We start from the raw sequence: 57,671 nt of genomic DNA, 5'->3' as shown, positions 1-57,671 counted from the left end.
TGAAACCGCCAGCGCCTCTTCCTGGTCATGGGTAACATAGACAACCGTCAAACCAAGGTTTTGCTGAATTTCGCGAATTTCCTCACGCACCTGCCGACGTAGTTTTGCGTCCAGATTCGACAATGGTTCGTCAAACAGCAATACCTGTGGTTTCAGCACCAGTGCGCGGGCCACCGCAACACGCTGCTGCTGCCCGCCTGACAGTTCGCTAGGCAAACGATCGGCAAAATCGGCAAGCCCAACCAGACCCAAGCCATCCAGTGCTGTACCCCGGATCTCGCCCTTGGGATGGCCGGAAAACCGCAACCCGTAGGATACATTTTCGATCACCGTCATATGCGGGAACAGTGCATATGACTGGAACACCATCGACACGTCCCGATCCGTCGCGGGCAGCCGCGTGACATCGGTTCCGCCGATGGAAATCTTGCCCTTTGTCGCCATTTCCAGCCCGGCGATCATACGTAACGTCGTGGTTTTGCCGCAACCCGATGGGCCCAGCAACGTCACCAGTTTTCCCGGCTCAATCACAAGATCGATATTGTCTACGGCAACAACATCCTTGCCGTAGACTTTGGTGACGTTATGAAAGCTCACCGAAGCCGCTTTGTTATTCATGGGTTCAGTCATAGTCATTCTTTCTCTCGTCCGGCGCCGCGCCGCCCAATTCGCGTTTTACCAACCACCAACTGCATCAGCAGAACCGCAGACAGCATCACGAAAATCAAAGTTGTCGAATAGGCAATCGCCAGACCGTAATCATTGTTTTCAACGCGGCCGATGATGTAGCTCGTGGCCATGTTGTATTCGGCGCTCACCAGGAAAATCACCGCAGATATCGCCGTCATCGCCCGTACAAAACTATAGACAAGCGCCGCCATAATAGCCGGCCGCAGCAACGGCAGCATAACACTTCGGAACGTCTGCCAGCTGTTTGCGCCCAGCGTAAGCGAGCTTTCGTCGAGCGATTTATCCAGCTGCGACATGGACGCAATCCCTGCCCTGACGCCAACTGGCATGTTGCGAAAGATGAAACAGACCACCAGGATCACACCGGTGCCGGTAATTTCGACAGGTGGTACGTTGAACGCCAAAATGTAGCTGACACCAATCACCGTGCCGGGAATGGCAAAGCTGAGCATGGTGCCAAATTCAAAGGCATTGCGCCCGGCAAAGTTCTGTCGCGTCAACAGATAAGCGGTGATCAACCCGATGCCCGCGGTCAAAGGGGCCGCGACGGTTGCAATCTTTAGCGTGGTCCAGAAGCTGTCCCAGGCTGAACCGGTCCAGCGAATGCCGCTGTCCTCGATCCGGAACGAGAACGCAGTGATGTAGTGCTTGAACGTAAGCGTGTTGTTCATGCCCCAAACTTCGACAACGCTGCCGTAAAAAATCATGCCGTAGATCACCACGGTGAACATGCCCCAAATGGAGGCAATCGTTAACGTCGTAATCGCCAATCCGCGGGGCATTGCGGGGTGAACCCCAGCGTCGCCTTTACCTGAAACAGTGGTATAGGATTTGCGCCCCAGCCAGAACCGTTGGGCGTAAAACGCGCCCAATGTGAAAGACAGCAGAACAATCGCCAGCACAGCCGCGCGACCCTGATCATATTGCGCACCCACAATGGCAAAGAAGATTTCGGTCGAAAGCACATCGTAGTTGCCGCCCAGCACGAGCGGATTGCCAAAGTCGGCCATGCTTTCGATGAAGCCCAGCAAAAACGCATTTGCCAAACCGGGCCGCATCAGCGGCAGCGACACCGTCTTGAACACCTCCCAACGGCTGGCGCGCAGGGTTTGTGCCGCCTCTTCCATCGAAGGACTAACCCCCTCAACCACGCCAATCAGCACCAGAAAGGCAATCGGCGTATACGCCAGGGACTGCGCAATAATGATGCCCGGCAAACCGTAAACCCAACGTGTAGGTTGAACGCCGAATATATCTGCAAAAAATCCTGTGATCGAACCAGAAAGCCCAAACAACAAGATGATAGCGAGGCCGATCACAAACGGAGGGGTGATGATGGGCAAAACGGTCAGTGCCCGCAGCAGCCGCTTGTACTTGAACCCAGATCGCGTCACCACTAGTGCGAAGACAAGACCCATGGTTGTGGTGATGGTTGCAACTATGATGGCCAGGAAGAACGAGTTCCACGCCGCGCCACAACGGCCACCGCTAAGACAGCCAAGCCCCCATATGCGCTTGTCGCCAAATTTGGCTATGAACGACAACACGGAAATGCTGCCATCATCACCAATGAAGGCGGCTGCCATAAGCTTGGCAATCGGGAAGAACACAAAAATCGTCACAATTGCGATCACACCGGTGATTGCGCTGACGACAAAAACGTCTCCATTAATTGCGCCGCGCGCTGCCAACCCCTGTGTAAACAGAAAAAGAAAGGCCGACGCGGTCAGTAGCGCACCGTAGCCCATGCCGTATTGGCGGGTTTCGATCGGCCCAAACACCATGCCTAGCCAGTCCGCTGTCCAGCCGCGGATGCCAATGGCCATTCCTTGTGCCACCATCCATGCCAGCCCGACAGCGCCGACAGCCAGCAATACAGCGCCATAGCGCGGATCCGTTTTTTTCATCTGGAGGGCCACCAAGGGGGCTAACAGCCCAAGCACCAATGGCGCCAACCACAGGTTCTTACCCTGTGCCAGTAGAAATGCCGCCGGGGCATAATCGCGATCCATAGGATAGCCATCAAACACCCAGTCAAACGCAAAGAAGCCGTCTTCTACCCCATACCAGGGCAGGACGGCGAAACCGACCCACCCGGCGAAGATCCAAAAGATCAATACCGGGAGGGTCTTGTTTTCACTGCTCGAAATTTTCAATTTATGCGGTGCCTATTCTTACTGGGGCAACACAGAGACGTCGTTGTCCCACTTTTGAAGCAACCGCTTACGCTCGGCGCTCGAGCCGTATTTGCTGAAATCGTAATCGATCAAAGTGATCGACGACATATCAGGCGCGGACTCGGACGTTTCGGCACCGGTGTTTGACGGCACCTGGAATGCATTCACCTGCAACGCCAGATTCTGTGCTTCGGCCGACAGGGCCCAATCGTAGAAAATTTTGGCGTTTTCCATGTTGCGTGCACCCGCAATGATCGACATCGAGCCAATCTCGTAGCCGGTGCCTTCGCACGGTGCGACAACCTTGATCGGGAAGCCAGAAACGGCCTGTTTCACGGCGTCATGCATAAACACGATACCGATGGTGTTTTCCCCACGTGCTGCGGCCTTGATCGGGGCAGAGCCGGATTTTGTGTATTGGTTCACGTTGGCATGCAGGCCCTTCATGAATTCAAAACCCTCGTCCTCACCAAACAGCTGAACCATGGTGGCAAGCGTGGTGTAGGCAGTCCCGGATGAATTCGGGTTCGCCATTTGGACGTGCCCTTTATACTCTGGCTTCAACAAGTCTTTCCAGCAAGCCGGCTCGGGTAGATTGTTGGCGGCCACCAAATCAGTATTATAGCCATACCCCAATGCACCCGAATAGATGCCGATGGTTTTGTCATTCGCCGAGGTCGCCTGTGAGATCGCCCAGTCGTGCAACTGATCACGCATTGGCGAAACATAGGCTTCGGTCAGGTTTTCTTCTGCGGCCTGCAGGTGTGGATCGCCGGTACCACCCCACCAAACATCCCCTTTGGGGTTGACCGATTCGGCTTTGACCTGAGCGAAAGTTTCACCGGAGCTTTTGCGTGACATATTCACGTCAATACCGGTCGCATCTTCAAAACTGCGTGCCATCAACTGGCACCAGTCTTCTTGCGCACTGCAATACAGGGCCAGCTTGCCATCGGCCTGAGCCACCGAAGCCGAGGCAACCAACGACAACGCGCCCATAATAATCCCTGAACGTACATTCAACATATTCATCCTCCCAATTGATAAAATTAGTCTTTTCGTTAGCCTACTAACATAGAGCCTAGTAAAGCCGCGTTTACTTTGCAATCGTGTGCATAGAATTTCATTCAAGCATTCGAACACCGGAAAGCGCCTATGACTGTTTACCTCATCCGACACGGCCAATCCGAATTCAATGCCCTGAACCTGGAACCGGGCGCTGCCGATCCGATGATCGTTGACGCTCAACTCACCGAATTGGGTCGCCAACAGGCCCGTGCTGCCCGTGAACAAATCCTAGACCTTGGGATTCAATCCGTACTCACCACGCCTCTGACGCGCGCGATCCAAACGGCCAAGCTAATGTTTGATGGGATCGCCCCAATCCAAGTTGTTGCAGACCACCGCGAACGCCTTGATCACGCTTGTGATATAGGTCGCGCGCCCGAGGAACTGGCAGCTGACTTCCCTGAACTCTCATTTAATCATTTGGACGAAGTCTGGTGGCATTCTGGCCCCCAGAATCAATATGGGGTGGCAGAAGAGCCCCATGACAGTTTTGACAAGCGCATCCAGAATTTTTGCAAAACCTTAGACCAGTATTCCAACCGGCCACTCGCAATTGTTGGTCACGGAAATACGTTCCGTGCACTGGCAAATTTCGACATGGAAAATTGCGAAGTGCGTGTGTTCGCCCAAAACTAAATGTGACAATCTGGCTCTCACGGGGCTGCTGTCAGCCAAATTCGAACGCGCCTCTACAGGCCAGATTCACTGCCGCTAGGCCGACGCCATTCGCAGAGAGCGGCAGCCATGAGGCATTGAACTGCTTCCGTTCTCGTCTTCCAAGGCCCTAAGCAGCTTCACGTCAGACGGTTCCATGCCACCGTACTTCGATTTATATTTATAGAACGTCGCCGAGCTGATCCAGTGCCGCCGACATACATCAGCGGTCTGAATAACCCCTAGAGCTGTAGGCGCCTTGCAGCTACAGTGCTTGTCTTCTTTCAAAGTCTGCCGTCCCAAGATCCTGCCAACCTCTCGGTTCGTCCAACAGGCTTTAAACTAGGCGTATAAGAAGGGTTCGCGATTAACGTGTCCAAGGCCAGCTATGTCGGTAGCCAGCTTTGGCCAAGTGTTTGTAGTAAGGGAACCGTCGATAACCCACGAACGGCGGGCACAGATGTAACCGTTGGTCTGGATGCCGTCGGGCCTGTTCTTTTAACCGTAGATTAGTCTTCAAAGACCGTGTCTGCGATGCGAACTAATTCATCAAATATTCCCGCACTTCCTGCAACAACCCGCCCGCCTTCGGCTATCATCTGATCCGCCGACTGTTGTTCGACGCGTCCACCAGCCTCTTCGGTGATCAGTTGTCCAGCCAAACAATCCCACGCATTCATGTGCTCCTCAACATATCCGATCAATCGCCCAGCTGCGGTATAGGCCAGTGACAACGCCCCCGAGGCATTACGGTGAAAGACTCCGTCTTGCTCCAGAACTTCGGTGATCAACTTGGTCGTGTTGGGTTTGCTGGATCGGTTGCAATACCCCGTGCCGATACTGCCGCGGTTCATTGCAGTGTCAGCGCTGCAGATAAGTGGATTGCCATTGAGGGTCGCGCCGCCCCCTCGGACAGCATGGAATGTCTCATCGTGGATCGGGTCAAAGATCACTCCTATTTGCGTTTGGTCCTCTTTCACTACGGCTAGGACAACACACCAAGCAGGGATCGAATTTAGGAAATTCGTTGTGCCATCGATTGGGTCAATTACCCAATTGTAGCCCGACTTGCTGGGCTTTGGCGCATGCTCCTCTCCGACGATACCATCGTCAGGATACGCCTCTTCAATTAGCTTTCGGATGAGTAACTCAACATTTTGATCCGCTTCCGAAACAAAATCTTGCAGCCCTTTGTCGACCACATCAAGACTGCCGACGCGCTGAAAATAGTCGAGGGCCAATGTCCCGCCACTTTTTGCTATCTCAATCGCTTTTTGTGATCTGGTATTCAATGGGGATTCCTCCGTAATGTCGCTTGGACCCGCTCAGGGTCTTTAATTTCCGGTCATGTCTTCCATCGGGCGCCAATGAGACGTTGGTCTACTCTGCAACGTGCTGAACTGGAAGAAGTTTCCACCACCGCCAGAACCTTGGTCAAACTTCCGATCAATGGGGACGCCAAACAGGTAGCAATACAACCGGGTTCCAACCGCGCCATGTCCGACAAACAACACGTCACCTTCCTCATGAACACTTAGACAGTTGCGAATTTCTGCTACAACTCGAGACTGGGCTGCCGTTGCAGTTTCCCAGCCTCTAACACTGGTGTCGGGAGAGGCAAAAAACTGGTCAGCAACGATTTCAAACTCTTTGGAAGGCAAGAAACCAGTCGTACTGCGGTCGTTCTCATGCATCTGCTCACGCACTTCCAATTCGCAATTAAGGGCATCCGCCAACGGTCGAGCTGTTTCAATAGCTTTGGTTTCAGTGCTGCTGATGACAGCGGTGACTCTGTCCAAGGCATTGGAATTTGCCAGTGTGATCACCCGGCGTTGCCCTAAGTTACTGAGCGACCAATCCCGGATTTCTTTAGCAGGATCGACCAATACTTGCGGGTGAGTAAGATACCAAATTCTCTGATGCATAATTATTTGTCTCACGAATAACGACGGTAAGAAAGTCTGGAGCCATTTCACCAACAGTGATGAACGCCAAAACCGTTTCCACAGGACCTTGGACCACCTAAATGACAGCGCCAAAAGTGCTGTACTTTGCTCCTTGCCGTAGCACCGCGGGGGACTACGCAAACGCAAACGCCTCCCCTTAAGCCGCGTTAAGTATCTGTGTTTGCGGTGTAATTGTTGGTTTCGGGAGGGTGCAACCAGCTTTGTCGAACGCAACTAAAGTGCCGCTTGTTTGCCGGGCAGTGTTGAAACTAGGACTGTAAATGGCACCATGGGTATTTGCATGGGACTTAGTTATTGCGGTGCGACTTCACCGAAGTCGACGGCCCGGATCCATGGAAGACAACAGCGTTTCGTAATCCGGAACCTGAATTGCGCAAAAACCGAACTGTTCGGAAGGTAAATTTGGTCCGATCCCTACAGTGGTCAATCCAGCATCAACCGCTGAACGAGCGCCTGCGAGCGAGTCTTCGAAAACAATCACCTGATCAGCGGGCAGCGCAAGGTTTTCAAGTGTTCCCAAGTACGGCGCGGGGTGGGGTTTTCCTCGTTTCATTCCATCGGCAGACACGCGAATATCAAACAGGTCCTCAATCCCGGCAACCTTCAGGGAAAGATCAATATTGCGCGAGGGTGACGACGAGCAAATAGCCAACCGCAAACCTTGCTGTGACAATGCCCTTACAAATTCCTGAGCGCCGGGTATCGGTCTGAGTTCAGACGGAAGAAGTCGCCAGGCTTCAGACTTGATCTCCGACACGACCTCTGCTCGTCTCTCGTCGTCATATTTGTCAAACACTTCGTCCACAAAAGCAGTCACGTTCCGCCCTTCGTGGCTACCCAGGAATGCCGACGACACCGAATGGCCAAAGCGGGCAGAGACCGATGATTTCGCTGCTTGCCAGGCCGGTTCGCTGATCACCAACGTTCCATCCAGATCAAAAATTGCTGCGCGATAGTTCAACAAATTCATCATTTGCCCCGGTTCTTTCTCATAAGGAGTCTAACACCAACACCTATTTGGAATATGGTCTATGTCTAGCGGCTTTGTTGATGGCGTGGATGAGCGGCCCCACTTGCGTGGTCCAAGTTGAAAGTTAGTGCATGGTTGGCCTTTGGGCCACCGGTACGATGGCCTCAGGCGCGGGTGGGCGGTAGCCCAGGGCACTGTGGGGTCGTTTGGTGTTGTAGTGTTTCCTCCAGCTTTCGATGATGATTTGGGCCTCGCGTAACGAATAGAAGATTTCACCGTTCAGTAATTCATCCCGCATTCTCCCGTTGAAGCTTTCGCAGTATCCGTTCTCCCAAGGGGGCCCAGGCTCGATGTAGGTCGTCTTGGCTCCGACGGCTTTGATCCAGTCCCTGACCGCCTCAGCAATGAACTCAGGGCCATTGTCTGACCGAATGTACGCGGGTACGCCGCGTAGGATGAACAGGTCCGTTAGCGCGTCGATGACTTCGGTCGAGTTCAGATTCCGCTTCACCCGGATCGCCAAGCATTCTCGGCTGTGTTCGTCCAGAATGTTCAATGTCCTGAACGCCCTGCCATCATCGGTTCGGTGATGCACGAAGTCGTACGACCAGACATGATTGCGATACTCGGGACGTAGCCGAACACAGGATCCATCGTTTAGCCAGAGCCGCCCCTTCTTGGGTTGTTTCATAGGCACCTTCAGCCCCTCACGTTTCCACAAGCGCTCAACACGTTTGTCATTCACCTGCCAGCCCGCGTCTCGTAACAAAGCAGCCACCCGGCGGTAGCCATACCGGCCGTACTGCCGCGTCAGTTCGATCATGTCTGCGACCAGACGTTCTTCGTCAGCTCGCCCCTGTGGCACTCGACGTTGCGTGGACCGGTGCTGGCCCAGAACCCGGCATACACGGCGCTCAGAAACCTTCATCTGGCTGCGCACATGATCAATGCAGGAACGTCGGCGCGAGGGGCTCAGAAGTTTCCCGCTGCGGCCTCCCTCAAGATCAATTTGTCCAGGGGTAATCCCCCCCGAAACTAAGGGGATGTGGAAGTAGAATTTTCTCGGCAGAATGCATGAGGAGATTTTGATGAAGATGACGAGATATAGCGAACCCCAAATTCTTGCGATCCTACGCCAAGCCGAAGGCGGTGTGCCTGTAACGGAGCTGTGCCGCGAGCACGGGATGAGCAACGCGTCGTTCTACAAATGGCGATCAAAATACGGTGGTATGGACGCGTCGATGATCAGCCAAATGAAGGCGCTTGAAGACGAGAACCGGCGGCTGAAAAAGATGTATGCCGAGATGAGCATGCAAGCAGAATTACTGAAGGAAGCCCTGGGAAAAAAGTGATCCGGCCAGCCTTACGACGGGGTCTGGCCGAGAAAGCGGTGGCGCGCCACGGTATCAGCATTGCGCTGGCCTGCCGCACGTTTGATGTCAGTGAGACGTGCTATCGTTACAGCCCGCTCTTGAGCGATGAGAACGAAGAGATTGCCGATCTGCTGGTTGGGCTGACGGCCGCACGGAAGACTTGGGGGTTTGGGCTATGTTTCCTGCATCTACGTAACGTGCAAGGTCATTCGTGGAACCACAAAAGGGTTTACCGGATTTACTGCGAACTGGAACTGAACTTGCGGATCAAACCTCGGAAACGGTTAAAGCGGGACAAACCCGATGCGCTGGCAGTGCCGGACGCCCCGAACATGACCTGGTCGATGGACTTCATGGCGGATCGCCTCGGGGATGGTCGGGCGTTTCGGCTCTTGAACGTGCTGGATGATTTTAACCGCGAGGGTTTGGGCATCGAGGTCGATTTTTCTTTGCCAGCCGAACGGGTTATTCGCAGCCTTAATCGGATCATTGAATGGCGTGGGAAACCAGGAACCATTCGGGTCGATAATGGGCCGGAGTACATCAGTGGTAAGCTGCTGGAATGGGCTGAGAAACAAGGTATTATCATCCAGTACATTCAACCCGGAAAGCCGCAGCAGAACGCTTACATCGAGCGCTATAATCGCACCGTCAGGCATGAATGGTTGGACCAACATATCATCGAAAACATAGAGGAGGCACAGGACTTTGCCACACAATGGCTATGGACTTACAATAATGACCGCCCGAATATGGGCCTCGGCGGCATCACACCCGCAATGAAACTGGAAATGGCCGCGTAAATTCTACGACCGCCCCCTGTTAAAAATGGGGGGATTACCGATACAGGCGCTGAAAGATGCCGACGTCAAGATCTCCATGGATGGCAAAGGTCGCTGGATCGACAACCGGATGATCGAACGGCTTTGGCGATCCCTCAAATATGAATGCATCTACCTGAACGCATTTGAAACAGGCTCAGATGCCCGTCTCGGGATCGAAAAATGGCTCGCTTATTACAACGTCGAACGCCCCCATTCGACCCATGGGATATTGACGCCGAAGGAGGCTTATGAGACCAAAAAGGCACCAATGAGATTAGCAGCCTAAATGAAACCCTGATCCACCTTAAGCAGGCTGCAAACTGGTCGAAAAAGTAGGACCGCCTCTTAACGGCCTTGCCCACCCGGTACGACGGAGATCCCGGCCAGGGTGGGTGAGGACGGGCATCAGTTAACTGGTGCTTTCGGCCCGAACCGGTCGTTCGTGCCAAATACGTCTAACGGCAATTCCCAGCCCTTGTAAGACCTTGGCGCGCGGTGCAGCATCCGACACGAAGAACGGGAAGGAGCCGTTCGCTGCAGGTGCCGATTTTCAAGCGAATTCCGGGAAGCGGCCGTTCGTTTCGTCAATGCAAACCGCAGTCTGCACCTTGTTAGACAACTTATTCAAAATTGCTGACCTGAAGTTCGCCGATCCAGTTTTGCGTCGCTAGACGCTCAACCGACCCTGACTAGGAAAGTCTGAATTACTTTACCGTTTCAGCTATTTGCAAAAACTCGATAGGTGGGAAAAGATTCAGTCGCTTCGCAACTTCCATGTTCACAACATAAGCAAAATCGGTGACGCGTGCGATGGACAAATCCCCGGGGGATTTGCCGTCGCGCAGTATTCGCAATGCCTGTTGTGCTGCGATTTCACCAACATCAGCTGCCCGCGCTGCGATGGAGATCAACGCGTCATTTTCGCGAACGACCTCTTCGTAGGGGCTTAAAATTGGTATTCCATTCTCAACTGCGGACTTGGTAAAGGCAGCGCCGTTTATCCGCAGGAAAGAACTGGACCCAAGATAGATGAAATCGACGCCAGCGGCTGCCAACTCCGTCACTCGTTCGGAAATCAGCGCTGGATCAGGCACACCGGAATTCCCAGGGTCAATTTCGAGTGCCGTCAGTTTAAACCCCATATCTGCAGAGAGTCTGTCCATTTCTTCGACTTTTAGTGCCGAATTCCGTTCGTTAAAGTTGTAAATCATGCCTAGGTGGGTAAATTCGGGGAGGATCGTGCGAATTGTCTTGATATTAGCTGCCTCGGGCACACGATTGTATGTCCCGGCAATATTCGGGCGTCCGCTAGTGTCAAAGCCTTTCACTATATTTGATCCGATCGGATCAGAGACATACATGAACACCAATGGCCGACTGGTGACCCGATCCGCCGCATCTGGATCGTCATAGCGACCTGCCATACCCAAGGTAACGCTGGTGCCGTAAGTCAGAACGAGATCGGCGTCTAACTCGCGCGCTTCTCTGATGAACTTGGGCAGATTAGCTTTGTTTTGTTCGGCGTCGCGTAGCTCCAACTGTACTGGAAATCCACTCTTCTTTATTTCATCAATAAAGCCTTGGCAGCCATGTTCACAGCCTTCCCAGAACACACCGTAGATCAGTTTTTCTTCTGAAATGGCGCTTTGAACGCTTACCCAAAAAAGCGTCGCGGTGAAGAGACAAATACGCAGCACCCTATTCCCCCAATCCGTGGCTTGTACAACAAACCCGTTTTCTATTTTATCTGCAAAATGTTGTTTAACCGGTATAAGATTGCATTTTGTCTGACCTCCTACTGCAGAGTAGCATTAAAATCGCACCTGACAGCATTGTCACACCGAGGACACCAATCGTCGTGTCATAACCGAAACGTTCGACCAGAACGACGCTTGCCACCAAACCTGCAATGGCTGCGAGCCGCTCAATCAGACGCAACCCTCCCAATGCGGCGTCCGCTCCACCAACCAGTCCACTTTCCTCGCCGATGCGAATAGCCTGCGCGTATTGCGTCGCGTCACACATCGCGTGACCAAAGCCAAAGAGCGTAACAACCACTACCATCGGCCAAAATCCCCCCCAAATAGTGAGCGAGGTAATGGACAGCCCCGAAATCGTGATCCCTATGATCAACATGGGTACGTTGCCAACGCGCCCATCAGCCAGCCTTGCTACGGTTGGACCAATCAGCACCTGCGCAAGATAGTAGAGCATTACCACCCGCCCAATATCGGCTATACTGACGCCTTGTGCGGATAAAACAACAGGTGTCAGATACCAGATGAAAACCGACATCCCCATGTTTGTCGGCACGGAAACACCAAAAACGAGTGCGATAAATCTTGGGTCGCGATAGACCGTGCGGGCTGAGGCGGGTTTTGCAACAGGCTGTTCCTCCCTTTTTGGGGCTTTACCGATCGTCGCCGAAACAATTCTCGCCCCAATAAGGCCAGATATAACAACCAGCCCCGCACCGACAAAGAAGGTGTTACTTGGTCCAAGCCTGTCAGCCAGAACTCCACCGAGAGCGGCCCCACAAAAGGCACCACCGAGGATAACGAACAGATACCCTCCTATTGCCTGTGCAATTTCTGATTTCGGCGCTGCTCTGATCGCATATTCCTGACATGCGATGGTAGCAAAAGCATAAACCAGCGCCATGGCCCCATGCCAAAAAGAAATGGCAATAACCGACTGCCCCATCCCGACACCAATCATAGCGATTGCAGTCAGTGGAATCGCCGCAAGGAATAGGCGCCGCGGGCTGAAACGCTGTGCGATCTTCCCACCCAACGGCGCTGCTACCGCCATTGCGATCAGATAGGCTACAAGTGGCGCAGTAGCCGCCATTTCTGGTGCCATCCATTCAGGGGCGTCCAGATCGCGTGCATATAGCGGCAAGAAGGCGCCACTGATTTCAGTTGCGGTGGAGAAAATGAAAATCGGCAACCGGATATCGGCGAAATAAGCTTGAGGCAGCGCCGAAAGCCGCTTGCTGATACCGACACGTCCGGCCAGATCGACCGCGCGATCGGACAAGCGTCGTGCAACACGACGCAGGTCGCCTGCTTCGGTTGGTGGGATGACGTGGCTAAAAACTCCACTTTCTTGTTCTTCTAGCAAGTGAAATACCCGATCCAGTGGTTTTCCAAGCGCTGTGGCTGACACCAAGATGACCAATTCAAACGCCAGTAAAATAGCCACCAGCCCGAAAACCAGAATATCCAGCATGACTCCGCGCAGCCGAGTACTGACAAATTTCGGGTCGGTCTCCAGACGTAATTCACCTACTATTGTGTTTCGCCTAAGCATAGGAAGTGAAACTTGATTTCTGTCCGGTCGCGCGGTTGCTTCTTCGCCGTGTCTTGATGAGGAAGCGATGATCTCGTCGTTGACTGATAACAGGGTCACTCGCTCAATTTCTGGAAAATCATGTAAAATCCTGTTGATATATTTACTCGCCCCGCCAATCGCCTCAAGTGGAACACCAAAATCAAGTGCACGCTGAATTTCTTCGCGAACCGTGCTGCCAATCAACTGCGTGCGCTTTTCCATTTCCGGAGCAATTGACGCTTCGAAGGCCCTAACTGACGCCCAAGCCATAACGATCAGCGACAAAGCAACAATCGCAGCAGTCCATAGCACGACACGCCGTGCCGCCAGACGCCCAGGTTGCAGGGCAGCACTCATGCGTTCGTATCTTTTTGCATGTTTGGCGTCTGTTTTTTGCGCGCTTCGTATTCGCGCTCAGATTGCCAGAGCAAGTCCCAGAAACGATCAGTTTCAAATCCCAAACCCTTGACATTTTCTGGTTTTCGGCCCGTCCTAGAGCCCCGCCAAAAAGCTCTTTCAAAACGGTCGAAAGTCTTCAGGATTCCGTGAAACACTCTTTGGTGCTCCATCAACGCAAACCGCAATGCAATTGCCCCGACCACCAGTGTGGCCACCATGATCACACCTGCAACAAAGGCCAGTTTGGCTGCCATCGCCCGAACTTGATCGAGAGCCTGGCGCTTGGAGTATACGATGACAAGTACGCCGGAGGGATCGCCGGTCTCACCAATATCTGCGCCGACAATAAAGGCCGACTTGGTTTCAAGGTGAAACAGATTTAGATCAGGACCTGTACGTGGCGCTGACATCCAGTGTTCAGGAGGAACCATATGGTTAGATTTTGCGGTTGAGTGGGAGACTTTACCATCTAGTTGAAAAATAGACATTTCAATAATCGCCGGATCGGTTTGTCTGGACGCCTCAAGAACAGCACGCCCGTTTCGCACTGTGGAAAATGGCAGACCCAATTCAACAACCGAAGCAAAGGGAACTCGCGCCCTGCTGGCGATCACTTCCAGTCGTTCGCGAATGAGGCCTGACAGCAAAGCGTCGAATTGCATCGTAGCAAGCGCTACGAAGATGAACAGAACTGTAAAATTGGCCAGACCAACAATAGCTAATATGCGCCAAACTAGTCCCACCCATTTCTCCCCTTAGAAAATCTACTCTAGGCTTAGGTAGATTTTGTTAACTGTTGACAATTAAATGGCGCGGATCAAGAACGCTGTGAAACTTATTGAGGACCATCATGCTGTTCATGGTTGACCTAACAAAAATTTTGCAATCGAGTTTTGTTCGTCGCGTCTTCGCGTCGCATTACATATTTAGGAACAATTGATCGCTTTGGGCGGTGAGTTCAGAATTCTTCAGTGTACGGGATCACACACCAAATTTTTGCAGTCGCCCACCATGTTGAGCTGGGTTAAAAACTGGTTGAAGTGCAAGAAAATGCCTTCTTTGTTAATCTGCTAACCCTCACGCACTAATTTTCGTCTCATAACGACCGAATGACCGATATTCATGCTGCAACGCGGAAATTTCAAAGCCCCTCAAACGGACGAAATGGGCCGTTCATGCACTCTCGCGACGCATGAGGCTTCGACTTTGCAAAGGTCACTACCTGCGCATTGCTGCCGTCGGAGCTGACCGCAGCGAAGGTCCGGAACCCGCCTTTCTAGTCGAAATGTGCATGGTGCAGAAATTGGACCACTTCACTCACCCATAAATGTAGCGAACGGCCCAGACCTGCCATTCGTGCCAAACCCGTCTAACCGCCGCCCAAAGCGGACGTGACTTTTCTACTGGTCGGGCGGATTGCAGCTATTCGCTGCAAGTGCAGTATGATAATCCTTGGTCTCAGAAGCGGTCATTTAGATCTATTACCTATACCACCAACGGCTTTTCTCGACGCACGCGGTATAATTTTTCACCGCTAAGTCTAAGTACCCTGCTTCTCCCTTCAAAAAACCTGCATTTAGCAACTCTTTTTTGAAATTCTCATTTTCAAACTTAGGCAGCACCCGCTCCTGATACGTCCTGTCCCAACAAGCGCGACCAATAGGCATCCAGACGAACCCATTGTTGCGTTCTTGAGCGTCAACCGAACGTCGCTTAAACTCTTCCTTGTCCATGCCCTCACAATGAAAAAATGCCGTCAACATTTCAGACAATAGGAATGCGGTTGTAAAGCCACCCATCGATGACATGAAGGACTTGCCCCAGCTTGCGAATATCTCGTCGTGCAGCCTATCTATCATCGGGACGAATAGGTTCTGCCCAGTTCCATAGTAGTTATTCCACCTGTCACGGTCCCCACCCTTCCATTGCATAGGTGAAACGGCACTAAACATAGATTCCGGCTGTGGCCTACCTGTATCGACTTCTGACAAAAGGAGATTCCTAAATCCCTGCCAATTAGATGACTTCATCAACCCTAGTGCTGCACCCTGATAAGCTAAAACGGCTGGATATCCTCGAACCTCAAGAAAGCTACGAAGGCCGCTCCGCTCACTTTCGGCATGGTCCACCAGCGCAGTTATTCCCTCTATTACTTGCTCAATATTTTCCTGATCCCCCCAACGTCCAACAAGCCCACAGACCTTTGACAAACCTTCCGTCGCGCCTTCATAGACAGCTATACGCCGTTGAAACTCCTCTGGCGTCATATTCCCGCGTGTACCCATATCATCTTGATCAAGCCGCTCAGTGATACATTCCACTTCATCAGAAATTAAATCAGATAGTTGGATGCGGTGCTCAGGCTTAGCCAAATATCGCTTTGCACGGCTTACCAACATATCCACCCCCACGGGGTTTTGTCGTTTACTTTGGGCCAGCGTTTCCACCTGTTCTACTAGCTTCACAAAGAAGGTATCCGCGTCCGATATTGGGACTATTAAGCCCTTTCGGCTTTCACATAGTTCTTTTCCGCGCCCCCTCAGATCGCCCCGTGCCGCCCAAAAGAGGGGATAGCGTCTATTCCTGACGCGTAAGATAGCAGCGCGTAAGGCATGATCCCATTCACCTGACGGTAATCCCCCCATTTTTAACAGGGGGCGGTCGTAGAATTTACGCGGCCATTTTCAGTTTCATTGCGGGTGTGATGCCGCCGAGGCCCATATTCGGGCGGTCATTATTGTAAGTCCATAGCCATTGTGTGGCAAAGTCCTGTGCCTCCTCTATGTTTTCGATGATATGTTGGTCCAACCATTCATGCCTGACGGTGCGATTATAGCGCTCGATGTAAGCGTTCTGCTGCGGCTTTCCGGGTTGAATGTACTGGATGATAATACCTTGTTTCTCAGCCCATTCCAGCAGCTTACCACTGATGTACTCCGGCCCATTATCGACCCGAATGGTTCCTGGTTTCCCACGCCATTCAATGATCCGATTAAGGCTGCGAATAACCCGTTCGGCTGGCAAAGAAAAATCGACCTCGATGCCCAAACCCTCGCGGTTAAAATCATCCAGCACGTTCAAGAGCCGAAACGCCCGACCATCCCCGAGGCGATCCGCCATGAAGTCCATCGACCAGGTCATGTTCGGGGCGTCCGGCACTGCCAGCGCATCGGGTTTGTCCCGCTTTAACCGTTTCCGAGGTTTGATCCGCAAGTTCAGTTCCAGTTCGCAGTAAATCCGGTAAACCCTTTTGTGGTTCCACGAATGACCTTGCACGTTACGTAGATGCAGGAAACATAGCCCAAACCCCCAAGTCTTCCGTGCGGCCGTCAGCCCAACCAGCAGATCGGCAATCTCTTCGTTCTCATCGCTCAAGAGCGGGCTGTAACGATAGCACGTCTCACTGACATCAAACGTGCGGCAGGCCAGCGCAATGCTGATACCGTGGCGCGCCACCGCTTTCTCGGCCAGACCCCGTCGTAAGGCTGGCCGGATCACTTTTTTCCCAGGGCTTCCTTCAGTAATTCTGCTTGCATGCTCATCTCGGCATACATCTTTTTCAGCCGCCGGTTCTCGTCTTCAAGCGCCTTCATTTGGCTGATCATCGACGCGTCCATACCACCGTATTTTGATCGCCATTTGTAGAACGACGCGTTGCTCATCCCGTGCTCGCGGCACAGCTCCGTTACAGGCACACCGCCTTCGGCTTGGCGTAGGATCGCAAGAATTTGGGGTTCGCTATATCTCGTCATCTTCATCAAAATCTCCTCATGCATTCTGCCGAGAAAATTCTACTTCCACATCCCCTTAGTTTCGGGGGGGATTACCGGACCAGCCGCAAACAATTAGACCATGCTCATCAAAGATACGATCCAACAGCGTGTTATATGCTTTGGGATAGGCATCTAGCTCGTCGTCGGTGTTGAGAATACGGGCATCTTTATAGTCCCCGTGAACCTTCAAAATATAGCACGTGCTATGGGTTAGCGGCTCAGCCCCCTCTAAAACGTCAGGAGAAGTAATCACGGTAGGCTCTACCCCAACTTCGCGCAGGGCGTTTTCCATAAGCCTATCGAAGTTCGTCGTTACAATAACTCTGATATGTCCATCGCGAACTAGTTTTGCTATCGCCTTGTGACCAGCAGTTGGAACCTTCCGCCCCTCTTCACGGTCCTCGTCATCCGGTTCAATATAGCTATGTAAAATGGCGCGACGTTCCGCTGGCGTCGTCGCTAATTGGGCCAACAAATCAGAATAATTTGGTTCTTTACCTTCATTATCGATAAACCACTTGCCCCAGTCGCCTTGTGTCTCGACACCCTGAGCGGTAGCAATCCGTCTAACTAGGTCAGTGGTTATTTCCCAACCCGTAGGAATTTCCGCCGCACGGGAAAGGCCTGAACCCAGTAATAATGCGAAGACGCCCTTATTTTCATGAATCGAAAAGGCCATCTGAGTGGCGGGATCACCAAAGGCGGACATAGCAATGACTCCAGTTACTATACGTATTACGAATAGGCGTTTTAAACATCATTTCCTGCGAAACCGCTATGGAAAATCATATGCTGAGAATGGTTTATCTCTCAAATGGATAAACCAGCAGGAAATCAGCAAGGTCACATCGTTTTTGATAAGACTGGGTGCTGTCCTCAATGGCATACATTTTTGCTCGATGCATGAACAAATGCTTCGTGGCAGCCGCCCTGCAGCATCAGATAATACTACCAACGTCGGCTAAGGGCCGTTCGTGTGACTTTGCAAAGTACGCTATCTGCGGCGGTTTCAACGGGTCGACGCAACACATGCATTGAAACGCTCGGCAGGTGTCTCATATCCTAGCGTTTTTCGAGGTCGTTCATTGAGCTGTCTTGCGACGGCACTCAGCTTTGCTTGACTATGTATCGACAAATCTGTGCCCCTTGGGAAGTACTGTCGCAGCAAACGGTTGGTGTTTTCATTCGTGCCGCGTTGCCACGGTGATCGCGGATCACAGAAATAGACGTCGATATCAGTCGCCAAGGTAAATGTTTTTTGTGCCCCGCCATCTCGCTTCCACGATCCCATGTCAGTGAATGGTAGAGTTCTTTTGGTAGTTTGTGAGCTTGCTTGATCAGCGCCTGAACAACGCTGTGACTGTCTTTGTTGCCAACCTTGGCCAGCATCACATAACGCGTATGTCGCTCGACCAACGTGGCACTGAAGCTGTTGCCAGAACCGGCGATCAAATCGCCTTCCCAGTGTCCTGGAACGGCACGGTCTTCCACATCCGCCGGTCTTTGTCGGATCGATATAGTGTCCTTGATTTGGCCAAGGCCGCTGCGCTTCATGGTGGCGTGGCGAGAGCGACGAATGGATCGCGTCGCCCGCAAGTGCGACAGCAATTCTTTCTTAAGTACATTGCGTGTCTGGATAAATAGGCTTCGGTAGATCGTCTCGTGGGCGACCCGTTTGTCTTCCTCATCGGGATGTGCGCGCATCAGCCAACCTGCGATTTGTTGCGGGGACCATTTGCGGGTCAGCTTGGCCGATGTCGCCCCCTCTCATCGATACTTCGTATCGACTGCCGGGCAGTGGACATAGATAGATATTGCCTGCCAGTTTGCAGGGCTTTGGCCGATGGGCACGAGCCCATGCCGCTGCATCTGATTGAGCCGCACGGTAAAGTTTGGCACCACCGTTGCGCCGGATCTCGCGGCTGATGGTCGACGCAGACCGTTTCAAGGATCTCGCAATTGATCGCACAGATAGTTGCGCAGTCAGGCCTCGTGATATCTCCTCGCGTTCAGCCAGACTCAGAGCCAAACGGGACCTCATACGATCTGGCGGACGGATACCACCGGTGCGCGCCAGCAGCGGATAAATAGATGATGATGCACGATCAAATCCACGTCCAATCGAACTCATCGACTCTCCGCGTTGCCAACGATCCCAGATCTCCGACTTCTGTTTATCTGTAAAAAAATGTCCGCGGCGATAGGCCATGATTTACACTCCGTCTTTCCATAAAGACTAAAGTGTTGCGCCGACCCGTTGAAACCGCCGCCCATACACGACGTTCATTCACTCGCCCGGCGGAAAAGGCGGCTCATGCAGCAACGGCGAGAACCGGTCATACGCTATAATTGCGAATTTGGTCTCTGATTTACCGATTCCCGACGTTCACTAGAAAGAGAAATAAACTGGCAACTCTATGTTTTCCCAAATGACACGACGGGCCATGCTGGAAGGATTCTATAAGGAGGAATTATGACATTCCCTCCCGATCCTCGTGCAGCAAAAGGAAAAAGACTAAATCAGCATTGAATTTTTTCACGCTGAGGATCGTATGGTATTCCTTTCACGGCAGTCGCGGCGGATCTCTGGTCAAAGGACTGAACTTCAAGAACGCCGGAGCCGAGATCAATCCCAGTTGGCAAGTAGGCCAACACGATAGGTTTTCCGAGAGTGTAAGCAAAATTTCCTGACGTTGTTTGCGCAACAACATTGCCGTTGAAATATACCGCTTCGCCACCGAAGACCGGCAACGGATCGTCCAACAGCAGGGCAGTCATTTTCCGTTTCACCCCGTTTTCCCGAATTTTGGTCAAGGCGTCCCGGCCAATGAAATCGCCCTTGCCCCAGTCGATTAGAAACTGAAGACCGGCTTCAAACGGATTGTTGTCGGAATTGATATCCGGCCCCCAAGCCAAATAGCGTTTTTCCAGCCTAAGCGAGTCGATCGCGTGATAGCCCATGTTGATCAGACCCTCGACGGTGCCCGCTTCGAGCAAGATTTCATAGACATAGGCTAGATACTCGGTCGGAATGTATAATTCCCAACCCAGCTCTCCAACATAGGTGACGCGATACGCAAGTGCAGGGGCGTAACCAACACGGATGTCCTTGGCCGTCATGAACGGAAAAGCCTCATTGCCAAGGTCTTCGTCGCATAGTTTTTGCAAGATCATACGCGCCTTTGGGCCTTGGATGTTCAACACCCCCAGCGCAGAAGTGATGTTTCGTATCTGAATATCAGGTCCACCTGGGCGGCTCGACCGCTCCCATTGTTCCCCACGCGCAACCCAGTCATCTGTGAACTTTTTGCGGTAGGTTTCCAAATTCCTATCAATCCAATCTCTATCCCGCTCGCCTAAGGCAGAACCGGTGATCAGCCAGAAACAGTCCTCTGCCCGACGTATGATTGTCACATCAGCCTCTATGCCACCGCGTTCGTTGCATAGCTGTGTGTATGCGGCGCCACCAACTGGCTTGTCGACATTTGCGACTGCCAGATACTGAAGAAAGGAACAGGCACCGGAACCGGAAATTTCGAATTTGGTGAATGATGTCTGATCGGTGAGGACTGCAGTCTCGCGCGCGGCCCTGTGTTCGCGTCCAACCGTTTCGGCCTGCCCCGCGCGATCGAACCCAAATTGATCCTTTTGCGCAATACCACTGTGGGCAAACCAATTGGCGCGTTCCCAGCCGAACTTGGAGCCCATAACGGCACCGTCTTGTTTCAGGCGATCATAAATCGGCGACCGGCGCACCATCCGTGCGGTCTGCATCTCTTCGCCGGGCCAATGGATATCGTAGTATTTTGTGTAACTTTCGACGGCGCGGTCGTGGAGAAATTTTTGACCCGACTGCAAGGGCCCAAAGCGGCGCAAATCAAACGCCCAAAGATCCAAACCGGGATCGCCGTTCAAAATCCAGTTCGCCGCCGCCTTGCCGACCCCGCCCGAGGCTGCAATCCCTGAGGTAAACGCGCAGGCAACAAAGAAATTTTGCAGGCCAGATACCGGACCCATGACCGGTTCGCCATCCGGTGAAATTGGGATCGGACCATTTACAACTGTGCGCACTCCCAAGTGGTTCAACAGGGGCAAACGATGCGCGGCGGGAAGGAACACTTCTTCCATCCGGTCCATATTGGTATCGAACAGATGGCGGGCGTTTTCCCAGGGGAAACCCTCTTTCGGGTTGACCTTGTCTGTGGTTCGTTCCCAGCCGCCAATGGCAAGCGCGCCGGGCTCGGGTTTGGCATAATAACCCCCATCCGGGTCGCGAAACGCTGGTAGGTCATCTGGGATGTCCGACGTTTTTTCAGTCACGAAATACTGATGCTGCACGATCCCCGCAGGCAGTTCAACGCCCGCCATTTTGCCAACCTGTCGGGCCCAGAGACCCGCAGCATTGACGACGATGTCAGCCTCAACAGTGCCGTGATCGGTGACGACATGGCTGATGCGATTATTCTGACGTACCAGATCGGTCACCATAACACCTTCGATGACGCGGCCGCCGTATTTTCGGATGCCCTTGGCATAGGCCTGGGTCAGAGAATAGGGATCAACATGACCGTCTTCGGGAATGAAAGCCGCACCCACCAAATCCTCTACCTGCATCAGTGGATAGAGTTCCTGCGCTTCCTTTGGTGTCAGCAATTCCATATCAAATCCGACAGCGCGAGCTGCGGAATGTGATTTCAACAGCTCTTGCCAGCGGTCCTGACTGCCAGCCACGCGCATTGACCCAACTTTGCGCCAGCCGATTTCCTGCCCGGTGTCCGCGGCCAGCCCGTCAAACAACGAAACAGAGTCGTTCATCAGGCTCATCAGGTTCTGTTGCGAGCGGAACTGCCCCACTAAACCAGCCGCATGCCATGTGGCGCCTTCGGTCAGACGGGTTTTTTCGAGCAGAAGGACGTCCCGTTCGCCGGACTTTGCAAGGTGATAGGCGATCGAGGTGCCGATGGCTCCGCCACCAATGACGATGATACGGGCCGATGTGGGAAAGGCTTTGGTCATGTGTTTAATCCGCTTCAAACTTGCATTTTCTTTTTTGAACGCCGGTTCTGACGTCGGGCCCGCTGTGGTTTTTCACCGCCGATTGCAAAAGGTTTCCATCCGACGGGAAGGGTTGAATCTCCGGCCACAATGCCTTGGAAATGCGCCTTTATTCGTTGGTCTGTTTCGGCGTCCAAAGCAGCGTGGTTGGGGGACGACAAGATCGCCATTGCCTTGTTCAGTGCCCGCTGATGAATGGTAGAGGATCCGTTTTCCATCCATGTTTCGCGCAGATCGCGATCCGCCAGTTCCGGCATGAATGTTGCTGTGGTCATGTTTTCCAGCGTCATCGGAGCATCGGCAAACATACCTGCTGGGCCAATGCGTTTGATGTCGTCCAAGGCGATGGTGTCTTCGTTGAAGGTCACGCCTTCGCGTACACGTTTGATCATGCAGGCAATTTCGTTGTCGATCGCCAACTGACCAAAATCCAGCGACATCAGTGCGTCCAGCAAACCGCCCATGACCACAAAATTCACACCAGACAAAGCCCCCAACAGCGGTGACATGCTTTTTTCATACCCCGCCTGAGCATCCGAGATCTTGGAGTTTGTCAGCCCCAAATACCCACCTGCCGGTACGTTGTATCGCCGCGCCATCTGACACACGATCGAGTTCATCATGCCCACTTCGATGGCTCCGGGGGCATAGGCCCCATCGCGCAAGTCAGCAAAGACAGGCAGGAAGTTGTATATCAGTTCAGTTCCCGCGCGAGACATCTGCGCCAGACACATGGTGGCCAGCCATTCTGCGTTGATCAGTGTCATCATGCCGGGCAGTGACAGGGGCGTATTTATCCCGCCCATCGGCGCCACGGTGCCATAAGCCGTGATCCCATTTTCGGCAAAGAACATCAGGTTTTCTGTACTGTCAAAATCCATCGTCAGCGGCGTTACGATAGAGCAATAGCCAAAGTTGATGAACGGCCTTTTCCAAAATGCCTCGGGCGAACCGGCGACCAATTCACCGAGTTTCAGGATTTTCTTGGCCTCTTCAACATTGACCACCGATGTACGCACAGGTTTCAGACAGTTTTTAAGCGCCGGGTAGAAGCGTGAAAGATTGAAATGACCGTCGGGGGCATCGTCCGCCAGCACCGAGATCGAAAATACGTCGAACCCGTCCAGCTCGTTCACGACATGAGCAATCCGGGCGATGTCATCCGAGGTCGCACGGCGGGTCACGCCAGACACCGGATCCACAATATCGGGCGCTGAACTGGCCGTCGCAACAACCGGCAGCTTACGCGGAAAGGTCACGTCGTATTTCGGATCTCGGCCGCGTAGAGTGATAGTTGGTGGCACCAACGCCAGATAGCGCTCGACCACCTCTGGCGGGATCCGCACCATTTCGTTTGGCTCGTCTACATTTGCGCCATGTTCGGCAAAACGGTCGCGGGCCTTTTTGTTGCGAACCAACAATCCAGTCTGTGCGAGAATCTCCAGCGAAGCGTCGTGAATGCGTTTGACTTCGTGGTCTTCGAGAAACGAAAAATGCTGCATGGCGTCCAACTTTGTTTGCTAGTGTTAAACCTGAGGTTGGAAAGCCTTGCGGTCAAACTGGGTTTCATGCAGGGTCGCATTAGAAAACCTTATGCGAGGCCTGTTCATGTCTAAGCGCCCCCGGCTGAATTACCTGCGCGCTTTTGATGCCGCATCCCGTAAGCTAAGTTTTTCCCTTGCAGCAGAAGAACTTAATCTGACGCAAGCGGCGGTTAGCCAGCAAATCCGAAAACTCGAAACTTCTTTAGGCGCAGCCCTGTTTATCCGGCACAACCGGTCTCTGACGCTAAGTGAACACGGAAAGGCCTATTTTTTGGTGGTGCGCGAGGTGCTGGACAGGTTGGATACGGTGACGGGTCAGATTTTTCCCGAGGTGGAAAAAAATGTTGTATCCGTGCGCTGCACCCCCAGCGTTGCAACAATTTGGCTGGCTCCAAGGCTGCGGGAGTTTCAACGGGCGCACCCGGAAATCGATGTCCATATTCGAACAATCGACCTTCTGCCTGACCAGTTTCTGACACAACGTTGCGAGCTGGAGATCCTGAGGCTTCCACCGGACACTGAACCGTTAGGCAACATGCGCCAATTGCTGAACGCCGAAATTTTCCCCGTGTGCGCCCCGGATTACCTCGAACGCCATGGGCCGTTTGCTGGCCCCGATGCGATATGCGGGCAAAGATTGATCCATACGTTGGGGTATAGCAATGATTGGCATCGCTGGGCCAAGGCTTATTGCAGTGCGGGTGTTACCGTCCCCTCGGGATTGACAGTGGATGGTTTGAACATCGCATTGGATGCGACCTGCCAAGCAGATGGAATTATGCTTGGCCGCCGCCCGTTAATTGAGACCTACCTTGCTGATGGCCGTCTGGTTCCGGCGCTGGTGGAAAACCTAAGTCTGTATTCCGTGTACTATTTGCAGATCAATTCTAAGTCGCTGAACTGGCGCGCGGGCCGCATCCTTGGGGATTGGTTGATTAACAAAGCGCAGGCTGTCTCTGGCTAATTGATGTCAGGCTCGCCTTACTCCCCATTTGCTGTTTCGATCTGATTTATAAGGGCTTAGCGCAGGCCGAGCACAGCTGCTTTTCCCCGTTCGGCCGATTTTACGCATTTGTGAGCTGGACGGCCGCTTTTCATGCTGCATGGCACCACATAAGTGAACGACGATGGCTGAGGGCCGTTCGCGCCTTGCCTGAGTATAGAGTGATCCCGACTTTGCAAAGGTCGCAATCTGCGCATAGCCGCCGTTGGAGCTGACCGCAGCGAAGGTCCTGTGTGGATGGCTCCTGCATAGCAAGACATTTTTGCGGTGATCCGCGCATTTGTCAGAAGCAGTCTTGTGTCCGGCCTGTTTGCGCGGTTTTGACCGCTGGCCCTCCCTTTCGGGACATTGCTGCGCAATGCCCTGCCGGGCAGTGGATGGGTTCCGCGAACCAAGTCCCTTTCTGCTTTGCGGGCAATAACGCCCGGGACATTCGACGGGGTGTCTTGGTTGTTGCGGCTGACTTTTGCACCATCACTTCGCAGGTCTTGCTATCTCGTGTTGTTTAGGTCTTTTCAGATTGTTCTCGGCGTGTACGGCTCATTCTTTGTCAAAACTGCCCAGACGATCCGTGCCGTTTTATTCGCCATTGCCACAGTTGCTAAGCGTGCTGGTTTGCGTTCCAAAAGGGCTGTTAGCCATTTACTCGCCCTTTCCGGGTGGGATCGAGTCTGTCGCACAAGCGATGTCATTCCTACGACAAGGAGCTGGCGCAGATATTGATCACCCATCCGCTGCCCGGCAGGGCATCGCCATGCGATGTCCCGAGAGGGATGGTGATCCGGCCTAATCGCTCTTTCCCACCACTCGATTTGTTGGCAGGCGTCAATCCTATCCACGCAGCAAACTCTCGACCATTCCTGAACTGATGGCCATCGCCAATGCTAGCAGCGATCGCAGATGCCGTGACAGTGCCGACGCCAGGTATTGTTTGCAAGAGCCTCACGCGCGCGTCTCGCTTCGCCTCCAATCTCAGACGTGTCTCATACCATTTCACCTGCTCATGAAGGGCTCCAAGCCGCTGGCACAGATTGCGGAACACGTCCTGCGCAATAGTGGGAAGTTCCAGTTCAACGCCTTCGACCACACTTTGCGCAAAGCTGATCACCCGTGCGAGGCCACGGGCAATGTAGATACCAAACTCGGCCAACAGACTGCGAAGCGCATTGATCAATTGGGTGCGTTGTCGAACAATCAGACTTCGTGCCCGGTGCAAGGACAGAAGCGCTTGTTGGTCAACCGATTTGATTTCAACAAACCGCATCGTGGGCCGCGTGACTGCTTCGCAAATAGCCTCCGCATCAATCGCGTCAGACTTGCCGCGCTTCACATAAGGTTTGACATACATCGGCGGGATAAGCCGTACTTCATGTCCCACCTGGCTCAGCTCGCGCGCCCAGTGATGGCTGGTACCGCAGGCTTCAATCCCGACCAAACAAGGATCAAGGCGCTTAAAAAATGCCAGCACCTGCGCACGGCGCAACGGGCGATTGAATGCGACTTCACCTGCATCAGTGATACCGTGCACATGAAAGATGTTCTTGGCCAGGTCGAGGCCAACTGTTGTAACTTGCATTGGGTGGCTCCCCTCATTCGCAGATTTCGACACCTGCATAATGGCGCCAAGCGACGCCGGTTGGAGCAGGAGCCATCCAACCCATCTGCTTTTCGCCCCTTTAAGACCTTGGTGCGCGGTGCAGCATCCGACACGAAGGGCGGACAGCGGGCCCACGCTGCGACCCGCTCCAACGGCGGCTATGCACAGTAAGTGTGCTATCCAAAGTCACGAGAGTTATTCAATTCCATCGTTGATTGTCCCCATGGAAATAACAAATCTAGTGCGTCCTGCGTCGAAGAAGCCAGACGAAAAAAACACCGCCAATCAGGCCGGTGACAATGCCGATGGGCAAATCATCAGGTGCCATGATCGTGCGTGCAATGATGTCCGACCAAAGTAGATATATCGCGCCAAATAGACCGGCTGTCGGCAAGACACGCGCATAATCTCCTCCGACCATCAGCCGCACAATGTGAGGGATCATTAGGCCTACAAAGCCAATGATCCCGGAAAAGGCGACCATCACGCCGGTGATCAGCGCGCCGGTCATAAAGATCATTAACCGAAAGCGGCTAACTGATATGCCAAGGGTTGATGCTGTTTCATCACCGATGGTCATTGCATTCAAATTGGCCGAATTCAGCCAAAGATATGTGCCACACAAACACAAAACCACCAGCGGATAAACGAGCTGTCCCCATTGAGCGAGCCCCAGTCCCCCAAGCATCCAGAACACAACCGTATGTGTTGCGCGCGGATCACCTAAAAAAATCAAAACATTTGCCAGTGACATAATGATAAATGACACTGCAACACCGGCAAGAATAAGTCTGTCAGCACTGGTGGCAGAGGCAAATTGAGATACAGCAAGAACCAAAACCGTCGCCCCCAACGCCCCAATGAACGCCAGCAAAGGCACAGTCAGAAGGCCTAGGAACATGCCCGTGTGCAAAAGCGCAAGGATCGCCCCAAACGCTCCACCCGCTGAGATTCCAAGCAAATGAGGATCCGCCAGAGGGTTCCGTGTGACGGCTTGCAAGCTGGCCCCAACCATTGCCAGGCCAGCGCCAACAAGACATGCCAACACAGCACGAGGAAACCGAATATCCCAGACAATTGCTTCGCGCCCGGCGGACCAATCTTGGGGAATGCTTCCGGGGATAATTTTGTTCAGAAGAACCCCCCAGACCGTAGATATGGGAATTGAAATTGCGCCAACGCTGACGGCAATTGAGATGGAGAGGACAAGTACAATCAGCCCGCCGCCCATGGCGCAGCGAAAGCCCGTCCAATATGTTTTCTGTGGCTGTCTTGCCCTCTCCACAGTCATCACTCAGTCCGGAATGCGGCTGAAAGTGTCTTTACAGCAGTAATGTTGCGCGGACCTGGGGTTGCCTCTACATATTCCAGAGTTACAAAGCGGTCGTTTTTGACGGCATCAATGTTTGCAAAGGCTGGGTTCGACATCATGAATGCGCGTTTTTCTTCGGCAGTTACATCGCCGTAGTTTACGATGACAATGACTTCGGGGTTGCGTTCGACCACTGCTTCCCAGCCGATGGTTGACCAACTTTTTTCCAAATCATTCATGACGTTGATGCCGCCTGCGGCTTCAATTAGGGCAGTTGGCATCGCATAACGCCCTGCCGTAAAAGGCACATCTTCACCACTGTCATAAACAAACACACGGGGTGCTTGCGCCAAAGGCGTCAGACCAGCAGAGAACTGGGCAAGGTCTTCTCGGTATCCGGAAACAAGCGCTTCGGCAGTCTCGCTGACGTCAAATATCAGACCCAAATTCAAGATGTCATTATACATGTCATTCATGCTGACGGCCTCTTTCTCACCAATGTGAATGCAGCTTTCCGTCAGCTCATAAACATCAATTCCAAAGGGCGCGAGGGTCTCTGGCGTGACTTCGCCACCAACCTTCATGCCGTAACTCCAACCCGCAAAATAGAAGTCAGCGTCGGCACCGATCAACACTTCTTTGCTTGGATATTTGGATGATAGTTCAGGTAGCTCTTCAACGCCTGCGGTCATGGTTTCATCCAGGGTTTTCCAGCCCGAAATACCCGTATAGCCGACCATCCGATCCGCAAGGCCCAGCACCAGCATCATCTCGGTCAGATTCACGTCATTAGAGATTGCGGCCTGTGGAGGCGTATCAAAAGTAACCTCACGGTTACAGCTTTGCACTGTGATCTCAGCAAGCGCACTGGTGGCCAGAAGTGTTGCCATCATCGCGGACGCGAGTGTTGTATATGTAAGTTTCATAGGGTGCCCCGTTGATCAGGTAGGTGGAATGAAAGATGTTGTGTATTACTTGGGCGCAGGTATTCGCGGCGGGCATCAATACGAAACGCATCTGAAACCTTTGCCTCTGTCAGCACCGTTTCAGGAAGGCCGAAACCCATGGTGTGACCATTCTCCAAAAGCAAAATTCGGTCACAGATCTGCGATGCCATATTCAAGTCGTGTAGCGAGACAACAATGGTCAGGTCGAGTTCCCGGATCAGTGCCAGGACCTCTAGCTGATGGCGGATATCAAGATGGTTTGTTGGTTCATCCAACACCAGAACTTGCGGCTGTTGCGCCAGGGCTCGCGCCACCATTACCCTTTGCCGCTCGCCGCCCGATAAGGTCAACAAATCACGGAAAGAAAGGCTTTGCAGGTCGAGTCGTGAAAGCGCCTCATCCACGATCTCTGCGTCTTGCGCGCCAAGTGTCGAATATCCCAATCGATGCGGTGTGCGGCCCAATGCCACGACTTCCCGCACGGTCAAACCAAAGGACGTTGGCTGCTCCTGCAATACGGCGGCAACCTTGCGAGCTGCGGCACGCGGTGGCATGGCCCATATATCCTGCCCATCAACATGGATGTGTCCCGATGAGGGGGTGTGGTAGCGATAAATCATCCGCAATAGGGTAGATTTTCCTGCGCCATTGGGGCCAACCACCCCCAAAACCTGCCCAGCGTTTACCTCAAAACTGGTGGGATGCAGCAGGAGCGGTTGATTTTTGCGTGGACCCCAACTGAGGTTTTCAGCGATGAGATCAGCGGCATTCATGACAGACGCACTGCGCTGTATTCCAACGCAATGATTGCCGCTGGAACACGGGCGAGTGTGCAATTGCGCAGTTTTCCCGGGCGATCAACTGATGAGTACCAGCCATCTCCCTGCTCCGCATACTGGCGGGCAAAGACGACCAAGTCGTCGATGTCCTCGTCAGGGGCAATGTCGCCGAACAGAAACGTCGCTTTACGGGTCCCATGATAGGCAACCGTACAGGGCCGCTCACAGCCCGCCATATAGGCAACGCCTGACACCCCGAACTCTTCGGAGACGGCATCTCCCGCGGCAGAAATGGCCGCTTGCAACTGCGCAATCAATTCATAGCCGGGCCTGCATTGGGTGCCCTTATGTTTGCATGAGGTGCATATTGTAATTTTGTGTGTTGGTGATCCCATGTCGCCCTCCGCGAAAGCGCGGGGTATAATTCAGACATGTATTTCCGAACGGATTAATCCGTAAAGCCATCATGGCCTCCTGTCCGGACACCCCGCCCGGGTTAAAGTTGCATCATTGATGGCAGGTCTCCTGACTCGTGGGTTATCGCTTGCCCGAACCTTCCCAAACGCTTGTGCGTTCAGTGGTGTTCACCGGGTTTGCTCGCCACTTACAGTTGCGGGGGCAGTTACGGATTCGGCGCCTGTTGGCTATTCCTCACCGTATTCCCATTTCATTCCGGAATCACATTCGTCTTCCGGAAACCATCAATGCGACATGTCCGGCAAAAAATTCAAAACGTCAAGAGCTCTGCTCGTCTCTTTGAGCTGAAAGTGTGAATTCACTGCGCCAAGTTCCAACGGCAGTTAAGGGCCGTTCATGTACTCTCGTGACGCATGACGCTTCGACTTTGCAACGGTCACTTACTGCGCATTGCTGCCGTTGGTGGCGATCGCGTCTAATGGTCGGTTCCAGCGGCGGTTTCAACGGGTCGATGCAACACATGCATTGAAACGCTCGGCTGGTGTCTCATATCCTAGCGTTTTTCGAGGTCGTTCATTGAGCTGTCTTGCGACGGCACTCAGCTTTGCTTGACTATGTATCGACAAATCTGTGCCCCTTGGGAAGTACTGTCGCAGCAAACGGTTGGTATTTTCGTTCGTGCCGCGTTGCCACGGTGATCGTGGATCACAGAAATAGACGTCGATATCAGTCGCCAAGGTAAAATTTTTGTGCCCCGCCATCTCGCTTCCACGATCCCATGTCAGTGAACGGTAGAGTTCTTTTGGTAGTTTGTGAGCTTGCTTGATCAGCGCCTGAACAACGCTGTGACTGTCTTTGCTGCCAACCTTGGCCAGCATCACATAACGCGTATGTCGCTCGACCAACGTGGCAATGAAGCTGTTGCCAGAACCGGCGATCAAATCGCCTTCCCAGTGTCCTGGAACGGCACGGTCTTCCACATCCGCCGGCCTTTGTCGGATCGATATAGTGTCCTTGATTTGGCAAAGGCCGCTGCGCTTCATGGTGGCGTGGCGAGAGCGACGAATGGATCGCGTCGCCCGCAAGTGCGACAGCAATTCTTTCTTAAGTACATTGCGTGCCTGGATAAATAGGCTTCGGTAGATCGTCTCATGGGAGACCCGTTTACCCTCCTCATTGGGATGTTCGCGCATCAGCCAGCCTGCGATTTGTTGCGGGGACCATTTACGCGTCAGCTTGGCCGATATCGCGCGGTAGAGATAGATATTGCCTTCCAACTTGCAGGGCTTTAGGCGGTGGGCACGGTCCCACGCCGCTGCATCTGAAGCTGTTGCACGGTAGTTTTGAACGCCGCCATTGCGCCCAACTTCGCGGCTGATTGTGGACGCTGGTCGTTTCAGGGTTCGGGCTATTGAACGCAACGACACCTTCGCACGCAGGCCTCTGGATATCTCTTCTCGGTCGATCAGGGTCAGAGCGAGGCGCGACCTCATGCGGTCCGGTGGACGGATGCCGCCTGTGCGCGCAAGGAGGGGATAAATCGATGATGATGCGCGATCAAAACCACGTCCAATCGAACTCATCGACTCTCCGCGCTGCCATCGATCCCAGATTTCTGACTTCTGCTTATCCGTGAAAAATACTCGGCGACGATACTTCATGGCTTACACTCCATCTTTGGCTAAAGACTAAAGTGTTGCGTCGACCCGTTGAAACCGCCGCGGATTGCGGGCATTCGCCGCAGTCAGCGCCAACGGCAGTTATACGCAGGCAGTGCGTTTTGCACATTCTCTCGGATGCGTCGAAGCGGACAGTGATCCTTCGGTTGCGGAAGGTGGACTTGCGAGGCCGGAACGCGCGATAGGCAGGCTCGTGTCCATCTGTTGGTCGGTAGAGGCTGCATTCGGTTCGATTTATGTGACACCTTCGAAACAACAAACGCGGCCCCAGTGTCCTCAGTGGGGCCGCGTTATACTAGAACGTCTTTCGCTCTCTGCGACCTGTCACAATCCGGGTTTGGACGCGGGGTGTGAAGGCGGCAGAGAGCGGATGGTGCTGCCGCGTCTAGAACGCGAGACTATAGCCCAGATTGAGGCCAGAACTCTCATAACCCTCTGCCCCCAGACCATCCAGAAAGGTCGACACGGTAAAGGTTCCGCTGTTGTTGCTCACATAATTCAGGCCAAGGTTTACCTTGGACCGCCAACCGGCATAGCCCGGCAGGACAGTCCCTGCGACCTCGGTGCCACCGGTGTTCGACCAGATGCCTGAGATCCCGGCGCGTAGCTCCAAATCACCGCTTTTCAACAGTACTGGCTGGGCCACATCCAGACCAACAGCGATCTGCATCAGTTCAATCTTTTGCAGCGGTACAAGATTGCCCAAGCTATCCTGGTAGGCTTCCTGTTCATCCGCCGCATAAGCCGCATTCAGATAGGGGCTAAGACGAGTGCGACCCTGCTCATAGCTCCCGGTCACTTTTATCTGAGTCAGCAGGCGTGTGGTGTCAAAATTATCCGCATAGGTGCCAAAGGGAGACACCGTGTTGGAGGATTGACCATAAAGCAAACGGGCCTCCAGGAAGAGCGGCTGATCTGCCATCTTGGCCACAACATAAGGCCCCGCGAGCCAGCCATTGCCCTCTGCCGTCAAAACACCGTCATCCTGTGACAGATGGTCAAACTGCAGCATGGCACCAAGCAGGACTGTCTCGCTAATGTTGCGATGGCTGCCGAGGACGCCAAAGGCAGCGCTGCTGTTGGTGTTGCCATCCTTTGACCAGGCCCCTTTGAGCTGGAACCAGACGGGGTAGTCGGCACCTGTCGCCAGATTGAAATTGCCAAAGCCCCGCGTCACATGCGCATCCAGGGCGCCGATGACGGTGCCACTCAGAAAGCCCGTCAAATCTGGCTGATTGGCAATCAACTGGTTGGCACGGCCATACATAAAGCGCGCGATGGTCTTCTTAGTCTCTTCTACCGTGGTATTCCCGGCGATAAAACTATATCCAGTCGTGTCAAATGTGTGGGTGCCGACGCTGAGATGGCTGGTGGCTGTGGCCAGACTGAACGAAAACCCTATATAGGTTTCACTTGCAAATGTACCATCAACGCCATCCTGCGTCAGTCCTGAAATATTGCTTTCGGCCGTCCCAAGGCAATTGGCCAAATTGCTTACCGTTATTGGGCTCCCGGTAATTAAACCGCCCCCAAATAGGTAACCTCCCCCAGCGAAGGCCGATAGCCCGAGGCCAGTGTCGGACATTTCCGAAAAAGCCTGTTCAAAACCACTATCGACATAACCATGAAAACCGCAGTTACTGCCAATCGACATGGTGTGACTTGCATCATCGGCCGCCGTAAATCCCAGCCCAACCGTTGGGGCCATGCAGGAAAAAGCCAGCATGGCTGCATGAATAAATGGTTTTTTGCAGTAATAGGTCCTTGCCCCTCAGGGCGCCGAGAAATCGTCCAACTGCCCCCTAAGGACCGAAAGTTGCCAACTCGTGAATAAGTAAACTACTTATCGAGGGATAATCAGGCGCGGTTTCGGTGCCCATTCTTTGTCAGATGCCCACATCAACGCACAGAGACCCACTGCAACCAAGGTCACCGCGAAGATCAAGAATTAACCATGCTCAGCGCCTGGCAGTCAGGCCCAAAGCTCTGTTGGCGCTGACTGAACGCAGTGTCGAAGGCGGGTCCAGGCTGGGGAGTTTACCGACTGCGCAAATCAACATCCCGGCCGCCCTGCCAACCGCAACATAGCTTCCCCGACCAGACGACCAAAGTCCGCTTTTTTCCCGGCCCGTCAAAACACCGTTTCTGGTATGAGTCTGGGAGCGGTCGTTAGGCGAAAATTGTACCAAGGTCGGCAAGGGGCCGTTCACGCCGACTGGATCAGTCAACGACCCGAACAATTTTTCCAAGGTCACACATTCTCCGACACCATGGAATAATATCAAAGCTTTACGGACCACCAGTGTCACACCTTTTTCGCCGCTAACGACAGAATTCGGCCCAAAAGAAGCGCACCATTCATACCACAAGTCAGTCGAACTCACTCGACTGCTGGTGAAGAAATGAGAGGCCTTATGAGCAAAATGACACAAGAGCAATTGGCGGCGCGGTGGCAGATGTCGCCCCGGACGCTGGAGCAGCGGCCGCTGGCTGGGCAAGGGGCCGCGCTTCCTGAAGATCGGAGCGAGGGTACTCTATCGCGAGGAGGATGTGGAGGTTTGGGAGGCGGCCCAGCTATACCAAAACACCTCCGGTCCGCTTCCGCAGGAGCGCGCGTGATGGCCCGGCTTCCTTCTCCGAACAGGATCAAAACGCACCAAGTCTACACTGTCTGGGAGGCTGCCCTAGGCTCAGGACCCATTAATCTGCTTGAGGCTATCTGTTCTGCATGATTCAAGGCCCCAAATTACGGGGGTTTTATGAGTAATCTTTTCTGGCTGAGCGAAGATCAGATGGCACGGCTTCGGCCCTATTTTCCGAAGAGTCATGGCGTGCCACGGGTCGATGATTGCCGAGTGTTAAGTGGTATTATTTTCATCAATCGCAATGGGTTGCGTTGGTGTGATGCGCCCAAGGAGTATGGTCCACACAAGACGCTCTACAACCGCTGGAAACGGTGGAGCGACATGGGGGTGTTCGCGCGGATTATGATGGGGCTGGCAGCCGAGGTTCCTGACAACAAGACGATCTCAATTGACGCAACTTACCTCAAGGCACATCGCACGGCCTCCAGCCTGCGGGTAAAAAAAGGGGGCGTGGACGTCTGATCGGACGTACCAAGGGCGGTATGAACACGAAGTTGCATGCCGTGCCCCCTCTCATGGTTTGCAGGCAAACCACTGCCGGGCAGTGGACGCGATTGGGCGGCCGATCCAGTTCTTCCTGACCGCCGGTCAGGTTAGCGATTACACTGGGGCAAGAGCTCTGGTGAATAGTCTGCCAGCGGCCGACTGGCTATTGGGAGATCGCGGATATGACGCGGATTGGTTCCGAGAGGCCCCTGTAGATATGGGAATAACGCCCTGCATCCCTGGACGAAAGTCGCGAGACAAAACCATCAAGTACGACAAGCGTCGTTACAAAAGACGTAACCGGATTGAGATCATGTTTGGTCGCCTGAAAGACTGGCGGCGCGTGGCTACCCGTTATGACCGATGCCCGAAGGTCTTCCTGTCCGCCATCGCTCTCGCAGCAACCGTGATCTTCTGGTTATGAGTCCTGAGCCTAGAAGATCTGCTGGGGGAAAAATTCACCCAGCTTCAAGTCACCGACAGTGACTAATTGAAGGAGAAATCAGATGACTAATCATAGTGATAATAAGCTAAAAGGGCTAACAGTTATGGAATTAATTCCCATCCTGGCCTTCCATGAAAACTACGCAATGGAAATTGACGAGATTGCTTATCTAGTATGCACCACGCCCGAGAAGCTGCGCAATCTCATGGTAATCCCCCCATTTTTAACAGGGGGCGGTCGTAGAATTTACGCGGCCATTTTCAGTTTCATTGCGGGTGTGATGCCGCCGAGGCCCATATTCGGGCGGTCATTATTGTAAGTCCATAGCCATTGTGTGGCAAAGTCCTGTGCCTCCTCTATGTTTTCGATGATATGTTGGTCCAACCATTCATGCCTGACGGTGCGATTATAGCGCTCGATGTAAGCGTTCTGCTGCGGCTTTCCGGGTTGAATGTACTGGATGATAATACCTTGTTTCTCAGCCCATTCCAGCAGCTTACCACTGATGTACTCCGGCCCATTATCGACCCGAATGGTTCCTGGTTTCCCACGCCATTCAATGATCCGATTAAGGCTGCGAATAACCCGTTCGGCTGGCAAAGAAAAATCGACCTCGATGCCCAAACCCTCGCGGTTAAAATCATCCAGCACGTTCAAGAGCCGAAACGCCCGACCATCCCCGAGGCGATCCGCCATGAAGTCCATCGACCAGGTCATGTTCGGGGCGTCCGGCACTGCCAGCGCATCGGGTTTGTCCCGCTTTAACCGTTTCCGAGGTTTGATCCGCAAGTTCAGTTCCAGTTCGCAGTAAATCCGGTAAACCCTTTTGTGGTTCCACGAATGACCTTGCACGTTACGTAGATGCAGGAAACATAGCCCAAACCCCCAAGTCTTCCGTGCGGCCGTCAGCCCAACCAGCAGATCGGCAATCTCTTCGTTCTCATCGCTCAAGAGCGGGCTGTAACGATAGCACGTCTCACTGACATCAAACGTGCGGCAGGCCAGCGCAATGCTGATACCGTGGCGCGCCACCGCTTTCTCGGCCAGACCCCGTCGCAAGGCTGGCCGGATCACTTTTTTCCCAGGGCTTCCTTCAGTAATTCTGCTTGCATGCTCATCTCGGCATACATCTTTTTCAGCCGCCGGTTCTCGTCTTCAAGCGCCTTCATTTGGCTGATCATCGACGCGTCCATACCACCGTATTTTGATCGCCATTTGTAGAACGACGCGTTGCTCATCCCGTGCTCGCGGCACAGCTCCGTTACAGGCACACCGCCTTCGGCTTGGCGTAGGATCGCAAGAATTTGGGGTTCGCTATATCTCGTCATCTTCATCAAAATCTCCTCATGCATTCTGCCGAGAAAATTCTACTTCCACATCCCCTTAGTTTCGGGGGGGATTACCTCATCACCTCTGAGAAAGGCATCTGCATACTTCAATTACTATATATAGTGCGCTGTGATCTTTCAGGTTATAAGATAGATAACGATCGTCAGATCCCAAAGGAACTTCAAGCTTACCTCTCTTTGCGATCAGCCGGGTTAAGCGAAGGCCTCTTTTCCAACAGCTATGGTGAGTCGGACAAACGTCTAATCGAGCTTGGATTAGTCGATGACTAAGGGTCAATACCCTGCCTGGCAGCGCCGTCATCAGGCGGTGCTGCTATGGATGGTGCAGCACCCCGGCGGCAAGCTGTATAATTGCGCCGAGGCGACAGGTTATTCCCGCTGGCAGGTCAGCCGGATCGTGAACTCCCCGGATTTCCAGCAACGCTACAAGGTGGTTCTTGACCTGCAGTTGAAGCACACGGTTGCCCATATGTTTCGCGAGACGGATCTCTGAGCAACAGGGCTGGGTTAACACCAATCGACAGCTCCAGCGTCACCGGACCGCCTTAACTGCATTAACTTTTTTTCGTATTTTTTTGCTTTCCTGCGCTTTGGTGCGGAAGCTGATCTGCTGAATGCCTGAGGCTGAGGCTGAGGTAGTAAAGACTCAATCGCAGGCATTCACATCTACTCGAAGTCGCGTCGAAGCCACCCTCTCATGGTTTGCAGGCAAACCACTGCCGGGCAGTGGATGCGATGCCTCAAAACATTCGGCGAGCGCATCATGGCGCGAGACCCGGACCGCCGAAATCCACATCCGCATCGCCTTGTTGAACCGCTTCTCGGCCCTCGGCACGGCCGAGATCGTTCGCGTGGGTTGAACTCTATGGGGAAAGGGGAAGTCACCCCTCAGGCGTCTGTTCTGCAACAACGCCAATGCGTCCGCACGTCGGCCATTGGCGCAAGTCATCACAAATGTGCCGGTTGCTATTCAGTCGGAAAATTCGCCAACGCAGTTCCGACCAGCGCTTCATGCAGGCTGTCTGCAGATGATCTCGGTCCATAAACGGAGTAGTCGTCTCCGGCGGTCTCACAACGGATAAAGCAGCCGATATGGTGAATAGCTGACCGCACAACCGTCCCCGATTGCATCATTTGGACGTCGATTGCCGTCAACTTCTCAAACATGGAAATTACATCAGGCCCGCTTATGTCATACCGGACCCATCCATCACTCTGATCAACAACAGAGCCCAACTTGCCGATCACTTGTGCGACCCGACCGGTAAGTGCCAATTTGATGTCCCAACGGGCCTCAATCATCCATTGGTCAGGTCCAGTCCACCAAGCACTGACATCAGTTCCGGTGACTGATCCCCCGACCTTGGGAAGGCGCACTCCCAACTCTTTTTCTACATAGTCTTGTAACGTCTCTGTCTGACCCCGACGTGCGGCCAGAGACACGAGCTCTATGCCACAATGTTCGGCGATACAGGTGCTACCATAGTGTTCCACAGTGGGCGTTGTATTACCCATTGGCGTCATCATTTGCAAATCAGTCACGGAGCCGTTCTCCTTCTGGATCAATAAAATGAGGGGAGAGAACTTCGACGGCAACTTCACCTGCCTCCAAGGGGTTTACGGCCCGTAACGTTTCGCCCAGCCGACCGTGACCATTCTTCAGAAAACCTAGTCCAATGGAGTGCCCCAGATTTGGTGAATGGATGGCTGAGGTAAGATAACCTTGGCTATTACTAGCGTTGACCGAAGCGTTGCTGGTCATCAGGTGCATGCCAGAAACAAGAACTTCGCCCTTAGACACCGGCCGAAACCCCACCAAGATCAACTGATCATCTCCATTCAAACCATCGCGCCTGCTCAGCGTTGCACCGATGAAGTCTTTTTTCTTCGACACCATGCGACCAAGGCCCAGGTTCAAGGCCGTGGTGGTGCCATTCAGCTCCGCTCCGGCAGCGTGGCCTTTTTCTACCCGCAACACGCCGAGCGCCTCTGTGCCATAAGGTACCACACCAAATTCGGCGCCTGCTTCCATTAGTCTGCGGATCAACGCTTCCCCAAACCGGGTCGGGACCGCCAACTCGTAGGCAAGTTCACCTGAAAACGAGATCCGAAACAGGCGCGCCCGCAGCCCCCCGCAGATCGTGATTTCCCTGCACGCCATGAAGGGAAAGGCCTCGTTAGAAATATCGTGCTCGGGGTCGATTACTTTTTTCAACAACTTGCGTGACTTAGGACCTGCGACTGCATATTGCGCCCAGGCTTCGGTTGTAGAAATCAGTTGTACATCCAGGTCAGGCCACAGGCATTGTCTGGCGAATTCCATGTTGCGATAGACCAGTACCGCATTTGCTGTGGTGGTTGTGACCACAAAGTGGTCTTCGGCAAAACGTGCGGCGGTACCGTCGTCATAAGCGATGCCATCTTCGCGCAGCATGATCCCGTACCGTACTTTCCCCACCGGCAGTTTGGCAAAGCCGTTGGCGTAAATCTTGTTCAGAAAAGTTGCAGCATCACTGCCTTGGACATCAATTTTGCCCAAGGTCGTCACATCGCAGACACCCACAGATTTACGAACCGCTAGGGCTTCGCGATCAACTGATTGCCGCCAGTGGGCTTCTCCCGGCTGTGGAAACCACTGTGCCCGCAACCAATTCCCAGTTTCGACGAAGACAGCGCCTTGCTCTTCAGCCCATTTATGGCTCGGTGTTTTACGAGTGGGATGAAAATCTTTGCCGACTGATCGTCCTGCCAATGCCCCAAGGGCAACGGGTGTATAGGGTGGCCGAAACATGGTAGTTCCGGTTTCGGGTATGGCTTTACCGGTCAACTCTGCCATCACAGCCAACCCTCCCATATTAGAGGTCTTTCCCTGATCCGTGGCCATGCCCAATGTCGTGTAGCGCTTCAGATGTTCGACCGACCGGAAACCTTCTTGATGGGCCAATGTCACGTCTTTGACGGTCACATCATTTTGCAGGTCAATCCAAGCCCGGCCTTTGGCACCGTTGACGTGCCAGAATGGCGTCAGGGATAGGTCAACATCCTCGGCCTTGGGGAGCTCAATTTCCCGCCCGGTCAGACCAATGTTTTTCAACGCCTTCAGTGCTGCATTCACGCCCCCTTGCAACGCCAGTGAAGTTGAAAAATCACCTCTAGCAGCCCCTGCAACCAGTTGACCGGGCGGCAAGTCCCGCCCTGGGACAAAGCTGGCAATGTCCTCACGCCATTCTGGACGAGACCGTTGGTGACAGGTGAGGCTAAGGTTAGGGTTCCAACCACCGCTGACGGCCAATGCCCCGCAGGCGAAACTGCGGATCTCACCATTTGCCAAACGGGCCTTGATCGATTTCAAACCGCTGCGTCCACTGCTGTCGATCACCTGGGCTCCGGCCAAGACCTCCGCACCGGAAATGTTTGGCGCGTCTTGGCGTATATCAATGACCGCTGGAACTGAAATACCTTTGCTTTGCAGGACCTTAGCTGTGCGGTGACCATCATCGTTGTTTGTAAAGACCACGACCGATTGCGCAGGGGTCACCGCCCACCTGTTAGCGTATGCACGCACTGCGCCGCCCAACATGACACCAGGGCGATCATTGTTTTTAAACGCAATGGGACGTTCAATGGCACCGGTGCAAACCAGAGCCTGTTTGGAATAGATCCGCCATAGAATCTGGCGCGGTTTCCCCGGTTCAGGCGACGCCATATGGTCCGACACCCGCATTAAGGCGCTGTAGACACCGTGGTCGTAGGCCCCATTCACAGTTGTGCGCAGCAGGATGCGAACATTGTCCATGCCGCTCAACTCAGCTTGGACCTTTGCAACCCAAAGTGCGGCTGGACCATCACCAAGCGCCATATCCTCGGCAATTAGGCGACCACCAAGCAGAAAATCCTCCTCAGCAAGCAGAACGCTCGCTCCAGCGCGCCCTGCTGTCAGCGCAGCCGCCAGCCCGGCTGGGCCTGCGCCAATCACCAACAGATCGCAGTGCAGGAACCCTTTGTCATAAAGGTCGGGGTCGTCCTGCATCGATAAGCTACCCAACCCGGCAGCCCGTCGGATGATCGGCTCGTATAGCTTTTCCCAAAAGGCTGCAGGCCAGGTGAACGTCTTGTAATAGAAACCCGCCGTCAGGAAGTCGGACAACCGGTCGTTCACAGCCAGCAGGTCATATTTCAACGATGGCCAGTGGTTTTGCGACCGTGCTGTCAGCCCGTCAAACAATTCTGCCGTTGTGGCCCGGGTATTAGGGTCCTGCCTCGCGCCACTGCCCAGTTCAACCAAGGCATTTGGTTCTTCCGATCCAGCGGAAAAGATACCCCGTGGGCGGTGATACTTGAACGAACGACCAACCAAACGAACATCATTGGCCAGCAATGCCGAAGCCAGGGTATCTCCCTGATACCCTTTATAAGTTTTACCATTAAACGAGAAAGACAGCGTTTTTTTGCGGTCCAGTCGACCACCGCTCAGCCGGTTCACTTGTGTCATCTGCCGCGCCCCTGTGCGCGGGCAACATCGCTTGCCAGCTCTACCTGTGTGATTTCGTGGGTCACCGTATTGCGGGTGACCACCAACCAGGACCGATCCCCTTGCTCATGAAACCAAAGCTCACGATGCTGGCCCGCCGGGTTTTCACGCAGGTAGAGGTAGTCATGAAATTCTTGCATGGCGTTTTCACTTTGCCAATCCGGGCGATCAATCAGGCTGGCATCACCGAGATAGGTAAACTCCTGCGCATCTCGCGGGCCCAGTAAAGGGTGAGGAATGATCATATAATTTCTCTTCAGTGCAGGTTGGGCTGCGCGCCCTGACCTTTTTCATCAATCATGTGTCCGGTGCGGAACCGGTCGAGACGATAAGCAGTGGCGGTTTTATGCGAGCGGTCTGTGGACATCAGGTGGGCGAAGGCAAAACCTGCAGCAGGCGTTGCCTTGAAGCCGCCGTAACACCAGCCGCCGTTGAAATAGAGACCGTCGATAGGTGTCTTATCGATAAACGGGGATCCATCCATCGACATGTCCATGATGCCGCCCCAACTGCGCAAGAGGCGTATGCGGCCTAAAGCTGGGATCAGGGACATTCCACTTTCTGCGACGTCTTCAACAGTGGGAAGATTGCCACGCTGTGCATAGGAATTGTAGCCGTCGATATCCCCGCCAAAGACAAGACCGCCTTTGTTCGACTGACTGCAATAGAAATGGCCTGCGCCATAGGTGATGACACCGGGCAATGTGGGCTTCAGCCCTTCGCTGACAAAGGCCTGCAAGACATGGCTTTCGATGGGCAACCGCATCCCTGCCATGGCCATCACCCGGCTGGACGAGCCAGCAACGGACACACCAAGTTTGGTCGCACCTATAAATCCTTTTGTGGTTTCAACCCCCAGGCAGCGCCCGTTTTTGATGCGAAACCCGGTGACTTCACAGTTTTGGATGATGTCGACACCCTGTCGGTCGGCCCCGCGGGCATAGCCCCAGGCCACCGCATCATGACGCACGGTGCCACCGCGTCGATGCAGCAATCCACCCTTGATCGGGAACCGGGCATTTTCGAAATTCAGGAAGGGATAGAGTTTGCGAACTCCAGCAATGTCCAGCAATTCAGCATCTGATCCGTTCAGGATCATCGCGTTCCCCCGCCGACGTGCCGCGTCGCGCTGGGCGTCGCTGTGTAATAGATTCAGGATGCCACGCTGGCTGACCATGGCGTTGTAGTTCAGCTCCTGCTCTAACCCTTCCCAGAGCTTCAGCGAAAACTCATAGAATGGTTCATTTGCATCCAGCAGGTAGTTCGATCGGATGATCGTCGTGTTGCGCCCGACATTGCCACCACCAATCCAGCCCTTTTCAACAACCGCTATGTTTGCTTCACCAAACTCACGGGCAAGGTAATAGGCTGTTGCTAAGCCATGACCGCCACCGCCAATGACGACAAAATCATAATGAGGCTTTGGATGGGCATCGCGCCAGACAGACCGCCACCCTTTATGGCCAGTCAACGCTTCGCGAATGACCCGAAATCCACTGTAAGTCATGGTATTCTCAACTATCGGAGGAGGCGTTAGCGTCGCTCAGTACAAATGAGGTACGCACTGTTGGAACGAACGGGCCACTACAGCCCGCTCAAGAATTATTGGTTACTCGGCAGGTGCGGCTTCTGCTGCACTATGTTTGTCACGCAGACCATCACGATACAGCGCCTTGGCCAGCGACACACACATCAGCCCCATCACCACCGTGAAAGGCAGTGCGCCGATGATCATCGCGCTCTTTAGCGCTTCCATCGGATCTGCGCCGCCGTTGTTTTTGCCAGCAATCAGCAGCGTTCCAATCACCAAAGTCAGGATCACGCCCCAGACGATACGGTGTTTGATACCTGTTTCCTGCTCGCCACCGGACATGATGGTGTTCATCACCAAAATACCCGAGTCAGCCGAGGTTACCAGGAAGGTCAGGATCAGCACCACGCACATCACAGTGATCGCTGTCAGGAAACCACCGGAGAGCATTTCCCCCAAAGTCACAAACAGTTTGGCAGTATTAGAGGCTCCGATGATCACGCCATTGGCATCCCCGGTCAGTTCCAGATCAATGGCTGTACCACCAAGGATTGTCATCCAGGCAAAGCAGACCAACGTAGGCGCAAAGACACAGCCTACAATGAATTCCCGGACCGAACGACCTCTGGAGATACGGGCAAGGAACAGGCCAACGAAGGGCGAGAATGCGATCCACCAAGCCCAGTAGAACGTGGTCCACCCGGCCTGCCAGCCAAACTGACGCCCTGCATTACCGGCATCGTACACAGCAGCAAGAGTTTCCTCTGGCAGTGCTGCAGCCGCACCATCCAGACCTGATTTGAACCCATCAAAGGATCCCCAGGCATTGGTTGCCCCTGCCATCAGATCTCCGGCAAGAGGTTTGGCTGCTTCCGGCAAGGCCGCCGCAAATACCTCTGGGGATTGCGGGGTGTAAGGGCCAAAACTAAGCGCGGCAAAGTGCAGGATGTAGTCCATCAGCGCGGTGGCATAGGTGGTCATTGCAAACATGAAGGATCCAAAAATCACAAAGGTCAGCAACAAAACGATCGACAACACCAGGTTGAGGTTCGAGAGATACTTTACCCCACGTCCCACACCTGACACGGCTGAAATGATCGACAGCCCCATGATAATGACCAGACCTGAAACAAGACCCACTGTGCCTGGGGCCGGAGCATCACCGGTCATATCCATCATCCATTCCATGCCTGTGATCGCATAGAGCCCATCAACGAACTGGCTGACACCAAAACCGATTGTTACCGACACACCTAGAATTGTGGCAACAACACCCAGAACATCGACGATATGACCAAAGACACCATTCACATATTTGCCAAACAATGGCGTCAGGGCCGATCGGATCGTCAGCGGCATATCACGCGTGTAAGCGTAGTATGCCAGCGACAGGCCGGTCACCACATAGATGGCCCAGGCGTGGATACCATAGTGCAGGAATGTATAGCGATATCCAGATTGCAGCGCTGCTTCGGTATTGCCGACAACCTCGCCGGACACAACCACCGGATTCGACCCCCAAAGCCCCATAGGTTCTGCAGTGGCAAAAACCATCAGTCCAACGCCCAAACCGGCACCGAACATCATTGAAAACCATGAAAAGTTTGAGAACTCTGGTGCTTCGCCCGGGCGCCCCATGACCCGTTTGCCGGTTTGCGGTAGCGCTGCCACAACAAACAGGAAGAACGCGAATGCCCCAACAATCACGATGTAAAACGCGTTGAAATCCCCCAGAATTTTCCAGTTCAGGCTTCCCAATGCACTGTTGGCATTGGCGGGCCAAACCAGGGCCCAAATAACCAGTAAGGCCATTGTGATCTTACTGATCAGCGCAATCGGCAGACTGTATCCTTCATAGAATCCAGACCCCGCCTTCTTGATTTCCAGCTCCGTAAATGGAGGCTTGATTGACATTGGAACTCTCCCTTCCACTGTTGGCTCATTTATGAGCATTTGGAACGGGTTACTCTGTAACCCCTCCAATTGGCCTGCCTTCCCCTGACAGGCATTTCCCCTAACCGAGGAGTGCCTCGATCCGGGCAAGAGTTGCGGTGTTGACCGCAACGCCTTGTGTCTGCGCCAAGGCGCGTTTTTTCGTGCGTCCGTCCCCTGGAAGATGCGCGCCGTCCTGCGCATGAACCGCGTTTGCAAGGTCTGCGATACGGGCGGCAAACAGATCTCCGGATGTTGCTGCAGGATCGATTGCCAGGAAAAATTGCCCCGTTTTAGGCGGTCCACCAGCGGTGCCAGAAAACGGCGAAGCATTGATGCCCAACGTGGCCCCGGTAAGGGCGGCCGCCATCATCTCGACCAGCAATGCAACTCCGACACCCTTGTAGCCACCAGAGGGCGCCATCGAGCCCTTTAGGCCGACATTTGGATCAGTGGTTGGGTTGCCGTCCCCGTCCAGAGCCCAGCCAACAGGTATCGGTTTGCCTTCGCGCGCATATTTCATCACTTCACTCTTGGCGATGGTACTGGCGCTTTGGTCGATCAATACCGCCGGTTTTCCATCCAATCCCGGCGCGGCAATCGAAAATGGGTTAGTGCCGACAACGGGTTTGTATCCCCCCGATGGTGCGATTGACGCCGGTGCATTTGTAAAGCCAAGCCCAACCAGACCTGCTTCGGCCAAGCGATTGGTGTGGTACCCCAGTACGCCGCAATTATAGGAATTGTGAATTGACAGCGCGGCAACACCCTGTTGACGGGCAAGCGGGATCAGCTGTTCAAACCCCTTATCGATGGCCGAATGCGCAAACCCTGTAGCCGCATCCACTGTGATCACGCCCGGGCGCGTCACATCCAGTTTGGGTACAGCCTGGCCATCAACTTTTCCACATTGAACGTGCTCGGCATAAATCGGGATATAGGCCAATCCGTGGCTGGCGACGCCGTCGGCCTCGGTCGCGGCCGTTGCAATCGCCAGAGGGCGCGCGTTTTCCGCAGAGGTTCCAGCCGCCACTAGCGCCTCAAAGGACAGCTCTTCGATTTCAGCAAGACTTAAAGTTCGTGTTTCAGTCATAAGACCTCCGGATTAGTCATTGTCAGTTTGCCCGCCCCCTGCCCCAAGGCGCCGCGACGTTTCCGTTGCGGGCGCATAGGTCAGCGCGGCAAGTGAGTTGAGTTCTTCCCAGTTCTGGCTGCTGGGGTTGGCGCGACAGGGCGATTTCGCGGCCTTGGTCAGCGGTGCAGTTTGGGCAATCACCAATCGATCAGCATGTTCGACATAGGGCGTGGTCTCAGCGGAAAATCGTAGATCGACGGTGTTTCCATCTGTTGTGATGGATGCGCCTTCCCAGGTCACCAGCAGACAGGTTTTGGTTACACGGGCGACCGCTGCAACAAATGGGAGAATGAACAACGGATTGGACAGATCGCGGATCTCAACCCCATCGGAAGCAACCTGCGCTGCACAATCCGATAGAGACGCCCCTGTTTGCACTGGGCAAAGCGTCTCTATTGGGGTGTGCCATTCTCCAGTTAGAGTTAGCGGCGCGTGTAAGTGGCGCCCGTTGTCCTGATAGGCGTCCAAAATGCTGGACAGCAACCGGCAACCGTCAAGGTCCTGCGCGCAAAGCCACCGTGTTGCTTTGGACGCCTCTTCTGCGAAGCCCCAATCCAGTCCCGCCCCACGGGCCGCCCGTTTGCTGAGGGCCTCAACTTCGTTCAAAGAGTAGCTCATTCGCCTCCCTCCGACCCGGGATAGATCCAAAAATCGGCGTTATTCTTAGTCAGCTCGTTGGGGTATGGCGCTCCTTGGAACATGCAAATCCGCACCCAACGATCTGAACGTGGGTCAAAATGTGTGGCGCCAAAGAAGGACAGCTTGGCCCGCAGCATATCAATCGGGAGGACACCTTCGCTGATGGTATTATCCTGGATCTCGCTATAGGGCGCGCTGGCGCTGATCTGGGCACGCCTGACCGTGTGGCGATGTTCCGGGTGGAGCAACAGGAACTCCGCGACCGTATTGTTCTGATCCCATTCACCAAGCGTGACAAAGGCCCGTGCCGCATCCCGTGCTGGCGCCAAAGGCTGTTCATAATCCGCAATCGGTTCCTCAAACCGTGACCCGATGCGAGGCTCAAGCTTCTCGGCTGATACATACCACGCGCGCGCGCAGTTTTCCGGGCTGGACCAGTCCAACTTCAACGCCCAGCCAAAACAGGATTGGATCAGGTTTTTCAAGGTGCTGATCGGCATGCTACCGTCGATCAAAAATGCATCTGAATTGCCATCTGACAAACAGGTCGACAGACCGTCCACAAGATGCCCATAGGGTTCCAACAGCAATGAAACCGTTAGTTCCTGGCCTTCCTCGCTCAGGTTTACCTCAGACCATCGAACCAGGTGATCCCAAGGGTGCTTTTTTGTCAGATCTTGTTCCGCGAGATACCGGAACAACGCATCCAAGTCCGCTCGAAGAGCGTCAAGTCTTGCGATTTGCACCGGATGTTCAGAATGCCATTGGGCAATCGAACGAGCGCTACGCATCAGCATCTCTTCGAACAGAAACATTTCGTTTTCTAATGCGAAATGTACCTGCCGGACCCGCAACAGTGCCTCTTCGCGCGCCTTAATCCAATTGTTAAACAACATGGGATGGTTCACGATGAATGGCGCCATGCCAAGCCCAGTTGAATTTCCGATCCCAAGCTGTCTTGCAACTTTGGGATCTAGCCGCACGGCCGTATCGCCACCTTTGCTTTGGGCAGCGTGTTCTACCAGATCCAGTACAAAAGCGCGGGTCAGGAACACCGAAAGCATCTCAGCCTGGAACGGCGCGGCAAACTCCGGCCTATCCGCGATCAACTCGCGGTCAGCCGCACCGAATTTACCAGAGCCATAAACGGCGGTGGTACGCATCAGATAGCCGACGCTCGCCAGTTGTTCCGGGTCAGGTTGCCGTCCGCCTGCTAGAGCTTCGACAACATGCTTCCACAAACGAACCGAGCGATTTGCTCGTGAGAGGGAGAGCTCGCTTTCACTAACGCGGCCAGCTTCCTGTAAGGGAACGTTTTGCGACAGTCGCGCAATATCACTGGCATCAGGGATACCATCAACCAACGTGAACGTAGCATCCCATGCCTCTGCAATTACCCGGTCCGACCGCATTTCCGGCGCCAGATCATGAGCAAAAGCGACTAGAGAATAGGTGCGGTCTGGACCTTTGGCACAATAGACCGCGTGGCCTGTACCATCCGCTCCAATGTTGAAAACAGGACAGGTAAACTCCCAAGATTCCTCTGCCATACGTCGGGTCAAAACCCGCATAAAGCTAAGGCGGCATTGGTGTAATGACCCGAGTCTTTTGAGCCGCATAACGCGTTTAGGATCGCGGCGAGAGACTGTGAAAGGGGCGCTGCCAGTCATATCGTCAGACTTGCGGTATGAAATTTGCGGCATAGAAGCGATGCCAGTTGCCGCCAAGAACTGCGGTAACCTCAGCGTCGGACATCCCAACCCCACGCAGTCCATTTTCTAGGTTGCCAAAATCACGGTTATCGCGGAACCACGCAGGCATGTCCGGGAAACCCGGCTTGTCCGCCGACCCTTCGCCGTAATCGATGTCCTTTGTCCACCGACCAACGCGCATCCACTCGACGATTGTATCAGGCTGGTCCTGGCAAAGGTCGCTGCCGATGCCCAAGTGCTCGATGCCAAACCTGTCGGCACAACGGGCGATCATTTCGCAGAACTCTTGCAGAGTGCAGTCTGATTTGTTTTTCAGATGATGCGGGTAGATCGAGAACCCAAACATGCCACCGTTTTCGGTCACAGCCCGGATCACATCGTTTTTCTTGTTCCGCAGCGCTGGTGCCCAATCAAACGGATTGGCGTGAGTGACGGCGATTGGGCGCCCGGATAGATCTGCGGCCTGAATTGTTGACCGGTCCGCAGAATGGCTCATGTCAATGACAAGGCCGACGCGGTTCATCTCTTTGATGACCTGGCGACCCATTCGGGTAATTCCAGTGTCTTCGCTCTCATAGCATCCAGACGCCAGCAATGACTGATTGTTATAGGTCAGCTGCATGAAACGGGCACCCAGCGTGTGCAGTATTTCGATCAGCCCAATGTCGTCTTCCATCGGGCTTGGGTTTTGGAAGCCAAAGAATATAGCTGTGCGCCCGGTTTCACGGGCCTTGTTGATGTCGCTGGCCCACTGGCCTTTCATGATCAGATCTGGGAATTGTTCGAACCAGCGGTTCCACTTTTCGAAATTCAGAACCGTTTCGCGAAACGTCTCGTGATACGCGATGGTGACGTGGACGGCATCCACGCCGCCCTCCCGCAACTGCCGAAAGATCTTTTCGGACCAATTGGCATATTGCAGGCCGTCGATACGCATTAGACCGGTGTCCCCGCGCTGATATATGCGGTTTTGACGGTGGTATAGAATTCTGCAGCTGATTTACCCTGTTCTCGTGGCCCGTACGAGCTGTCACCGCGTCCGCCAAAGGGCACGTGGTAATCAGTACCAGCGGTTGGCAAGTTAACCGTCACCACCCCAGTGCGCGCATTGCGGCGGAAATGAGTGGCGCGGGCAAGGCTCTGCGTCACGATACCCGATGTCAGGCCAAATTTGGTGTCATTGACCACGCTTAGGGCCTCGTCATAGCTGCCCACTTTGATCACAGAGGTGAGAGGGGCAAACATTTCCTCGCGATTGATGCGCATATCATTGGTGGTGTTTAGGAACACTCCGGGCGACATGTAAAAACCGTCATGCGGCATATCCAACCGGGCGCCGCCACAAGCCAGCTCAGCTCCCTCGGATAGCCCCAGATCAACGTAGGCCAGGTTTTCATCAAGCTGCTGCTGGCTGACGACCGGCCCCATCTGGGTTCCAACCTCCAGCGCGTGGCCCACTTTCATCGCCTTGGTGCCAGCAACCAGTTTTTCTACAAAACTGTCGTGCACCGCACTATGGATCACCAGCCGTGAGGAGGCCGTGCATTTTTGACCCGTGCTGCCAAACGCACCACCCAAGGCCAGCGTTACCGCTAGATCCAGATCGGCGTCATCCATCACAGCCAAGGCATTTTTGGATCCCATTTCCATCTGAACCTTGGTCAGGTTTTGAATGGCGGCAGTGGCAATCCCTTTGCCCACAGGCAAAGATCCAGTAAACGAAATTGCGTTCACCTTGGGGCTTTCCACCAGTTGTTGACCAATGGAACGGCCAGATCCCATCACAAGGCTGAACAGCCCTTTGGGAATATCCTGTTTGGCAATAATTTCCGCAAGCGCCACAGCCGTAGCCGGAGTGATGTTGGCGGGTTTCCAAACCACGGCATTGCCATAGCAAAGAGCCGGAGCAATTTTCCACGAAGCGGTGGCGGCGGGAAAGTTCCATGGGGAGATGATGGCAACAACCCCCACCGCTTCTCGGCGCACGTCGATTTCGACACCAGCGCGCACCGAATCCGCATTTTCACCCAGTTGACGAAGGCATTCAGCGGCGTAATAGGTAAAGAATTGCCCGGCACGATAAACTTCGCCTTTGCCTTCGGCCAGAGGTTTACCCTCTTCCCGGCTCAGCAAAGTACCCAACTCCTCGGCCCGCGCCATCATCTCGTTGCCGATATTCATCAACACCGACTGTTTGCGCTCTATGCCGTACGCAGCCCATTCCGCCTGCGCGAATTGTGCCTGGTTCAGAGTCTCTTCCAATTGGTGCGTGCTCGCTTGGGCGAACATGCCAATCATATCGCTCAGATCCGACGGGTTGCGATTTTCGGTTTCGCTTGCTCCCGCAGCCCAGTTTCCAGCAATCAGGTTCAGTTTGGTCTCAGACATCAGTTTTCCCACGCATTGAGTTGGGAAAAGAATGGACACGACACCCAACATCAGTCAAATTTAAATAACTTAATCAAATTTCAGAGTTTTTGAAGTCATGGCTATCAAAATAGAAATGTTACGTTGTTTCAGCGCGGTAGCTGAAGCCGGAAATCTGGGTGATGCGGCGACAAGGTTGGGTCGGACGCAATCCGCAGTCTCAATGACACTCAAACAGTTGGAGGATCACCTTAGCCAGCGCCTGTTTGTCAGTGATCGGAAAAACCAACTAACACCGGTTGGGCTGCAAATTTTTGAACTAGCCCAGATTGAATTGCACCAGTTTGACGACACCATAAAGGCCATTCAGGCCGCAGCGGTTGCCCCACAGGGCATTGTACGCGTTGCCTCTGTGCCGTCGGTTGCTGGCCTTATGTTCCCCTCGATGGTGCAAAGGTTCCGCGATGTCTGCCCCGGAACCAAAATTGAGCTGCGCGACACGGATTCCCAACAAGTGGTCGACGCTCTGAGCAGGGGCAAAGCAGATATTGGCATCGCCTCCAGTCACCACACCCTGAATGGAATTCAACAGACACCGCTGTTCTCAGATCGCTTTGGGCTCATTTGCTCGCCACGTCATCCACTTGCACATAGAACGGGTCCAATACTCCTGACTGATGTGGTTTCCGAAGCGTTCATCAAAAACGATTTGTGCCTCTCAATTGAGTCAAAGAGTTTTCAAGAGATGACCTCTCATGCGGATCTCTCTGCCCGCAACACCTTATCGCTTATTGCAATGGTTCGATCAGACAAGTGGGTTACGATATTACCCAAGGCAGTGCTACATATAGCGCCGTCAGATCTGGTCTTTCGGGAAATTTCAGACTTAACATCTCGACGTCAGGTCAACTTATTGTTGCGGGAAAAGTCGCCATTTCAGGACTATGCTGAAAAGTTGAAGGACGTCATTCTTTCTACAAATTGGGAAACGATCCTGAGTGCAGGTTAGTCAGCAAGGCACTGCAAATCGTGATGAGCGCTCTCTTCCCGGCGCGGCCGAAGCGATGTCAACGTATTCTTTGACCATGTGTTTCAGTGCGACCCTATTCTACGCTCGTGTGAGCACTGCAGAGCAAACTCTAGAGCTTCAGCACACTCACGCCTTAGCAGCAGGGTTTCACATCGATGAAGTCATTGTTGACCATGGAGTATCAGGTGTTTCCACCAAGCTGTCATAGCGTCCTGAGGGTAAACGCCTCTATGACAAGCTACGTCGAGGGGATGTGCTCGTAGTCATGTGGGTTGACCGTCTAGAGCGTGACTACCAAGACGTGACCGACACCACTCACCCATTACCCACCCGTCTTCGAATGTTGCCAAACGACCACACAACGACTTCGCTCCGCTTGCTTCCGCAGTGCTTCCAGTCCAGGGTGGGTAACGAAAACAACCCCGCAGAATCAGGGCGTAATAAGCTGATATATAACGATAATTTTGATTATCACAGTAGGATTTGAACCTACGGCCTTCAGGTTATGAGCCTGATGCGCTTCCGGTTGTCCGACCATTGCTTACTAACAGCGTTACAAAAGCCGGTGCCATTCAACCTTCAATCATTGCCGTTGCCGGTTACGCGTCAGCAAATAGTTACGCCCAGTTCCCGAGGAGATCACACTTGGAACGTCTCGATTATCCGGGAGCGATTGAGGTGCGTTGATCCACACGGCAAAACAATAACCTATTCCTATGTGGGGATTTTGATGGGGGTTACTGTGTGCCAAATCCGCAAATTCGGCGACCAGTCCCACACTTGACATTCTATCCTACTATTAGCTGCCTACTAGCCGAAAGCCTAGAGTGTAACAACGTAGCTAAGCCATTGATTTAATGGTGACCCACACGGACTCGAACCGCGGACCTACTGATTACAAATATGAAAAGTTCTGTTTGTTTTCAAAGTGAGTTGGAACGGAAAATAGTCCGAGTTGGACCAAAACGTAAAAAGGGCGGGGTTTGATCCCTGCCCTTATTCCAATTTCTGAGGCCCCTGCTCCGCATCGCGCCCCACGAACCACCGACATAGGTAATCCGATAATCCTTGACCTGCTTGGTCCGGCAGGCTGACCACCGCAGCCGCTCTATCGCATCACCAACTGTGATCTGATCCCCAAACTTGCAATGATGTGCGCGACCTGAATAGGCCCGTTGTGCCCACAGGCACATTCAAGCCAGAGCCGGTGGGCATCAGCCACCCCAGCTTCCGCTTGCCGTCCTCGGCGCTGGAAACAAGAGGCTGCAAGATGACCGCCAGCTTGGTCGGATCAGTCTGTGGCGGTGGGCCATCGTTTGCCCAGACCACCAACCACCGTTACAAGACAACAAATATGGCCCCGACTAACTGACCGGGAACTTACAGAAAGCGGCGCATATTTGTCGGGAAGTGATGTCGGGCTAGATGAACTGAATTCAGTCATTTATTGGGAGACGAGACTATGTGCCACAAATGTGTAATGGAAACTGTTAAATCTCGCATGCTTTCAAGGCGTCAGTTTATGGCCGCCGCGCCCGCCTTGACGGTTGGCTCTGGGCTCGTTCTCGGCGCGACACAAGCCGCGCAGGCACAGAACACGGGTCGTATTGTCGATCTGACCTACGTCTTTGATAACAAGTTTCCGACCTGGACCGGTTCCCCCGGAATCAAGATGGAACAATTGGCCAAGTTTGAAGAAAGTGGCTTCAACGCATTTAATATGGAGGTGTTCGAACACACCGGCACCCACGTTGATGCTCCATTGCATTTCTCTGCAGACGGTCTGTCCGTCGAAGAAATTCCAGTTGAAAACCTGATCTGCCCGTTATGCGTTATCGATATCAAAGAAAAGGCGGATGCAAATATTGAGGCCGAAGTTACGCCTGATGACCTAATGGCTTGGATCAGTCGTAATGGCGACATACCCGACGGAGCATGTGTGGCAATGAACTCCGGATGGCAGAGGCACGTCAACACACCAAAATTTGCAGGATTTGACGATAAGGGTGTACGGCACTACCCGGGTTTTCACGTCGAGACAGCTCATATGCTGATGGAACAGTCAGGTGCCGTTGCCATAGCGACTGACTCGCTATCCTTCGATATCGGATCAACAGAGACCTTTGATACCCATTACGCTTGGTTGCCGACAAATAGGTACGGGATTGAGAATATTGCGAACCTGGATCAGGTGCCCGAAGCCGGTGCAACCATTTTTGTCGGGGCACCCACTCACCGAGGAGGATCTGGCGGCCCGGCACGCGTCATAGCCACCTTCTAGCCCCGGTCAAGGGCCCACATCTCCGCAACAAATGGACGGAAGGCGCGCAAGAATGCGCGCGTTCCAACCAATCACATTCAGTCATGGGAAACCGCGCGTGAGCCGATCATCGTCACCGGCGTGTTACCGAAGAAGACTCCAATTAACCCCCGTCAGACGGCGGCTATGCAGCACCTTGCTGTCATTCACTGTTGCTGGCCCAACTGTCGCGAACGGCCCACTGCCGACCTTCGTGGATGGTGCAGCGAATGGCTGGTCAGAGTCCATTCTTTAAATATTCTACATTGCGACCAATGTCCGCTCTGAAGTTTGACAGCCGATCAGTTAGCACTTAAAGATGGAACTCTGGGGTCCGCAAGAACCCCGTGAGGCGCCAGCCTGATCTTGCATCCTTCCAGTTTAAACTTCTTAAGGAGGATGCTTTATGGCGTCGTACAATGAAATTCCCGTTTCTACTTTGGCTCGCTTGGTGGGAACACCTGATTGTCCTGTTTTGCTCGATGTGCGCACCGATGAAGATTTCGACGATGACCCCCGGCTGATCCCCGGAGCGTATCGCCACCCCTTTCTGAATGTGATTGATCTGGCTGATGACCTCAAAGGTCGGTCGGTTATCGTTTATTGTCAAAAGGGCCTGAAGATCAGTCAGGGCGCGGCTGCCCTGATGCGCAGTTGCGGTGTTCAAGCGGAAGTTCTCGAAGGCGGGCAATTTGCCTGGAGAGATGCCGGACATCCGATGGTTTTGACAGAGAAGATGCCGCCTTTGGACGCAACTGGGCGCACAGTCTGGGTGACGCGCCATAGACCGAAGATTGATCGAATTGCCTGTCCTTGGCTCATTCGAAGGTTCATTGATCCAAGAGCTCAAATTTTGTTCGTTGCGGCATCGCAAGTGAACAATGTCGCGCAGCGTTTCAGTGCAACTCCCTTCGATATTGAAGACGTATTCTGGAGCCACCGTGGCGACACATGCACTTTTGACACCTTGATCGAGGAGTTTGGGGTAGGAAATGACGCACTCGCGAAACTGGCTCTAGTCGTTCGCGGCGCTGATACCAACAAGCATGATCTGGCACCCGAGGCGGCGGGTTTGCTGGCGATATCATTGGGCTTGTCACGGATGTACCGTGACGACCTGGAACAGCTTGAGGCCGGGATGACGCTCTATGATGCCTTCTATCGGTGGGCGCGAGACGCAACAGACGAAGGGCACGACTGGCCTGCCGCTTCTACAAAGGCTTAGATCATGGTCAGTTCAAGTGAAGTCCCAACAAGCGCTAATCCGTCTCTGGCAGAAGCGGCGAGCGTTTGGTGGAAGATAGGAATCTTATCTTTTGGCGGTCCTGCCGCCCAAATTGCACTCATGCACAAGGAAGTCGTCGAAGAACGTAAATGGCTGATTGAGCAGCAGTTCCTCAATGCCTTGAGTTTTTGCATGCTCCTGCCCGGCCCCGAAGCCATGCAGCTGGCGACTTATGCGGGTTGGCGGTTGCACGGCACCTTTGGGGGGCTGATCGCCGGATTGCTGTTTGTCGTCCCTGGTGCAGTGGTGATCATGACGCTTGCCGCGATCTACAGCATCTATGGAAACGTGCCGCTTGTGGAAGCGCTGTTCTACGGGATCAAGGCTGCGGTTTTGGTGATCGTTGTTGAGGCGCTTTTGCGTGTCGCAAAGAAAGCACTTTCGCAGAAATTGCACTGGCTGATCGCGGGCTTCGCCTTCATCGGGATATTCTTTTTCTCTATTCCCTATCCACTGATCGTATTGATGGCAGGTCTTTTTGGCTGGTTCTTGGGGACCACTCAAGAGGAGCAACGCGTTGTCGATATGGCGCACGTATCGGTCCGCAAAACTATAGGCACAATCGTCAGTTGGCTGGCGATCTGGCTGCTTCCGTTGTTGGCACTCACATGGTTGGGAGCGCCAGAGCTTCTTATCGAAGTGGGCAAGTTCTTTTCCACCCTTGCGATCGTTACGTTTGGCGGTGCCTACGCAGTTCTTGCCTACATGGCCCAAGATGTTGTGGTGCAGTTCGGATGGTTGACCGCAGGGGAAATGATCGACGCGTTGGGCTTGGCAGAAACGACACCCGGCCCGCTGATCCTCGTGACGCAATTTGTGGGCTTCTTGGCAGGATTCAGGGAAGGTGGGTTTCTCCTCGGGTTGACCGCTGCCTTGGTGGCTCTTTGGGTGACCTTCGCACCGTGCTTTCTATGGATATTTGCTGGTGCGCCCTACATCGAATGGATCTCAAATCAGCCAAGGCTGAAGGGCGCACTTAAGGCGATTACGGCAGCGGTTGTGGGTGTCATCCTCAACCTGTCGATCTGGTTCGCTTTACATGTGTTGTTTACCACTGTGAACCGCCAACATCTGGGACCGGTGACGCTGTGGCGTCCTGACCTCGCCACGATAGAATGGCTCGCTTTGGCGTTGTTTCTCCTCAGCTGCTTTCTGGCGTTCCGGCTGCACTGGGGCATCATCAAAATCTTGCTCGTCGCCTCAATTCTGGGGGCAGCGTTACGGTTGATGTTGTGAGGCGGCCCCCAACAATTGTCATCGACAAATTCGAACGTCGAAAGGACATAATATGACCAATCCCAAAGAGCACTTTGTCAGAGAAATCCCCCTCAAAGCTCACAAGATTACTGGCTTCACGCCTGAGCTTCTCGAGCACTATTACGAACAAGGCCACGGTCACTAACGGCCCATTGTGGTCCTTGATGCAGGGCGCGGCGAACGGCAACTCGGAGCCCAATCCAACTGTAGCTCTGCAACGCAGCGGATGGCAAATCCGGTAGGCGAGTTGGCCTAATTGCAGACGCCGCCTATGGGCAGGGAAAAAATTGATCGTCTTCAGCTAAAGCATTCAAGTAAACTATATTGCCCTTTGGACGCTAGATTCTGCGGGTCGGGGTCCCGTTGCAGTTAGAGCGGGCGCGCCAGGCAAATAACAAAGAGCACGCCCGAGCCAAAATCAGACCTCTAGAGGAGTATCGCCGCGTTGCCATGCGAGAGGTTGAAATACCTCATCTACGGGCGTTTCTGCGACGTGATTGACGTAGTTCGACATGGTTTTCTGGGCAAGACCTAATATGACGTCCAGAACGGCCCGGTGACCATAACCTGCGTCAAAGAAAGCTTTCATTTGCGCCTCTGACACATTGCCACGCTCCCGAAGCATTTGAATTGTAAATGTGCGTAGCGCTTCGAGCTTGGCCGATGGAAGTGGCATTTCGGTGCGCAGGGCTTCGGTGAGCTCATCGGACACTTTCATCATCTTTGCGATACCCGTGTGGGCCGGGACGCAATAGTGACAGGCGTTCTCAACATTGATTGCCTGCCAGACGACGGTCAGTTCGTCGGCATCAAAGTCGGTTTCCGTGAACAGTTTGTGAAGCAGCTGATATCCCTCATAGGCCTGCGGGCTTTCGGCCAGAACCTTATGTAGACCGGGCAGCCGGCCAAAAGCTTTTTGTGACTTCTCCAGCAGAGGCTTGGAGGCGTCAGGTGCGGTATCGAGGTCATGAGAGGGGAAGTTCGCCATGTGATGTCCTTTGCGAAAGCGTTGAATAATTGCTATTTAGGCTTTCTTGAGCGATCACTCAAGTATATAATTGAGTGATCGCTCAAAAATTGGTGACCCCATGCCTCGCAAGCCTAAATACGACCGAAATGAATTGATTGACCGCGCCCGTGACCTGTTCTGGCAGCGCGGATGGGCGGGAACGTCACTCAAAAACCTTGAGGCTGCCTTGCAGATGAAACCCGGCAGTTTTTACGCAGCATTTGGGTCAAAGGATGCCTTGTTCGAACTTGCGCTGGATAAATACGCAAAGGATGGCATTTTGCGCTTAAAGGCACTGGCCGCAGAACTTGGACCGATCAAAGCTCTACAACTCTTTCCAGAGATGGCCATCGAAAACGACGCTGCCCCCGCTAAGGCCTGTATGCTTGCCAAGACTGTCCTTGAATTGCATGCGCGTGGTCACCCACTGGCAGCCAGGGCCAATGGGCATCTACTTA

Annotated in this window: 41 protein-coding genes, 8 pseudogenes and 1 riboswitch (2 of these 50 running past the window's edge); of the genes and pseudogenes, 13 read left to right on the top strand and 36 right to left on the bottom strand. The window is 53.6% G+C overall.

Annotated features, from left to right (window positions below):
* The 3 genes in view from QPJ95_RS17680 to QPJ95_RS17670 are tightly spaced (at most 18 nt apart) and all read right to left on the bottom strand, a layout consistent with a single transcriptional unit that may run on beyond the window.
* A protein-coding gene (locus QPJ95_RS17680) for an ABC transporter ATP-binding protein (RefSeq protein ID WP_286018164.1) crosses the window boundary here: on the bottom strand, positions 1 to 618 show its 5' portion. 447 nt of this gene lie to the left of the window's left edge; 618 of the gene's 1,065 nt are visible here — the first part of the coding sequence; the start codon lies at positions 616 to 618; the stop codon falls past the left edge of the window.
* A gap of 14 nt (positions 619 to 632) precedes the next feature.
* A complete protein-coding gene (locus QPJ95_RS17675; RefSeq protein WP_270921181.1) occupies positions 633 to 2,846 on the bottom strand; it encodes an ABC transporter permease in 2,214 nt (737 codons plus the stop codon).
* An 18-nt stretch (positions 2,847 to 2,864) separates the two neighbouring features.
* The gene (locus QPJ95_RS17670; protein ID WP_270921183.1) at positions 2,865 to 3,893 is read right to left on the bottom strand and encodes an ABC transporter substrate-binding protein; all 1,029 of its coding nucleotides are present in this window, start codon (positions 3,891 to 3,893) and stop codon (positions 2,865 to 2,867) included.
* Between the two features lie 129 nt (positions 3,894 to 4,022).
* Between QPJ95_RS17670 and QPJ95_RS17665 the strand changes: the two genes are divergently transcribed.
* Positions 4,023 to 4,571, top strand: coding sequence for a histidine phosphatase family protein (locus QPJ95_RS17665; RefSeq protein WP_270921180.1), 549 nt, complete (start codon positions 4,023 to 4,025; stop codon positions 4,569 to 4,571).
* 129 nt (positions 4,572 to 4,700) lie between these two features.
* Here the strand turns inward: QPJ95_RS17665 and QPJ95_RS17660 are convergent.
* The 5 genes and pseudogenes from QPJ95_RS17660 to QPJ95_RS17640 all read right to left on the bottom strand — a co-directional run.
* Positions 4,701 to 4,820, bottom strand: a pseudogene (locus QPJ95_RS17660) (transposase); the annotation flags it as partial.
* 278 nt (positions 4,821 to 5,098) lie between these two features.
* A complete protein-coding gene (locus tag QPJ95_RS17655) occupies positions 5,099 to 5,881 on the bottom strand; it encodes an inositol monophosphatase family protein (protein ID WP_286018163.1) in 783 nt (260 codons plus the stop codon).
* Positions 5,882 to 5,923: 42 nt separating this feature from the next.
* On the bottom strand, positions 5,924 to 6,514 hold the full coding sequence (locus tag QPJ95_RS17650) for a histidine phosphatase family protein (RefSeq protein WP_286018162.1): 591 nt from the start codon (positions 6,512 to 6,514) through the stop codon (positions 5,924 to 5,926).
* Positions 6,515 to 6,863: 349 nt separating this feature from the next.
* Positions 6,864 to 7,526 (bottom strand): HAD family hydrolase, encoded by a 663-nt coding sequence (locus QPJ95_RS17645; protein WP_270921278.1) that lies wholly within the window; start codon positions 7,524 to 7,526, stop codon positions 6,864 to 6,866.
* 124 nt (positions 7,527 to 7,650) lie between these two features.
* Positions 7,651 to 8,549: pseudogene (locus tag QPJ95_RS17640) on the bottom strand (IS3 family transposase); the annotation flags it as partial.
* A 65-nt stretch (positions 8,550 to 8,614) separates the two neighbouring features.
* On the opposite strand from QPJ95_RS17640, the gene QPJ95_RS17635 reads away from it, so the two are divergent.
* Together QPJ95_RS17635 and QPJ95_RS17630 are read left to right on the top strand one after the other, a co-directional pair.
* A protein-coding gene (locus QPJ95_RS17635; RefSeq protein WP_286018161.1) for an IS3 family transposase occupies positions 8,615 to 9,702 on the top strand; the annotation gives its coding sequence in 2 pieces (ribosomal slippage) (positions 8,615 to 8,876 and positions 8,876 to 9,702; 1,089 coding nt in all).
* 49 nt (positions 9,703 to 9,751) lie between these two features.
* Positions 9,752 to 10,009: pseudogene (locus QPJ95_RS17630) on the top strand (integrase core domain-containing protein); the annotation flags it as partial.
* A gap of 418 nt (positions 10,010 to 10,427) precedes the next feature.
* Here the strand turns inward: QPJ95_RS17630 and QPJ95_RS17625 are convergent.
* The 9 genes and pseudogenes from QPJ95_RS17625 to QPJ95_RS17585 form a co-directional block, all read right to left on the bottom strand.
* Complete coding sequence (locus tag QPJ95_RS17625) at positions 10,428 to 11,420, bottom strand: ABC transporter substrate-binding protein (protein ID WP_270921145.1); 993 nt, start codon at positions 11,418 to 11,420, stop codon at positions 10,428 to 10,430.
* Between the two features lie 64 nt (positions 11,421 to 11,484).
* Positions 11,485 to 13,413 carry an MFS transporter gene (locus QPJ95_RS17620; protein ID WP_270921146.1) on the bottom strand — a complete coding sequence of 643 codons (1,929 nt, stop codon included), beginning with the start codon at positions 13,411 to 13,413 and terminating at the stop codon, positions 11,485 to 11,487.
* Positions 13,410 to 14,198: a hypothetical protein gene (locus tag QPJ95_RS17615; RefSeq protein WP_270921147.1), complete on the bottom strand. Its 789-nt coding sequence runs from the start codon at positions 14,196 to 14,198 to the stop codon at positions 13,410 to 13,412. Before QPJ95_RS17615 ends, QPJ95_RS17620 begins: the two co-directional genes overlap by 4 nt.
* Before the next feature lie 738 nt (positions 14,199 to 14,936).
* On the bottom strand, positions 14,937 to 15,920 hold the full coding sequence (locus QPJ95_RS17610) for a hypothetical protein (RefSeq protein ID WP_270921148.1): 984 nt from the start codon (positions 15,918 to 15,920) through the stop codon (positions 14,937 to 14,939).
* Between the two features lie 205 nt (positions 15,921 to 16,125).
* Positions 16,126 to 17,213, bottom strand: a protein-coding gene (locus tag QPJ95_RS17605; protein WP_286018159.1) for an IS3 family transposase whose coding sequence is annotated in 2 segments (ribosomal slippage) — positions 16,126 to 16,952 and positions 16,952 to 17,213 — 1,089 coding nt in all. Because the reading frame shifts where the segments join, the coding sequence is not laid out codon by codon here.
* A gap of 49 nt (positions 17,214 to 17,262) precedes the next feature.
* Complete coding sequence (locus tag QPJ95_RS17600; protein WP_270921313.1) at positions 17,263 to 17,937, bottom strand: SIR2 family protein; 675 nt, start codon at positions 17,935 to 17,937, stop codon at positions 17,263 to 17,265.
* Positions 17,938 to 18,237: 300 nt separating this feature from the next.
* Positions 18,238 to 19,437, bottom strand: a pseudogene (locus QPJ95_RS17595) (IS30 family transposase).
* Between the two features lie 311 nt (positions 19,438 to 19,748).
* Positions 19,749 to 22,244 (bottom strand): GcvT family protein, encoded by a 2,496-nt coding sequence (locus QPJ95_RS17590; protein WP_270921186.1) that lies wholly within the window; start codon positions 22,242 to 22,244, stop codon positions 19,749 to 19,751.
* Positions 22,245 to 22,258: 14 nt separating this feature from the next.
* Positions 22,259 to 23,785 carry a trimethylamine methyltransferase family protein gene (locus QPJ95_RS17585; protein WP_270921185.1) on the bottom strand — a complete coding sequence of 509 codons (1,527 nt, stop codon included), beginning with the start codon at positions 23,783 to 23,785 and terminating at the stop codon, positions 22,259 to 22,261.
* A 106-nt stretch (positions 23,786 to 23,891) separates the two neighbouring features.
* Between QPJ95_RS17585 and QPJ95_RS17580 the strand changes: the two genes are divergently transcribed.
* Positions 23,892 to 24,791: a LysR substrate-binding domain-containing protein gene (locus tag QPJ95_RS17580; RefSeq protein WP_270921184.1), complete on the top strand. Its 900-nt coding sequence runs from the start codon at positions 23,892 to 23,894 to the stop codon at positions 24,789 to 24,791.
* A 554-nt stretch (positions 24,792 to 25,345) separates the two neighbouring features.
* Here the strand turns inward: QPJ95_RS17580 and QPJ95_RS17575 are convergent.
* The 7 genes and pseudogenes from QPJ95_RS17575 to QPJ95_RS17545 all read right to left on the bottom strand — a co-directional run bounded on the left by QPJ95_RS17575 (position 25,346) and on the right by QPJ95_RS17545 (position 33,050).
* A pseudogene (locus tag QPJ95_RS17575) lies at positions 25,346 to 26,406 on the bottom strand (IS110 family transposase).
* Positions 26,407 to 26,665: 259 nt separating this feature from the next.
* Entirely contained in the window at positions 26,666 to 27,658 is a 993-nt protein-coding gene (locus QPJ95_RS17570) for a FecCD family ABC transporter permease (RefSeq protein WP_270921238.1), read from the bottom strand.
* Between the two features lie 59 nt (positions 27,659 to 27,717).
* Positions 27,718 to 28,665 (bottom strand): ABC transporter substrate-binding protein, encoded by a 948-nt coding sequence (locus QPJ95_RS17565; protein WP_270921235.1) that lies wholly within the window; start codon positions 28,663 to 28,665, stop codon positions 27,718 to 27,720.
* A complete protein-coding gene (locus QPJ95_RS17560) occupies positions 28,662 to 29,459 on the bottom strand; it encodes an ABC transporter ATP-binding protein (protein WP_270921236.1) in 798 nt (265 codons plus the stop codon). Before QPJ95_RS17560 ends, QPJ95_RS17565 begins: the two co-directional genes overlap by 4 nt.
* Positions 29,456 to 29,860 (bottom strand): DUF1636 domain-containing protein, encoded by a 405-nt coding sequence (locus tag QPJ95_RS17555; protein ID WP_270921237.1) that lies wholly within the window; start codon positions 29,858 to 29,860, stop codon positions 29,456 to 29,458. Before QPJ95_RS17555 ends, QPJ95_RS17560 begins: the two co-directional genes overlap by 4 nt.
* A 103-nt stretch (positions 29,861 to 29,963) precedes the next feature.
* Positions 29,964 to 30,183: riboswitch (cobalamin riboswitch) on the bottom strand.
* A 199-nt stretch (positions 30,184 to 30,382) separates the two neighbouring features.
* Positions 30,383 to 31,543: an IS30 family transposase gene (locus tag QPJ95_RS17550; protein WP_286018160.1), complete on the bottom strand. Its 1,161-nt coding sequence runs from the start codon at positions 31,541 to 31,543 to the stop codon at positions 30,383 to 30,385.
* 403 nt (positions 31,544 to 31,946) lie between these two features.
* Complete coding sequence (locus QPJ95_RS17545; protein WP_270921253.1) at positions 31,947 to 33,050, bottom strand: hypothetical protein; 1,104 nt, start codon at positions 33,048 to 33,050, stop codon at positions 31,947 to 31,949.
* Between the two features lie 1,270 nt (positions 33,051 to 34,320).
* Here QPJ95_RS17545 and QPJ95_RS17540 point away from each other — a divergent pair.
* A pseudogene (locus tag QPJ95_RS17540) lies at positions 34,321 to 35,116 on the top strand (IS5 family transposase).
* Positions 35,117 to 35,383: 267 nt separating this feature from the next.
* On the opposite strand, the gene QPJ95_RS17535 reads toward QPJ95_RS17540, so the two are convergent.
* Positions 35,384 to 36,471 (bottom strand): IS3 family transposase gene (locus QPJ95_RS17535; RefSeq protein ID WP_286018159.1). Its coding sequence is split into 2 segments (ribosomal slippage): positions 35,384 to 36,210 and positions 36,210 to 36,471, totalling 1,089 coding nucleotides; the frame shifts between segments, so codons are not numbered across the junction.
* 277 nt (positions 36,472 to 36,748) lie between these two features.
* Between QPJ95_RS17535 and QPJ95_RS17530 the strand changes: the two genes are divergently transcribed.
* Together QPJ95_RS17530 and QPJ95_RS17525 are read left to right on the top strand one after the other, a co-directional pair.
* Positions 36,749 to 36,979 (top strand): hypothetical protein, encoded by a 231-nt coding sequence (locus tag QPJ95_RS17530; RefSeq protein ID WP_270920891.1) that lies wholly within the window; start codon positions 36,749 to 36,751, stop codon positions 36,977 to 36,979.
* A 237-nt stretch (positions 36,980 to 37,216) separates the two neighbouring features.
* A pseudogene (locus tag QPJ95_RS17525) lies at positions 37,217 to 37,346 on the top strand (IS5/IS1182 family transposase); the annotation flags it as partial.
* A gap of 106 nt (positions 37,347 to 37,452) precedes the next feature.
* Here QPJ95_RS17525 and QPJ95_RS17520 read toward each other — a convergent pair.
* From QPJ95_RS17520 to QPJ95_RS17475, 10 genes are all read right to left on the bottom strand, one after another.
* Positions 37,453 to 38,028 (bottom strand): sarcosine oxidase subunit gamma, encoded by a 576-nt coding sequence (locus QPJ95_RS17520; protein WP_270920890.1) that lies wholly within the window; start codon positions 38,026 to 38,028, stop codon positions 37,453 to 37,455.
* Positions 38,021 to 40,978, bottom strand: coding sequence for a sarcosine oxidase subunit alpha family protein (locus tag QPJ95_RS17515; RefSeq protein WP_270920889.1), 2,958 nt, complete (start codon positions 40,976 to 40,978; stop codon positions 38,021 to 38,023). The genes QPJ95_RS17520 and QPJ95_RS17515 overlap by 8 nt, the downstream gene beginning before the upstream one ends.
* Complete coding sequence (locus tag QPJ95_RS17510; protein WP_270920888.1) at positions 40,975 to 41,262, bottom strand: sarcosine oxidase subunit delta; 288 nt, start codon at positions 41,260 to 41,262, stop codon at positions 40,975 to 40,977. The genes QPJ95_RS17515 and QPJ95_RS17510 overlap by 4 nt, the downstream gene beginning before the upstream one ends.
* Positions 41,263 to 41,273: 11 nt before the next feature.
* Positions 41,274 to 42,524 carry a sarcosine oxidase subunit beta family protein gene (locus QPJ95_RS17505; protein ID WP_270920887.1) on the bottom strand — a complete coding sequence of 417 codons (1,251 nt, stop codon included), beginning with the start codon at positions 42,522 to 42,524 and terminating at the stop codon, positions 41,274 to 41,276.
* 102 nt (positions 42,525 to 42,626) lie between these two features.
* Positions 42,627 to 44,462: a BCCT family transporter gene (locus QPJ95_RS17500; RefSeq protein WP_270920886.1), complete on the bottom strand. Its 1,836-nt coding sequence runs from the start codon at positions 44,460 to 44,462 to the stop codon at positions 42,627 to 42,629.
* 100 nt (positions 44,463 to 44,562) lie between these two features.
* Positions 44,563 to 45,573 carry an Ldh family oxidoreductase gene (locus QPJ95_RS17495; protein WP_270920885.1) on the bottom strand — a complete coding sequence of 337 codons (1,011 nt, stop codon included), beginning with the start codon at positions 45,571 to 45,573 and terminating at the stop codon, positions 44,563 to 44,565.
* 12 nt (positions 45,574 to 45,585) lie between these two features.
* Entirely contained in the window at positions 45,586 to 46,233 is a 648-nt protein-coding gene (locus QPJ95_RS17490; RefSeq protein ID WP_270920884.1) for a DUF3726 domain-containing protein, read from the bottom strand.
* Positions 46,230 to 47,924: a hypothetical protein gene (locus QPJ95_RS17485; protein ID WP_270920894.1), complete on the bottom strand. Its 1,695-nt coding sequence runs from the start codon at positions 47,922 to 47,924 to the stop codon at positions 46,230 to 46,232. Before QPJ95_RS17485 ends, QPJ95_RS17490 begins: the two co-directional genes overlap by 4 nt.
* Positions 47,925 to 47,928: 4 nt before the next feature.
* Positions 47,929 to 48,903, bottom strand: coding sequence for a membrane dipeptidase (locus QPJ95_RS17480; RefSeq protein WP_270920883.1), 975 nt, complete (start codon positions 48,901 to 48,903; stop codon positions 47,929 to 47,931).
* On the bottom strand, positions 48,903 to 50,354 hold the full coding sequence (locus tag QPJ95_RS17475; RefSeq protein ID WP_270920882.1) for an aldehyde dehydrogenase family protein: 1,452 nt from the start codon (positions 50,352 to 50,354) through the stop codon (positions 48,903 to 48,905). Before QPJ95_RS17475 ends, QPJ95_RS17480 begins: the two co-directional genes overlap by 1 nt.
* A 97-nt stretch (positions 50,355 to 50,451) precedes the next feature.
* Here QPJ95_RS17475 and QPJ95_RS17470 point away from each other — a divergent pair, with 97 nt between their 5' ends.
* The 5 genes and pseudogenes from QPJ95_RS17470 (at position 50,452) to chrA (ending at position 56,183) form a co-directional block, all read left to right on the top strand.
* A complete protein-coding gene (locus QPJ95_RS17470; RefSeq protein ID WP_270920881.1) occupies positions 50,452 to 51,342 on the top strand; it encodes a LysR family transcriptional regulator in 891 nt (296 codons plus the stop codon).
* Positions 51,343 to 51,418: 76 nt separating this feature from the next.
* Positions 51,419 to 51,676: pseudogene (locus QPJ95_RS24300) on the top strand (recombinase family protein); the annotation flags it as partial.
* 1,149 nt (positions 51,677 to 52,825) lie between these two features.
* The gene (locus QPJ95_RS17460) at positions 52,826 to 53,644 is read left to right on the top strand and encodes a cyclase family protein (RefSeq protein ID WP_270920880.1); all 819 of its coding nucleotides are present in this window, start codon (positions 52,826 to 52,828) and stop codon (positions 53,642 to 53,644) included.
* A gap of 424 nt (positions 53,645 to 54,068) precedes the next feature.
* Entirely contained in the window at positions 54,069 to 54,887 is an 819-nt protein-coding gene (locus QPJ95_RS17455) for a sulfurtransferase/chromate resistance protein (protein WP_270920879.1), read from the top strand.
* Positions 54,888 to 54,890: 3 nt separating this feature from the next.
* Positions 54,891 to 56,183, top strand: a complete 1,293-nt coding sequence (gene chrA / locus QPJ95_RS17450; RefSeq protein ID WP_270920878.1) for a chromate efflux transporter — start codon at positions 54,891 to 54,893, stop codon at positions 56,181 to 56,183.
* A gap of 439 nt (positions 56,184 to 56,622) precedes the next feature.
* On the opposite strand, the gene QPJ95_RS17445 is transcribed toward chrA, so the two are convergent.
* Entirely contained in the window at positions 56,623 to 57,192 is a 570-nt protein-coding gene (locus tag QPJ95_RS17445) for a carboxymuconolactone decarboxylase family protein (protein WP_270920877.1), read from the bottom strand.
* Positions 57,193 to 57,292: 100 nt separating this feature from the next.
* On the opposite strand from QPJ95_RS17445, the gene QPJ95_RS17440 reads away from it, so the two are divergent.
* On the top strand, positions 57,293 to 57,671 hold the 5' portion of the coding sequence (locus tag QPJ95_RS17440) for a TetR/AcrR family transcriptional regulator (RefSeq protein ID WP_270920893.1). The gene runs 194 nt beyond the window's last position; 379 of the gene's 573 nt are visible here — the first part of the coding sequence; it begins with the start codon at positions 57,293 to 57,295; its stop codon lies off the right edge, out of view.

It is taken from the genome of Parasedimentitalea psychrophila (genome assembly GCF_030285785.1).
Taxonomy (GTDB): Bacteria; Pseudomonadota; Alphaproteobacteria; order Rhodobacterales; family Rhodobacteraceae; genus Parasedimentitalea; species Parasedimentitalea psychrophila.
The sequence above is the reverse complement of the archived record's forward strand: the minus strand, read 5'-3'. Positions and strand labels throughout refer to the sequence as shown.

Excerpts from the sequence above, each read along its gene's own strand:
- QPJ95_RS17565 (WP_270921235.1), bottom strand. The coding sequence starts at position 28,665 with ATGAAACTTACATATACAACACTCGCGTCCGCGATGATGGCAACACTT.
- QPJ95_RS17515 (WP_270920889.1), bottom strand. The coding sequence starts at position 40,978 with ATGACACAAGTGAACCGGCTGAGCGGTGGTCGACTGGACCGCAAAAAA.
- QPJ95_RS17490 (WP_270920884.1), bottom strand. The coding sequence starts at position 46,233 with ATGAGCTACTCTTTGAACGAAGTTGAGGCCCTCAGCAAACGGGCGGCC.
- QPJ95_RS17485 (WP_270920894.1), bottom strand. The coding sequence starts at position 47,924 with ATGACTGGCAGCGCCCCTTTCACAGTCTCTCGCCGCGATCCTAAACGC.
- QPJ95_RS17530 (WP_270920891.1), top strand. The coding sequence starts at position 36,749 with ATGACTAAGGGTCAATACCCTGCCTGGCAGCGCCGTCATCAGGCGGTG.
- QPJ95_RS17585 (WP_270921185.1), bottom strand. The coding sequence starts at position 23,785 with ATGCAGCATTTTTCGTTTCTCGAAGACCACGAAGTCAAACGCATTCAC.
- QPJ95_RS17645 (WP_270921278.1), bottom strand. The coding sequence starts at position 7,526 with ATGAATTTGTTGAACTATCGCGCAGCAATTTTTGATCTGGATGGAACG.
- QPJ95_RS17445 (WP_270920877.1), bottom strand. The coding sequence starts at position 57,192 with ATGGCGAACTTCCCCTCTCATGACCTCGATACCGCACCTGACGCCTCC.
- QPJ95_RS17550 (WP_286018160.1), bottom strand. The coding sequence starts at position 31,543 with ATGAAGTATCGTCGCCGAGTATTTTTCACGGATAAGCAGAAGTCAGAA.
- QPJ95_RS17500 (WP_270920886.1), bottom strand. The coding sequence starts at position 44,462 with ATGTCAATCAAGCCTCCATTTACGGAGCTGGAAATCAAGAAGGCGGGG.
- QPJ95_RS17570 (WP_270921238.1), bottom strand. The coding sequence starts at position 27,658 with ATGGGCGGCGGGCTGATTGTACTTGTCCTCTCCATCTCAATTGCCGTC.
- QPJ95_RS17665 (WP_270921180.1), top strand. The coding sequence starts at position 4,023 with ATGACTGTTTACCTCATCCGACACGGCCAATCCGAATTCAATGCCCTG.
- QPJ95_RS17670 (WP_270921183.1), bottom strand. The coding sequence starts at position 3,893 with ATGTTGAATGTACGTTCAGGGATTATTATGGGCGCGTTGTCGTTGGTT.
- QPJ95_RS17470 (WP_270920881.1), top strand. The coding sequence starts at position 50,452 with ATGGCTATCAAAATAGAAATGTTACGTTGTTTCAGCGCGGTAGCTGAA.
- QPJ95_RS17510 (WP_270920888.1), bottom strand. The coding sequence starts at position 41,262 with ATGATCATTCCTCACCCTTTACTGGGCCCGCGAGATGCGCAGGAGTTT.
- QPJ95_RS17455 (WP_270920879.1), top strand. The coding sequence starts at position 54,069 with ATGGCGTCGTACAATGAAATTCCCGTTTCTACTTTGGCTCGCTTGGTG.
- QPJ95_RS17555 (WP_270921237.1), bottom strand. The coding sequence starts at position 29,860 with ATGGGATCACCAACACACAAAATTACAATATGCACCTCATGCAAACAT.
- QPJ95_RS17495 (WP_270920885.1), bottom strand. The coding sequence starts at position 45,573 with ATGACTGAAACACGAACTTTAAGTCTTGCTGAAATCGAAGAGCTGTCC.
- QPJ95_RS17590 (WP_270921186.1), bottom strand. The coding sequence starts at position 22,244 with ATGACCAAAGCCTTTCCCACATCGGCCCGTATCATCGTCATTGGTGGC.
- QPJ95_RS17505 (WP_270920887.1), bottom strand. The coding sequence starts at position 42,524 with ATGACTTACAGTGGATTTCGGGTCATTCGCGAAGCGTTGACTGGCCAT.
- QPJ95_RS17475 (WP_270920882.1), bottom strand. The coding sequence starts at position 50,354 with ATGTCTGAGACCAAACTGAACCTGATTGCTGGAAACTGGGCTGCGGGA.
- chrA (WP_270920878.1), top strand. The coding sequence starts at position 54,891 with ATGGTCAGTTCAAGTGAAGTCCCAACAAGCGCTAATCCGTCTCTGGCA.
- QPJ95_RS17620 (WP_270921146.1), bottom strand. The coding sequence starts at position 13,413 with ATGAGTGCTGCCCTGCAACCTGGGCGTCTGGCGGCACGGCGTGTCGTG.
- QPJ95_RS17600 (WP_270921313.1), bottom strand. The coding sequence starts at position 17,937 with ATGTCCGCCTTTGGTGATCCCGCCACTCAGATGGCCTTTTCGATTCAT.
- QPJ95_RS17560 (WP_270921236.1), bottom strand. The coding sequence starts at position 29,459 with ATGAATGCCGCTGATCTCATCGCTGAAAACCTCAGTTGGGGTCCACGC.
- QPJ95_RS17580 (WP_270921184.1), top strand. The coding sequence starts at position 23,892 with ATGTCTAAGCGCCCCCGGCTGAATTACCTGCGCGCTTTTGATGCCGCA.
- QPJ95_RS17480 (WP_270920883.1), bottom strand. The coding sequence starts at position 48,903 with ATGCGTATCGACGGCCTGCAATATGCCAATTGGTCCGAAAAGATCTTT.
- QPJ95_RS17650 (WP_286018162.1), bottom strand. The coding sequence starts at position 6,514 with ATGCATCAGAGAATTTGGTATCTTACTCACCCGCAAGTATTGGTCGAT.
- QPJ95_RS17460 (WP_270920880.1), top strand. The coding sequence starts at position 52,826 with ATGTGCCACAAATGTGTAATGGAAACTGTTAAATCTCGCATGCTTTCA.